This is a genomic window from Paenibacillus sp. ClWae2A, assembly GCF_032452295.1.
Lineage (GTDB): Bacteria > Bacillota > Bacilli > Paenibacillales > Paenibacillaceae > Paenibacillus.
In genome coordinates this window covers 1-57,671 of record NZ_JAULSQ010000007.1, presented here as the reverse complement: position 1 = coordinate 57,671, position 57,671 = coordinate 1, and the positions used below count along the sequence as shown (strand labels likewise).

General features: G+C 48.3%; 54 protein-coding genes, 1 pseudogene and 1 riboswitch (1 of these 56 running past the window's edge). Of the genes and pseudogenes, 32 read left to right on the top strand and 23 right to left on the bottom strand.

Going from position 1 to position 57,671, the window contains the following annotated elements:
- The 9 genes from cbiB to QVE09_RS19970 all read left to right on the top strand — a co-directional run.
- Nucleotides 1-842, top strand: partial view of an adenosylcobinamide-phosphate synthase CbiB gene (cbiB, locus tag QVE09_RS20010; RefSeq protein ID WP_315938388.1) — the 3' portion only. It extends 139 nt beyond the left edge of the window; only the last 842 of its 981 coding nucleotides appear in the window; its start codon lies beyond the left edge, outside the window; its stop codon occupies nucleotides 840-842.
- Nucleotides 833-1,528 carry a histidine phosphatase family protein gene (locus QVE09_RS20005; RefSeq protein WP_315938207.1) on the top strand — a complete coding sequence of 232 codons (696 nt, stop codon included), beginning with the start codon at nucleotides 833-835 and terminating at the stop codon, nucleotides 1,526-1,528. Before cbiB ends, QVE09_RS20005 begins: the two co-directional genes overlap by 10 nt.
- Nucleotides 1,529-1,697: 169 nt before the next feature.
- A riboswitch (cobalamin riboswitch) is annotated at nucleotides 1,698-1,828 on the top strand.
- Between the two features lie 410 nt (nucleotides 1,829-2,238).
- A complete protein-coding gene (locus tag QVE09_RS20000; RefSeq protein WP_315938206.1) occupies nucleotides 2,239-3,231 on the top strand; it encodes an ABC transporter substrate-binding protein in 993 nt (330 codons plus the stop codon).
- Complete coding sequence (locus tag QVE09_RS19995; RefSeq protein WP_074094020.1) at nucleotides 3,228-4,274, top strand: FecCD family ABC transporter permease; 1,047 nt, start codon at nucleotides 3,228-3,230, stop codon at nucleotides 4,272-4,274. The genes QVE09_RS20000 and QVE09_RS19995 overlap by 4 nt, the downstream gene beginning before the upstream one ends.
- On the top strand, nucleotides 4,271-5,083 hold the full coding sequence (locus tag QVE09_RS19990) for an ABC transporter ATP-binding protein (protein WP_315938205.1): 813 nt from the start codon (nucleotides 4,271-4,273) through the stop codon (nucleotides 5,081-5,083). Before QVE09_RS19995 ends, QVE09_RS19990 begins: the two co-directional genes overlap by 4 nt.
- Nucleotides 5,084-5,128: 45 nt before the next feature.
- A complete protein-coding gene (gene cobT / locus QVE09_RS19985; RefSeq protein WP_315938204.1) occupies nucleotides 5,129-6,250 on the top strand; it encodes a nicotinate-nucleotide--dimethylbenzimidazole phosphoribosyltransferase in 1,122 nt (373 codons plus the stop codon).
- Entirely contained in the window at nucleotides 6,247-6,807 is a 561-nt protein-coding gene (gene cobU, locus QVE09_RS19980) for a bifunctional adenosylcobinamide kinase/adenosylcobinamide-phosphate guanylyltransferase (protein WP_211084100.1), read from the top strand. Before cobT ends, cobU begins: the two co-directional genes overlap by 4 nt.
- Nucleotides 6,804-7,694: an adenosylcobinamide-GDP ribazoletransferase gene (cobS, locus tag QVE09_RS19975; RefSeq protein ID WP_315938203.1), complete on the top strand. Its 891-nt coding sequence runs from the start codon at nucleotides 6,804-6,806 to the stop codon at nucleotides 7,692-7,694. Before cobU ends, cobS begins: the two co-directional genes overlap by 4 nt.
- Nucleotides 7,695-7,820: 126 nt before the next feature.
- Entirely contained in the window at nucleotides 7,821-9,365 is a 1,545-nt protein-coding gene (locus QVE09_RS19970) for a cobyric acid synthase (protein ID WP_315938387.1), read from the top strand.
- A gap of 126 nt (nucleotides 9,366-9,491) precedes the next feature.
- Here the strand turns inward: QVE09_RS19970 and QVE09_RS19965 are convergent, their stop codons facing one another.
- The gene (locus tag QVE09_RS19965) at nucleotides 9,492-11,192 is read right to left on the bottom strand and encodes a methyl-accepting chemotaxis protein (RefSeq protein ID WP_315938202.1); all 1,701 of its coding nucleotides are present in this window, start codon (nucleotides 11,190-11,192) and stop codon (nucleotides 9,492-9,494) included.
- A gap of 353 nt (nucleotides 11,193-11,545) precedes the next feature.
- On the opposite strand from QVE09_RS19965, the gene QVE09_RS19960 reads away from it, so the two are divergent.
- From QVE09_RS19960 to QVE09_RS19950, 3 genes are all read left to right on the top strand, one after another.
- On the top strand, nucleotides 11,546-12,943 hold the full coding sequence (locus QVE09_RS19960) for an L-cystine transporter (protein ID WP_315938201.1): 1,398 nt from the start codon (nucleotides 11,546-11,548) through the stop codon (nucleotides 12,941-12,943).
- Nucleotides 12,944-13,319: 376 nt separating this feature from the next.
- A complete protein-coding gene (locus tag QVE09_RS19955) occupies nucleotides 13,320-14,003 on the top strand; it encodes a queuosine precursor transporter (RefSeq protein ID WP_315938200.1) in 684 nt (227 codons plus the stop codon).
- 203 nt (nucleotides 14,004-14,206) lie between these two features.
- Nucleotides 14,207-14,560 (top strand): hypothetical protein, encoded by a 354-nt coding sequence (locus tag QVE09_RS19950; protein WP_315938199.1) that lies wholly within the window; start codon nucleotides 14,207-14,209, stop codon nucleotides 14,558-14,560.
- A gap of 290 nt (nucleotides 14,561-14,850) precedes the next feature.
- Here the strand turns inward: QVE09_RS19950 and QVE09_RS19945 are convergent, their stop codons facing one another.
- A complete protein-coding gene (locus QVE09_RS19945; RefSeq protein WP_315938198.1) occupies nucleotides 14,851-15,939 on the bottom strand; it encodes a M24 family metallopeptidase in 1,089 nt (362 codons plus the stop codon).
- 262 nt (nucleotides 15,940-16,201) lie between these two features.
- On the opposite strand from QVE09_RS19945, the gene QVE09_RS19940 reads away from it, so the two are divergent.
- Nucleotides 16,202-17,413 (top strand): PQQ-dependent sugar dehydrogenase, encoded by a 1,212-nt coding sequence (locus QVE09_RS19940; RefSeq protein WP_315938197.1) that lies wholly within the window; start codon nucleotides 16,202-16,204, stop codon nucleotides 17,411-17,413.
- Nucleotides 17,414-17,937: 524 nt separating this feature from the next.
- On the opposite strand, the gene QVE09_RS19935 is transcribed toward QVE09_RS19940, so the two are convergent.
- Nucleotides 17,938-18,696: an MBL fold metallo-hydrolase gene (locus tag QVE09_RS19935; RefSeq protein WP_315938196.1), complete on the bottom strand. Its 759-nt coding sequence runs from the start codon at nucleotides 18,694-18,696 to the stop codon at nucleotides 17,938-17,940.
- Between the two features lie 29 nt (nucleotides 18,697-18,725).
- Entirely contained in the window at nucleotides 18,726-19,268 is a 543-nt protein-coding gene (locus QVE09_RS19930) for a hypothetical protein (protein WP_315938195.1), read from the bottom strand.
- Nucleotides 19,269-19,372: 104 nt separating this feature from the next.
- On the opposite strand from QVE09_RS19930, the gene QVE09_RS19925 reads away from it, so the two are divergent.
- Nucleotides 19,373-20,236, top strand: a complete 864-nt coding sequence (locus QVE09_RS19925) for an SDR family oxidoreductase (RefSeq protein ID WP_315938194.1) — start codon at nucleotides 19,373-19,375, stop codon at nucleotides 20,234-20,236.
- A gap of 12 nt (nucleotides 20,237-20,248) precedes the next feature.
- On the opposite strand, the gene thrS is transcribed toward QVE09_RS19925, so the two are convergent.
- The 3 genes from thrS to QVE09_RS19910 all read right to left on the bottom strand — a co-directional run bounded on the left by thrS (nucleotide 20,249) and on the right by QVE09_RS19910 (nucleotide 25,240).
- Nucleotides 20,249-22,249 carry a threonine--tRNA ligase gene (gene thrS, locus QVE09_RS19920; protein WP_315938193.1) on the bottom strand — a complete coding sequence of 667 codons (2,001 nt, stop codon included), beginning with the start codon at nucleotides 22,247-22,249 and terminating at the stop codon, nucleotides 20,249-20,251.
- A 472-nt stretch (nucleotides 22,250-22,721) separates the two neighbouring features.
- Nucleotides 22,722-24,482 carry a sensor histidine kinase gene (locus QVE09_RS19915; protein ID WP_315938192.1) on the bottom strand — a complete coding sequence of 587 codons (1,761 nt, stop codon included), beginning with the start codon at nucleotides 24,480-24,482 and terminating at the stop codon, nucleotides 22,722-22,724.
- Nucleotides 24,479-25,240, bottom strand: a complete 762-nt coding sequence (locus QVE09_RS19910) for a response regulator transcription factor (protein WP_315938191.1) — start codon at nucleotides 25,238-25,240, stop codon at nucleotides 24,479-24,481. The genes QVE09_RS19915 and QVE09_RS19910 overlap by 4 nt, the downstream gene beginning before the upstream one ends.
- A 382-nt stretch (nucleotides 25,241-25,622) precedes the next feature.
- Here QVE09_RS19910 and QVE09_RS19905 point away from each other — a divergent pair, with 382 nt between their 5' ends.
- Nucleotides 25,623-26,720: a M23 family metallopeptidase gene (locus QVE09_RS19905; protein ID WP_315938190.1), complete on the top strand. Its 1,098-nt coding sequence runs from the start codon at nucleotides 25,623-25,625 to the stop codon at nucleotides 26,718-26,720.
- Nucleotides 26,721-26,827: 107 nt separating this feature from the next.
- The gene (locus tag QVE09_RS19900; protein ID WP_315938189.1) at nucleotides 26,828-27,331 is read left to right on the top strand and encodes a GNAT family N-acetyltransferase; all 504 of its coding nucleotides are present in this window, start codon (nucleotides 26,828-26,830) and stop codon (nucleotides 27,329-27,331) included.
- A gap of 115 nt (nucleotides 27,332-27,446) precedes the next feature.
- Here QVE09_RS19900 and QVE09_RS19895 read toward each other — a convergent pair whose 3' ends face one another.
- Nucleotides 27,447-27,938: a DinB family protein gene (locus tag QVE09_RS19895; RefSeq protein WP_315938188.1), complete on the bottom strand. Its 492-nt coding sequence runs from the start codon at nucleotides 27,936-27,938 to the stop codon at nucleotides 27,447-27,449.
- Between the two features lie 287 nt (nucleotides 27,939-28,225).
- On the opposite strand from QVE09_RS19895, the gene QVE09_RS19890 reads away from it, so the two are divergent.
- The 10 genes from QVE09_RS19890 to QVE09_RS19845 all read left to right on the top strand — a co-directional run bounded on the left by QVE09_RS19890 (nucleotide 28,226) and on the right by QVE09_RS19845 (nucleotide 38,185).
- On the top strand, nucleotides 28,226-28,645 hold the full coding sequence (locus QVE09_RS19890) for a hypothetical protein (RefSeq protein ID WP_036669157.1): 420 nt from the start codon (nucleotides 28,226-28,228) through the stop codon (nucleotides 28,643-28,645).
- Complete coding sequence (locus QVE09_RS19885) at nucleotides 28,642-29,931, top strand: ammonium transporter (RefSeq protein WP_315938187.1); 1,290 nt, start codon at nucleotides 28,642-28,644, stop codon at nucleotides 29,929-29,931. The genes QVE09_RS19890 and QVE09_RS19885 overlap by 4 nt, the downstream gene beginning before the upstream one ends.
- Before the next feature lie 149 nt (nucleotides 29,932-30,080).
- Nucleotides 30,081-31,022 carry a YwqG family protein gene (locus tag QVE09_RS19880; RefSeq protein ID WP_315938186.1) on the top strand — a complete coding sequence of 314 codons (942 nt, stop codon included), beginning with the start codon at nucleotides 30,081-30,083 and terminating at the stop codon, nucleotides 31,020-31,022.
- A 362-nt stretch (nucleotides 31,023-31,384) separates the two neighbouring features.
- The gene (locus QVE09_RS19875; protein WP_017689934.1) at nucleotides 31,385-31,843 is read left to right on the top strand and encodes a DinB family protein; all 459 of its coding nucleotides are present in this window, start codon (nucleotides 31,385-31,387) and stop codon (nucleotides 31,841-31,843) included.
- Between the two features lie 106 nt (nucleotides 31,844-31,949).
- A complete protein-coding gene (locus QVE09_RS19870) occupies nucleotides 31,950-32,906 on the top strand; it encodes an aminoglycoside phosphotransferase family protein (protein ID WP_315938185.1) in 957 nt (318 codons plus the stop codon).
- Nucleotides 32,903-33,637, top strand: coding sequence for a response regulator transcription factor (locus tag QVE09_RS19865; RefSeq protein WP_315938184.1), 735 nt, complete (start codon nucleotides 32,903-32,905; stop codon nucleotides 33,635-33,637). The genes QVE09_RS19870 and QVE09_RS19865 overlap by 4 nt, the downstream gene beginning before the upstream one ends.
- A gap of 55 nt (nucleotides 33,638-33,692) precedes the next feature.
- Nucleotides 33,693-34,826, top strand: a complete 1,134-nt coding sequence (locus tag QVE09_RS19860; protein ID WP_315938183.1) for a sensor histidine kinase — start codon at nucleotides 33,693-33,695, stop codon at nucleotides 34,824-34,826.
- A 99-nt stretch (nucleotides 34,827-34,925) separates the two neighbouring features.
- Nucleotides 34,926-35,666 carry a hypothetical protein gene (locus QVE09_RS19855; RefSeq protein WP_315938182.1) on the top strand — a complete coding sequence of 247 codons (741 nt, stop codon included), beginning with the start codon at nucleotides 34,926-34,928 and terminating at the stop codon, nucleotides 35,664-35,666.
- A 20-nt stretch (nucleotides 35,667-35,686) separates the two neighbouring features.
- Nucleotides 35,687-37,528: a transglycosylase domain-containing protein gene (locus QVE09_RS19850; protein ID WP_315938181.1), complete on the top strand. Its 1,842-nt coding sequence runs from the start codon at nucleotides 35,687-35,689 to the stop codon at nucleotides 37,526-37,528.
- 111 nt (nucleotides 37,529-37,639) lie between these two features.
- Nucleotides 37,640-38,185 (top strand): DUF2569 domain-containing protein, encoded by a 546-nt coding sequence (locus QVE09_RS19845; RefSeq protein ID WP_315938180.1) that lies wholly within the window; start codon nucleotides 37,640-37,642, stop codon nucleotides 38,183-38,185.
- A 127-nt stretch (nucleotides 38,186-38,312) separates the two neighbouring features.
- On the opposite strand, the gene QVE09_RS19840 is transcribed toward QVE09_RS19845, so the two are convergent.
- From QVE09_RS19840 to QVE09_RS19775, 14 genes and pseudogenes are all read right to left on the bottom strand, one after another.
- Nucleotides 38,313-38,771, bottom strand: coding sequence for a threonine/serine exporter family protein (locus QVE09_RS19840; RefSeq protein WP_315938179.1), 459 nt, complete (start codon nucleotides 38,769-38,771; stop codon nucleotides 38,313-38,315).
- Between the two features lie 18 nt (nucleotides 38,772-38,789).
- A complete protein-coding gene (locus QVE09_RS19835) occupies nucleotides 38,790-39,485 on the bottom strand; it encodes a threonine/serine exporter family protein (protein ID WP_397387074.1) in 696 nt (231 codons plus the stop codon).
- A gap of 301 nt (nucleotides 39,486-39,786) precedes the next feature.
- Complete coding sequence (locus QVE09_RS19830; RefSeq protein ID WP_047842070.1) at nucleotides 39,787-40,092, bottom strand: hypothetical protein; 306 nt, start codon at nucleotides 40,090-40,092, stop codon at nucleotides 39,787-39,789.
- A 65-nt stretch (nucleotides 40,093-40,157) separates the two neighbouring features.
- Entirely contained in the window at nucleotides 40,158-41,201 is a 1,044-nt protein-coding gene (locus QVE09_RS19825) for a S66 family peptidase (RefSeq protein WP_315938177.1), read from the bottom strand.
- 110 nt (nucleotides 41,202-41,311) lie between these two features.
- Complete coding sequence (locus QVE09_RS19820; RefSeq protein WP_315938176.1) at nucleotides 41,312-42,628, bottom strand: DUF4179 domain-containing protein; 1,317 nt, start codon at nucleotides 42,626-42,628, stop codon at nucleotides 41,312-41,314.
- A complete protein-coding gene (locus tag QVE09_RS19815) occupies nucleotides 42,625-43,140 on the bottom strand; it encodes an RNA polymerase sigma factor (protein ID WP_315938175.1) in 516 nt (171 codons plus the stop codon). The genes QVE09_RS19820 and QVE09_RS19815 overlap by 4 nt, the downstream gene beginning before the upstream one ends.
- A gap of 402 nt (nucleotides 43,141-43,542) precedes the next feature.
- Nucleotides 43,543-44,064, bottom strand: a complete 522-nt coding sequence (locus QVE09_RS19810) for an ankyrin repeat domain-containing protein (RefSeq protein WP_315938174.1) — start codon at nucleotides 44,062-44,064, stop codon at nucleotides 43,543-43,545.
- 68 nt (nucleotides 44,065-44,132) lie between these two features.
- Nucleotides 44,133-44,996, bottom strand: coding sequence for a helix-turn-helix transcriptional regulator (locus QVE09_RS19805; RefSeq protein ID WP_315938173.1), 864 nt, complete (start codon nucleotides 44,994-44,996; stop codon nucleotides 44,133-44,135).
- Nucleotides 44,997-45,014: 18 nt separating this feature from the next.
- Complete coding sequence (locus QVE09_RS19800; protein WP_315938386.1) at nucleotides 45,015-45,467, bottom strand: NUDIX domain-containing protein; 453 nt, start codon at nucleotides 45,465-45,467, stop codon at nucleotides 45,015-45,017.
- Between the two features lie 159 nt (nucleotides 45,468-45,626).
- Nucleotides 45,627-46,115: pseudogene (locus tag QVE09_RS19795) on the bottom strand (GNAT family N-acetyltransferase); the annotation flags it as partial.
- A 148-nt stretch (nucleotides 46,116-46,263) separates the two neighbouring features.
- Nucleotides 46,264-46,674, bottom strand: coding sequence for a flagellar basal body rod protein FlgB (gene flgB, locus QVE09_RS19790; RefSeq protein ID WP_315938172.1), 411 nt, complete (start codon nucleotides 46,672-46,674; stop codon nucleotides 46,264-46,266).
- A gap of 184 nt (nucleotides 46,675-46,858) precedes the next feature.
- The gene (speD, locus tag QVE09_RS19785; RefSeq protein ID WP_315938171.1) at nucleotides 46,859-47,674 is read right to left on the bottom strand and encodes an adenosylmethionine decarboxylase; all 816 of its coding nucleotides are present in this window, start codon (nucleotides 47,672-47,674) and stop codon (nucleotides 46,859-46,861) included.
- Between the two features lie 157 nt (nucleotides 47,675-47,831).
- Nucleotides 47,832-48,410, bottom strand: a complete 579-nt coding sequence (locus QVE09_RS19780; protein WP_036669296.1) for an SLOG family protein — start codon at nucleotides 48,408-48,410, stop codon at nucleotides 47,832-47,834.
- Nucleotides 48,411-48,469: 59 nt separating this feature from the next.
- The gene (locus tag QVE09_RS19775; RefSeq protein WP_315938170.1) at nucleotides 48,470-49,618 is read right to left on the bottom strand and encodes an RluA family pseudouridine synthase; all 1,149 of its coding nucleotides are present in this window, start codon (nucleotides 49,616-49,618) and stop codon (nucleotides 48,470-48,472) included.
- Between the two features lie 189 nt (nucleotides 49,619-49,807).
- Between QVE09_RS19775 and QVE09_RS19770 the strand changes: the two genes are divergently transcribed.
- Entirely contained in the window at nucleotides 49,808-50,215 is a 408-nt protein-coding gene (locus QVE09_RS19770; protein ID WP_036610660.1) for a hypothetical protein, read from the top strand.
- A 217-nt stretch (nucleotides 50,216-50,432) separates the two neighbouring features.
- Here QVE09_RS19770 and QVE09_RS19765 read toward each other — a convergent pair whose 3' ends face one another.
- Complete coding sequence (locus QVE09_RS19765; protein WP_315938169.1) at nucleotides 50,433-51,143, bottom strand: GT-D fold domain-containing glycosyltransferase; 711 nt, start codon at nucleotides 51,141-51,143, stop codon at nucleotides 50,433-50,435.
- A gap of 311 nt (nucleotides 51,144-51,454) precedes the next feature.
- Here QVE09_RS19765 and QVE09_RS19760 point away from each other — a divergent pair, with 311 nt between their 5' ends.
- The 5 genes from QVE09_RS19760 (at nucleotide 51,455) to QVE09_RS19740 (ending at nucleotide 57,377) form a co-directional block, all read left to right on the top strand.
- Nucleotides 51,455-52,144: a glycosyltransferase gene (locus tag QVE09_RS19760; protein WP_315938168.1), complete on the top strand. Its 690-nt coding sequence runs from the start codon at nucleotides 51,455-51,457 to the stop codon at nucleotides 52,142-52,144.
- A gap of 18 nt (nucleotides 52,145-52,162) precedes the next feature.
- A complete protein-coding gene (locus tag QVE09_RS19755; RefSeq protein WP_315938167.1) occupies nucleotides 52,163-53,152 on the top strand; it encodes an SDR family NAD(P)-dependent oxidoreductase in 990 nt (329 codons plus the stop codon).
- Between the two features lie 75 nt (nucleotides 53,153-53,227).
- A complete protein-coding gene (locus QVE09_RS19750) occupies nucleotides 53,228-54,631 on the top strand; it encodes a nucleotide sugar dehydrogenase (protein ID WP_315938166.1) in 1,404 nt (467 codons plus the stop codon).
- The gene (locus QVE09_RS19745; protein WP_315938165.1) at nucleotides 54,618-55,364 is read left to right on the top strand and encodes a class I SAM-dependent methyltransferase; all 747 of its coding nucleotides are present in this window, start codon (nucleotides 54,618-54,620) and stop codon (nucleotides 55,362-55,364) included. The genes QVE09_RS19750 and QVE09_RS19745 overlap by 14 nt, the downstream gene beginning before the upstream one ends.
- An 882-nt stretch (nucleotides 55,365-56,246) precedes the next feature.
- Nucleotides 56,247-57,377, top strand: a complete 1,131-nt coding sequence (locus tag QVE09_RS19740) for a glycosyltransferase (RefSeq protein WP_315938164.1) — start codon at nucleotides 56,247-56,249, stop codon at nucleotides 57,375-57,377.
- The last annotated feature ends 294 nt before the right edge of the window (nucleotides 57,378-57,671 follow it).

Below are 57,671 nucleotides of genomic sequence, written 5' to 3'. Positions count from 1 at the left end.
CAGATTCGGGTCTGAAGAGAGCAGGGCTGTTGTTCCCGATTGTGATTGCGGGGGGTTCTTTTGCCATCACCTGGGGACTCGTATATGTGCTTTGGTTGATTCATCCTGTCATTGCAGCAGTAGCTGAAGTGGTGCTCATTGCAACGACCATTGCTTCAAAAGGGCTAAAGGATGCAGGCATGGAAGTGTATCGTCATCTGAAGCAGCAGGATTGGCCGGCGGCCAGACGTTCACTGGGCATGATTGTTGGACGTGATACGGCGCATCTGGATGAACCCGAGGTTGTGCGGGGAACGGTAGAGACGGTTGCCGAAAATATCGTGGATGCCATTGTATCGCCGTTATTCTATGCGCTCATTGGAGGCGCTCCGCTTGCCATGGCTTATCGCGCCATCAACACGTTGGATTCCATGGTCGGATATAAAAATGACAAGTATCTGCATCTTGGTTGGGCCTCAGCCCGTCTGGATGATGTGGCGAACTGGATACCTGCCCGGCTGACCGCGATTCTGTTAATTGTGGGTGCCTGGGTCATGAAGCTGGACGCCAATGGAGCAGCACGCATGGTCGCACGGGATGCAAGATTACATCCAAGTCCGAATAGCGGTTTTCCCGAATCAGCGGTGGCTGGAGCACTGGGCATCCGGCTTGGCGGACATAACGTGTATCACGGCGTTGCTTCATTTCGTGCCTACATGGGCGAGGCCACACGGCCAATGGGAGCCGAGGATATTGTGCAAACGTCACGCCTGATGTTCTGGTCGGCAGGGGCTTTTGTGGTACTATGCGTGTTCATAACGCTGGGTGTGTGGCTGGCAGGAGGGACGCTGTTATGGTCATAAATGCAGGAAATGAAGGAAATGCAGGCAATGAAGTACATACGAATCAGCCTGGGCCGCTGAAACGAAACATTCTGTGGGTCCGTCATGGGACAACGTTGTGGAATGTGGAAAAAAAATATCTGGGGCATACCGACATCGGTCTGCTGCCAAATGCCAAAGAAGAACTGGCTCCGCTTCATGAACAATTGAGCGGTGTTTTGTGGAACGAGGTATATTGCAGTGATCTGCTTCGTTGTCGGCAGACGCTGGAACAGATTCTTCCAGATGCCAGCGGACAGGTGAAGTTCGACTCGCGTCTGCGCGAGAATGATTTTGGACATTGGGAAGGGCTGACGTATGATCAGCTCAAGGATAACCCTGTGTACCGAAACTGGATTGATGCGCCGCAGGAGGTCACTCCGCCCGGGGGGGAATCGTGGCAGGAGTTTACCGGACGGTTGGATTCCTTTCTCCAAGAGATGTTGTTGGAGGGTCGTCTTTCAATGTACGTTGATGAGGGGCAAGTGCCAACCATAGTTGTGGTTACGCATGGTGGTGTCATCCGGTATGCCTTGTCCCGTCTGATTGCCGGGCTTGGGTTCTGGGATACTCATGTCGTACCGGGACAGGCGATTCAGGTTCAGCTTGAACAACAGGGGAATCAATGGTTTGGCAGCAGAGTGACTTTTCCACCGATCGGGTTGTAAGGATGTACAATATACCCTATAATCACAACAGAAGTGTGACTTCAGCATGGATACAGGTACGCTTCAGGTTGTGAAGCCTGAACGAGTATGCAGCATGCAGAAATTACACGGCAATGGTTTACCATATCAGCGACCAAGGGTCCCGCGTGTGAAGGCTGTCTTTTCATGGCAAATTTAGTACGAGTCATGAAACACACATGGGTGAAATGGGGAAGCCGGTGCAAATCCGGCACGGTCCCGCCACTGTAAAACAGGATGATTCCTGTAAGTCAGGTTACCTGCCCTGGACGTACAAACCGGTGTTCCTTCGAGGAAAGGACAGCGTTTCGGGCTATTCTATGCGCATGGACAACCCTTGGTTGAACATGTACAGATCGCCATATGCGAGACGTCATCCCTGATCCTTGTCCAAGGATTGGGGATTTTTTATTGTTCATGTAAGATGAACGAGACCAATTTTACACGAGGTCACTACGATTGCAGTACCATCTTCCGATCGCTGTTATCCCCAGATTTTTTGATGCCCTTTTTTGAAAGGGAAAATCCGGTGATAAAGGCGAACACTTCGTTTCTTCAGATCGGTTCTGCACTCTCCGTTAACGTGTAAATGTTGCAGTTCAAACCTTGTACAGGAACACCAAGGCATGGGCAGTAAGAGTTCGAGCACGATGCAAGAAAATAGTACAGATAGAGAAGGGGAGAATAACAGAATGAATTTCAAGAATTGGAAAAGCGTAGCGTCCCTGCTAAGTGCAGCGGCACTTGCACTGGCTTTGGCCGGATGTGGCAATGCAACAACGAACGAGGGCACTTCACAGCAACCGGCACAGGAGCAGTCCCAAGGCCAGGTGCAGACGGACCTCAAAACACAATATCCACTGACAGTTACGGATGCAACGGGTGAATCATTCACCTTTGAAAAGGCACCTGCCAAAATCGTATCCGTGTCTCCGGCTGAGACAGAATCCCTGTTTGCCCTTGGATTGGACGATCAGATCGTTGGTGTATCCGACTATGACGATTATCCGGAAGCAGCAACAACCAAAGCTAAAATGGGCGGTATCACCAAGCCCAATGAAGAGTCCATCATTGCCGCTGAAGCCGATATTGTATTCACAGGTATCTCCATGAGCGAAGATGCAGTGAAGAAACTGCGCGAACTGGGTATTACCATTTTCAAAACGGACCCTAAATCCATCGACGATGTGATGAATAATATCGAAACCTTCGGTAAAATCACCGATCATCAAGAAAAAGCACAAGAAATCATCACTCAGATGAAACAGGACGTGACGGATGTAACCGAAGCGGTGAAGGCAGTTAAACCGGAAGAGAAGAAAAAAGTATACGTTGAATTCTCCCCAGGTTGGTCGGTAGGTAAAGGTGAGTTCATGGACGAACTGATCACCGTAGCCGGAGGAACCAATATTGCTTCGGACAAAGAAGGCTGGTACCAGATCAATGAAGAAAATGTGATCGCCTCCAACCCGGATGTGATTTTGTATGCTAATGATGTAATTGATGAGAATTCCAAAACACTGGATCAGATCATCAAGGCTCGTAGCGGCTGGGATCAAATTACGGCTGTAAAAAATGACGCGGTTATTGGCCTGGATGCCAACCTGCTGAGCCGTCCGGGTCCACGGGTAACTCAAGGGTTGAAAGAAGTAGCCAAAGCGATCTACCCTGACTTGTTCCAATGAGTAAAAAGCTGATCCTGTTCGGAACGACGGGCATGGTGCTACTAGTGCTCACCGTGCTCATCTGCACGGGCATTGGTTCAGTAGCGTTGCCGATCCGGGATATTGCAGGTATCCTGATTCACAAAATTCCCTGGGTGGGCGACTGGATTACACCGGATTGGAATAAGGCAGCAGAACAGATTATCTGGAAAGTCAGATTCCCACGTGTACTGCTTGCTGTGCTCGTGGGCGCATCGTTGGCGATTGCCGGTGCGGGATTTCAGGGGGTTCTTCGGAACCCGCTGGCAGACCCGTTCACCTTGGGCGTATCATCCGGTGCGTCAGTGGGGGCTGCTTTCCTGATTTTCTTCGGATTGCAGTATGCACTGATCGGGATCTGGACGTTGCCACTGGTGGCGTTTTTGACGGGTGTAATCACATTATGGTTTGTTATGGCACTGGCTCGTGAAGGGCGTAAAATACCAACACACAGCCTCATTCTGGCTGGTGTGGTCATGCAAAGTTTCCTGGGCGCAGTGGTTTCCTTCCTGTCGACCATGTCGAAACAGACGATTAATGAAATTATATACTGGACGATGGGAAGTCTGGCATTACGCGGGTGGTCGTATACGGCCATCCTTTTCCCGTATTTTCTGTTAGGGCTGGTCTTTCTCTGGAGCCGCGCACGCTCGTTGAATGTGCTTGCGCTGGGAGAACGTCAAGCGGCACATATCGGGATCGGAGTGGACAGGCTTAAGCTGTCCGTGCTGGCAGTTGGCACACTGCTGACCGCAGGGGCTGTCTCGGTATCGGGTGTCATCGGATTCGTTGGATTGGTGATCCCGCATATGTTGCGGCTGCTGGTGGGGCCGGATTACCGACTGCTGGTACCTTTGTCTGCCATTGGTGGAGCAATCTTCATGGTGTGGGCCGATACCATCGCAAGGTCGTTGCTGGCGCCAACTGAAATTCCGCTCGGTGTTGTCACCGCCTTTGTTGGTGCGCCGTTCTTTGCTTACCTGCTGCACCGAAACAAAAAGTTGCAGAAGGGGATGATGCCATGAATTCCAGTACCAGTTCCAACTCGACTTCACTTATCTCCATTAAGGGAGCAGGGAAGTTATATGGCAATCATCAGGCACTGCGCAATGTAGACTGGCATGTTGGCGAAGGTGACTGGTGGGGAGTTGTTGGACCAAACGGCAGCGGCAAGTCCACCCTGATCCAGCTTATTGCCGGAACGGAACAGTTAAGCGAAGGTCAGATCCGTATTGATGGTCGAGATATCGGCTCTTATAGCCGTAAGGAACTGTCGCGCATGATCGCTGTATTGCAGCAGGACGGCTTGCCAGCCATCTCCTATCCTGTGCGAGACGTGGTGGAGATGGGGCGATATCCATACCAGAACTGGTTGGGACGGGAAGTGGGCGATGGGGCACTTGTAGTGGACAGGGTGCTCGAAGACCTGGGATTGACAGAGCTGGCGGACAGACCGCTGGATGCACTCAGCGGCGGGCAACGGCAACGGGTCGCACTAGCCAAAGTTATGGCTCAGGAGCCGCGGTTGTTGTTGCTGGACGAGCCAACCACGTTTCTGGATATTAAATATCAATTGCAATTCATGGAATTGTTATCGGCATGGCGACAGAGAAATAACATTACGATTGTGGCTGTGTTGCATGATTTGAATCTGGCCGCGTTATTTTGCGATCACATTCTGGCGCTGCGTGAGGGCATGGCGGTTGGAAAGGGCACGCCTCATACGTTGATCAACGATGAGAATATCCAGGATATATTTCGCGTCAAACCCGCGATTGTCTCTCATCCCGACCATGCCATACCTCAACTGTTGCTGCGGCGGGACATCGATTAAATGAAGCGGGGCAACCCATATTTTGATGAAGGAAGTGCTGGTTGTATGAATAATGAACAGGTGTTGGAGCAATTAACGAAAAAGATTACTGCTCCTGACCAGGAAGTGGCGGCAGAAACCTCTACGTACGTGGATTCGTTGACGAAGCCGCCGGGGAGTCTGGGCAAATTGGAAGACCTGGTGATCCGCCTGGCAGGCATGACGGGCAGTGCACGTCCGCGTTTTGATCACAGGGCGGTCATTGTCATGGCCGCAGATCACGGCGTAGTGGAAGAAGGCATCAGTGCTTTTCCTGCTGAAGTGACCCCGCAGATGGTCCTGAATTTCCTCGCTGGAGGCGCTGCGGTGAATGTACTTGCCCGTCACGCCGGAGCTGATGTGATCTGTGTGGATATCGGGGTGAATGCCGATCTTGAACATCCGGACCTGCTTTCCCGTAAAATTCGCAAAGGTACGGCCAACATGGCCCGAGGTGCAGCGATGACCCGGGATGAGGCAGTTCGGGCTATCCTTGCTGGAGCCGAAGTTGTATCGGCAGAGGTGGCGAAGGGAACACAGCTGTTTGTCACCGGGGAGATGGGAATTGGCAACACCACCGCAAGTGCTGCGGTGATGAGCGCGTTAACCGGAGTTGCACCAGCTGCCGCCGTGGGGCGAGGAACCGGCATTGATGATGCAGGCTTGCAGCGCAAGGCTGCTGTAGTCAGCCGGGCGCTTAGCGTAAACGCACCGAACCCGGAAGATGCATTGGATGTTCTGTGCAAGGTGGGGGGGCTGGAGATTGCCGGACTCACGGGGGTTATCCTCGCAGCTGCTGCTCATCGTTGCCCGGTCGTTGTAGACGGGTTCATCTCTACCGCGGCAGCGCTGGTTGCGAGACAACTTGCACCTCTGAGCACAGCCTATATGATCGCTTCTCATACGTCACACGAAAATGGACATGGAGCACTGCTGCGTGAACTGGACCTGAAATCGATGCTGGATCTGGACATGCGTCTGGGTGAAGGCACAGGCGGCGTGCTTAGTCTTCATCTGATTGACGCAGCATGTCTCATTCTGAACGAGATGGCGACCTTTGCAAGCGCGGGTGTCTCGGACGGGACAAGCCCTGCTTTGGACTCTGCTCCGTCGGGTGATTCATCCGGGCAAAGAGAGGGTTCCCGATGAGCGTACTTGTGACGGGCGGGGCACGTAGTGGCAAAAGCTCCTTTGCTGAGCGTCTATGCATGCAGCGTTCCTCGGAGGCTTGGTATGTGGCGACAGCTCAGGCGTACGATGATGAAATGCGTGAGCGTATCACCATGCATCAGCATCAGCGCGAGGCATCAGGGTATCTGTGGCACACGATGGAAGAGCCGATACATCTGCCTGCTTTGATAAGCCGCATGGGTGAAGGACATACAGGGACTTCTGCACCCACCATTCTGGTGGATTGCCTGACACTGTGGCTGACGAATGTTTTGTTAGCGCATGAGCATGACGAGAAGCAGGTGTTACAGGGACATTTGGACGCGTTGGTTGAAGCGATTCGAACCTATCCCGGTTTGCTAGTTCTGGTTACGAATGAAGTGGGGGACGGGATCGTACCGGAATATGCCCTTGGCAGGAAATATCGGGACTTGGCTGGTGTACTGAATCAGCGCATTGCGGCGATATGCGGTGAAGTGTTTCTGGTGACCGTAGGCATTGCGATTGAACTAAAAAGCAAGGAGTACCGCTTATGAAGGATGGCACGCCTGCTCCTCAGCGTAAACATGCTGCGGCAGCCGCTTTTCAATTTTTGTCCCGTTTCCCTGTCAAAATGCAAATCGATTTTGTCCCGCGGCTGCTGCGGGAAAGTGTAGTCTTTTATCCGCTGGTCGGTGCAGCGATTGGTCTGTGTGTCTGGCTCGCGGGAGCCTTAAGCGGTGCAGTGCTTCCCGCCTTTCCGGCTGCCGTCATGACCTTGACGTTATGGGTATGGCTCACCGGAGGGCTTCATCTTGACGGATGGATGGATACGGCGGATGGCTTGCTCAGTTATCGTACCCGTGAACGGATGCTGGAGATTATGAAGGACAGCCGTGTAGGAGCCATGGGAGTGATCGCTTGCGTTTTGCTTCTGATGATGAAGGCTGCGCTGATCGCCGATTTTATTGCCGGGGGCCACTGGGTGTACGGTGCGCTGCTGATCCTGCCCATGATCTGGAGCCGTTGGTTCATGGTGTATGCAATGTCGGCCTGGCCGAATGCGCGCGGAGATGATGGACTTGCCGTATTGTTCAAAGGTCTAGGTGAGCGGAGGGAGGTCCAGCGTGCACGCAGCTCAGCCGTGGGCCTGACCTTGGTCGCAGGGGCAGTTACGTTTGCCGCGGTGTGGCTTTTCAAGCCGGATATGGGGATTGCAGATGCGATGGTGAGTGGTCTGGGAACACTGCCATGGTGGCTATACCCGGTGACGGCGGTTATTGTACTGCCTGTGGCGTGTTATTATATCGGCCGATTCGTGGCTGCCCGGATCAGTGAACGGCTCGGTGGTTTAACCGGGGATACGTATGGTGCCATGAATGAGCTGCTGGAGGCGGCTTTGTTGACCGTGCTGAGCGTGCTTCAAGGACTGTTCTGGCTTTAACTTTTGAAGTATGAAGCAGTATGGAAAGTGTTACGCATGAGGTTGGGAGCATGGGGATCTGGATATAACACGGAGACAGGGGGAAAGAGCGTGGAAGATAGACCATCACAACCAGCGGCGGTACTGATGCTGCAAGGAACGGCTTCCGATGTAGGCAAAAGTGTCATCACAACGGCATTGTGCCGGATTTTTAAGCAGGATGGCTTCAAGCCAGCCCCGTTTAAATCACAGAACATGGCACTGAATTCCTATGTGACGGAAGATGGCAAGGAGATTGGTCGGGCTCAGGGGGCACAAGCTGAAGCCTGCGGTATTGAGGCGACAACCGACATGAACCCGATCCTGATCAAACCGGTGCGGGACATGCATTCGCAGATCGTGGTTCACGGTGTACCTTTTGCCCAGATGAGTGCATCAGACTACCGTCAGCATTTCCTGCCTGAAGCAAAGCAGACGGTTATGGATGCGTTGAACCGGCTACGGGATACCTATGATATTGTGCTGATGGAAGGAGCGGGCAGTCCGGCCGAGATCAATCTGAAGGATCGGGATATCGTCAACATGAATCTGGCAGGCTGGGCCGATGCACCGGTGATTCTGATCTCCGATATTGATCGGGGCGGGGTGTTTGCTTCCATTGTAGGTACGCTGGAGTTGCTTGAACCCCATGAGGCGTCGCGTGTCAAAGGGTTCATTATCAACAAGTTCCGCGGTGATCTGTCCCTGTTGCAACCGGGACTCGACTGGCTCGAAGAACGGACAGGCATTCCAGTATTAGGTGTATTGCCTTACATAAGAGATATTCAGATTGAAGCAGAGGATTCAGTGGTGCTGGACTCCATGCGTCATGGGAAAACCGGCAAAACCGAGCTGGATCTGGTGGTGATTCGATATCCGCGAATTTCCAACTTTACAGACTTTGATGCACTTTCCCGTGAACCGGATGTGAATGTGCGTTACGTGACCTCGCCAGAGGAATTGGGCAGTCCGGATGCCATTCTTCTACCGGGTACGAAGGACACCATAGGTGATCTGGCATTTCTGCGTGAGTCTGGGCTGGAGCAGGCGATTGCGAGCCAGACTGAGCGTGATCATGTTCAGCTCGTAGGGATATGTGGCGGATACCAGATGCTGGGACGTCATCTGAAGGACCCGTTTGCTGTGGAGGCGAATCAGATTCAGGAAGCGAAAGGGCTTGGCTGGCTCCCGCTATCGACAACGTTTCTTCAGGAAAAGCAGACCGTCAGAGCTTCCGGACGGGTGCAGCCTAATCACCCGATTCGTCTGTATGGTGGGCAAGATGTAACAGATGCTTCATTACCTGTTAATGGATATGAGATTCATATGGGCGTTACGGAGTGTCACGAGCCTGAATGTGTAACCGCGTTGTTTGAAATCTCACATCCAGGTGGTCAACCTTTCCAAGAAGGCTGGGGCTCAGTAGATGGCAGTGTGTGGGGAACTTACCTGCATGGTTTGTTTGAAAGTGATCAATTCCGACGTTCGTGGCTGAATGCCTTGCGTGCAGGAAAGGGACTGGCTCCACTTCAGGAGACATATAGTGTACATGAACGTAAGGAAATGGAGTTCGATCGGGTAGCGGAATCATTGCGTTCGGCATTGGATATGAAGCGTGTGTACGAGATTATGGGTGTTCAGGCACCCGAGTGAAACAACAATACCCCCATGTCCGACAAACCGTTCTATAGAAACGGAATGTTAGCGACATGGGGGTATTGTATATCCTATGATTAAATGAGGTTTAAAACAGGTGATGATAGGTTAATGGTTAACCTGTTAGTTTATTTTGAAATTTTTCATGGCGGATTGTAGCTCTACAGCTTGTTCATGCAGGTGACGAACTGTATTCGAATGTGAATCCATCTCGCTAAGCTGAAGATCTGCTGTTGAAGCAATCTGTAGCATACTTTCACGGGATTTGGTCGTAATCTGTGCTGTTTCTTCAACGGATGCACTCACTTCTTCAGCACCAGCAGATACTTGTTGTGTAGACGCAGAGACAGTCTGAATGGTCAGATTCACGTTTTGGATCAATTCATTCAGCTGCTGGAAGGCTGAGCCTGCTTGTTGAACAACAGTTGTACCTGAACCAATCTCCTGGGTTACACGGTTCATGGCGTCAACCGAGCGTTCAGCGTCTTCACGAATGGTACCCAGATAATCCGAAATTTCTTCGGTGGCTGTCTTGGATTGCTCGGCAAGTTTGCGAACTTCTCCAGCAACAACAGCGAATCCGCGGCCATGTTCTCCGGCACGTGCTGCTTCAATGGAGGCGTTGAGTGACAGCATGTTAATCTGTTTGGTGATTTCAAAAATGGAAGCAACAATGGTGCCGATGGCTACCGAACGTTCATTCATAGTTTCGACATAACGCAACGATTCGCTTGCTGTCTGGCCTACACGCTCCATCTGTTCAATGGCATTCTGAGCCAGTCGGTTACCGTTAACTGCCTCGTTGGCTGCTTCACCAATCTGATCAGACACTTCAGCGGAAGAAGAAGCAATATGCATGATACCTTGCGTAATTTCTTCCATAGCTCTGGCGTTCTCGGATGCGCTTGACGCAATGCTGATGCTGCCTTTTTCTGCATCCTCTGCGGAGCGGCTGGAGTTTCGAACCATACCAGACATCGATTCAACCCGCTGAAGCAGGTCATTGGAGCCTGACACAACTTCATTGGATGTAGACAAGGCACGGCTAATCATTTCTTTCAGATTATGCGTCATCGTCTGGAAGCTTGCGGCAAGCTGGGCAATTTCATCTTTGCCTTTGATCTGGAGTTCAGCAGTCAGATCACCTTGGGATATTTGTTTACTATGTTGGACGAGCTTGATGATCGGTTTGGTCACTCTTTTGATCATACTAGTGGAGATAAGCCACCCGAGCACAAACACTAATGCTGTAATCCCAAGACATAACCAGAAAATCTGGGTAATCTTGTCTTGAATGAACTGGGCATCCATGCTCACAGCCATAATCATGTTACTTCCTGCAATGGGGATAAAGGCTGCTTTATGTACACCAAAGGAATCGGAGTAGACCTCACTGATTACCATTTCTTTGTTCTCAATAGCTGCATTCATTGCGGGTTCAACACTAATCTCATCCTGGGCTTTCATGTTTGAAGAAGGGTTGGCCACAACGACTTTGGCTGAGCCATCTTGAATAGCAACAACGTAAGCCGCATCCAAATTATGTTCTTTTGCTTTATCTGCCAGATACGATTCCACGGTCATGGCAGCACCTTCAGAACCGGCTCCGCCACTCTGTACCTGCAGGATTTTGGATGCTGAAGTATTTTTGTATATATCCTGAATGGACGTGTTTAGGACTTTGTCAAACTGCGGCAGCACGTAGCTTTGAATAATATTCATCGATACGGCATAAAAACTAATACTAAACAACAGGGAAGCAACCAGCAGAACGAGGAACAAGGTGCCTCTGATTTTACCGGCGACGGTGCGATTACGAAACATATGATCATCCTTTCACGTCAAGTTCATTAACATTGTCGCTTTTCCGTAATCCTAAGACCTATCTACCAATGAAGAAAGACCTAAATTGAACATTGAGAAAACTTGGGAATAAGCGGATATACCTATATTACAAAATTAACCGGAGGTTGAATAGAACAATTTTCAGGATTTGGTGTATTTTTTTCAGAAATAGATGAATCTGTTACATGCATATTACATAATATCAATTAATACCTACCGGAATAGTTTGTTATATGGTATATTGAAAAATGTCTTTGTCGGCAGTACAAAAGATAATAGAGAAAATCGGATATGTTCCGGTTACACACATACCTGAGGAGGATTTAAAAGAAATGGATACTTTTCTAGTCATATTGAATGTAGTGGTTATGCTTGCCTTACTTGGCATCCTCTACTGGATGCAGAAAAAGCATATCTCCTTTACGAAACGCGTATTTGCGGGTCTGGGACTGGGGGTTGTGTACGGGGTTATTCTTCAATTGGTGTACACATCAGGTTCTGATGTAGTTACGAAATCAGTCGATTGGTTCAATCTGGTCGGTTCAGGATATGTTCGTTTGTTGCAAATGGTCGTGATCCCATTGATCATGGTGTCCATCGTCTCGGCCATTATGAATCTGAAGGGCAAACAAAATCTCGGCAAGATGAGTGTTTCCATTATTGCCATTCTGTTGATCACCACAGCGATTGCCGCAGGGGTCAGCATTGTGACCAGTCTGGGCTTCAACCTGACTTCCATTGAGATTCAAGGAGGAGACCGGGAGAATGCGCAGATTCAGAAGGTGGAGGAACGGCTTGTTGATGTGAAGGATCAGACCATCCCGCAGCAAGTGCTGGAATTCATTCCTTCGAATCCATTTGCAGATATGACAGGAGAACGTCGTACATCCACACTGGCGGTGGTTATCTTCTCCGCGTTTATCGGTGTAGCTGTACTGGGACTGGATCGCAAAAAACCACAGCAGGCGGAGACGTTCCGCGGTATGGTTAATGCGGTATATGCGGTGGTTATGCGAATTGTTACACTGGTGCTGAGGCTTACGCCTTACGGGATTTTAGCACTGATTACAAAGGTAACGGCGACAACCAATGCGGAAGAGATATTAAAGCTTATCAAATTCGTGATTGCGTCTTATATCGCGCTGGCGATCATGTTTATTATTCATCTGATCATTATCTCTCTGTCCGGCTTCAACCCGGTTACGTATTTGAAGAAGGTGTTGCCAACACTGGTATTTGCCTTTACGTCCCGTTCAAGTGCAGCGGCGATCCCGCTGAATGTGGAGACACAGACGAAGAAACTGGGCGTATCGGACGGCATTGCGAACCTGTCTGCAAGCTTTGGGGCTACAATTGGGCAAAACGGCTGCGCCGGGATCTATCCGGCCATGCTGGCGGTTATGATTGCTCCGACGGTCGGCATCGACCCGCTGAGCTGGGACTTCATTGTGACTTTGATCCTCGTAGTCATGATCAGTTCGTTTGGTGTGGCTGGCGTTGGCGGAGGGGCAACCTTCGCTTCCCTGATCGTATTGTCCACCATGAATCTGCCTGTGGCTCTGGTTGGACTGCTCATTTCCGTGGAGCCGCTGATCGACATGGGGCGTACAGCGCTTAACGTGAACGGGTCGATGACATCAGGACTCGTGACGAGCAGAATTTTGAAGGAAAACGATCGGGACACGTTTAACGATCAGAGCCGTGAGTTGGATTCTGCGGCTCAGGCTTAATACAGAATGAATTAGATAGAAGCTCACATTAAGATAGCTAGAGCCGTCTACAAATCAAGTGAGAAAAGCCGTCCTTCGGAGGAATCCGGAGGGCGGTCTTTTTTTGCGGAAATCAAACTATACTGTGCACGGTGGTGAAGCAGTCTTCTTTTTCGATACACGGGGCAAGGGGAATCGGGGTAGGAAAAACTAGTATGGTCGAGAGAGACAGAGGAGGAATATAGAAGGGATCGTAGTCACTCTGGCAGACTTGGAGTTATTTAGTTATGTTCATGGGACGAGAAATGTGATAGAGTATTCATGTTTTGGCCCTGAGCCAAACCGCGGTTCGTAACCATCCCGCGTAATCAAAACTAGGAAGGCAGTGTATGTATTTATGTTTAACTTAGGGTGGGGAGCAGTTTTTGTTCTCGTAACTTATGGATTTTTCTTGCTGTGTTACCGCTTGTTCGGTAAAAAAGGTCTCTATGCCTGGATTGGTGTGGCTACGGTTATAGCCAACATTCAGGTGACCAAAACGATAGATATCATGGGAATCGTGCTGACGCTTGGTAACACGATGTATGTCAGCATGTACCTGACCAGTGACCTTCTTAATGAGAAGTATGGACCAGGTGAGGCACGCAAAGCCGTATGGTTCGGATTCTTCACGCTCATTATGACGACGGTTCTGATGCAGATGGTGTTGTTCTTTGACCCGGCGCCGACGGACTTTGCACAGGATTCGATGAAAACATTGTTTGGTCTGCTGCCACGTCTGGCCCTCGGAAGTCTGACTGCGTACTTCATCAGTCAGTTCCTGGATGTACGATTATACTCCTGGCTGCACAAGGTGGCCCCAGGGCGCAATCAGTTGTGGATTCGCACCAACGGTAGTTCGATCATCAGTTCATTCGTGGATACACTGGTGTTCTGCACGATCGCGTTTGCGTTCATCTACCCTTGGGATGTTTGGCTGGAAATCTTCCTGACGACGTATATTATCAAATTTGTATTAACTGCGGTCGGAACACCGTTTCTGTATGCGGCACGCAGCTTTAAGTTTAAGGATGAGGCTTAGACAATATTCAAAGAGTATCACTTAAAATCACCCTCTGCACAGTCGATTGTAATTCGGACTATGCAAAGGTTTTTTTCATAGAAAAGACCCGAAACAAGAAAAATCCTTTTTACATTTTTATGAAAAAGTTATAATATAAACGACCTGTCGTTATAAGCGTGTATCATTAGGAAAGATGATTTTCATACAAAGGGGAATCGCACATGTACTCTACACTGCGTTATACACTGGAAAGCAATGGCACAACCTACGAGAATGATAGCATTAATGCCTCGTTATTGGTGGAGTTGATCTCCAATCTGGAATTGCAGGAATTCGTAGTACTTGTACCTTCCGAGCTGGTGGAGGGAAGTATGTATATGCAGGCTGCTGCGCTTGAGGAACCAGGGCAAATGGTGGCAGAGATTCGTTTGCAGGAAGGCGAGGACGGTTTCCGGCATTACAGCTGCAGCACAACAGATACGACTGGGATTATTCAATGGTTTCTGGATTACTGGGGGAAGCAACAGCTGCCACAGCTGGAGTCTTGGCAGGATATCACGAATGAGTTTGACTGATGGTAAATGAGGGAGAAGGAATAAGATTACGTAGAATGCAGACGGAGTAATCTAGGATATGCTTCGTATAATTACAATCCCGCAACCCATGATATTCATGGATTTGCGGGATTTTTGCGTTCGCGTGTGTACTTGCTACTTTTTCTGTATACAGGCCTAAGGCGTACGCGAAAAGAGTATATTATTTTGAAGATACAGTTCAGCACAGTTTCGTGCAGTTTAGTTCATGATGCATAATATCGGCTGAGCATGGATGTATATGGGCTGTCTTTGACATAGATCCAATTGGTTTAGTCGCTAAGAATTTGCAGTTCTTTTGGATATGTTGTCAGAACTTCCACACCCGCCTCGGTCACAATTACATCATCTTCGATACGGACGCCGCCTGCTGCGGTATAGATGCCTGGTTCAATCGTGAATACGGTACCTTCATTCAGGATGTCCATATTCTCTCCATGGAGAGAAGGATACTCATGTACGTCGATACCGAGTCCATGGCCTACTCTATGCATAAAGCGCTCTCCGTATCCCGCTTCTTCCGTGACCTGGCGTGCTGCACGATCTACTTCGGCGCAGGTGATGCCTGGTTTCACGATTTGGATAGCAGCTTCGTTCGCTGCGAGCACAGTGTTATAGATGGTTTTGAGTTCAGGTGAGATATCACCAAAAGCGAATGTACGCGTGATATCCGAGGCATACCCTCCAGCATACACACCCATGTCAAACATCAACAGGTCACCATGTTGCAGTTTCCGTTCACCCGGTGTACCGTGTGGCAGACCTGTTTTGGGTCCCGTGAGCACCATGGTATCAAAGGAAGGGCCATCAGCACCCAGCTTTTTCATCTGATACTCCATCTCGGCGACAAGTTCAATCTCGGTTACGCCTGTGCGAACATGAGAGAGGCCTTGACGCAATGTTTCTTCAATCAGATGAATAGCGTGGCGAATGCGGGCTACCTCATCCGGTGTTTTTTTCACACGTAATGTGCGAAGCAGGGGGCCGACATCTTCAAAGCTGGCAGCACCGAGAGCGGCGGTCAGTTGCTCATAACGTGAGACGGTCACATATTCTTTTTCGAGACCAACCCGGCCCAAGCGCCCCTGATAACGATCAAACAAAGCGTATGGATTATCCGTATCCGTGTGCGTGGCAATGTTGGATACCGAGGAAGCGGCTGCGGCAGCTTCAGCGTCCAGGGCGGGTACAATCAATAATGGTTCTTCGCCACGTGCGAGTATCAGACCAAGGAAGCGTTCATGCGGATTGCTTGCAAATCCAGTTAAGTAGTAGATATGTTTCGGATCTGTGATCAGCATGGCGTCCAATCCTTGCACGGACAGATCGGCTTCAAGACGAGATAAAGGGTTTTGATTCATAAGTGTAGTTGTCCACCTTTCCATTCATACTATCCTTCTATTATAAAAGATTATGATGGAATTCCAAACCGCAGTGATTTCATGTCCTCGGAATCCCTTGAATTCTTGGTTTAAGCGGCTGGTATGAAGGGTAATACAGGGCGAAACCGCTTTACACATGAATAATAACACCTCAACTATAGAGAACAATACATTAACAATACGTTGAAGCTTGGCTTATTTATTTTATACAAAAGAACGATATGCGAAGGGAGATGTAATCATGAATAATCGAGTAACCGTTCCGCTGTATGCTTCATTATTAAGTGTGGCATTGTTAACCGCGTCATGTTCTTCAGTCGAACCTTCTACGGGAGGAACAGAGCAGTCGTCTCAGGGACAGGGAACCGGTCAGGGAGAGACAGCCAACGGAGGCAATACCAGTGCAAGTGGAAATGACAGTGAAGCGCAGGGAGAGGCGGTTATTCCGTATCAGGCTTCCGTTCTGGTTGAAGGATTGAATGCACCATGGGAGATTGTAAGCGTGCCTGATGGTCGGATGTTTGTAACGGAGCGCCCTGGTGCAATTCGGGTCATTGAGGATGGAAAACTGGCCCCTGAACCACTGATTGAATTCTCAGCCCCGTTTAATGAAGAAGGCGAAGGAGGTCTGTTGGGTCTTGCAACTGATCCGGACTTCGAGGAGAACGGTTACTTGTATGCATACCACTCCTATCTCGAAGGTGACAACATTGCCAATCGGGTGTTACGCCTCAAGGTGAATGATGGCAAAGCCGTCATAGATCAAGAGTTGCTTGGTAACATTCCAGGCGGAACAAATCATAACGGTGGGCGGATCAAAATTGGCCCGGACAAGTTGCTCTATATCACGACAGGTGAGCGCTATGAACCGGAATTGTCACAGAACAAAGATAGCCTTGGAGGTAAAATATTGCGGATTGGTCTCGACGGATCGATCCCAGCAGACAACCCATGGCCGAATTCACCTGTATACAGTATGGGACATCGCAACGCACAGGGACTGGCCTGGAACCCGGATAATGGCTATCTCTATGCCACTGAGCATGGTCAGCGGAATCATGATGAGATTAACCGGATTGTAGCTGGTGAGAATTATGGCTGGCCAGAGGTAGAAGGAGATGACGATGACAATGGCGCATATCAGGCTCCGCTTGCACATAGTGGGAACGATACATGGGCGCCGTCTGGTGTAGCTTTTGTTGAAGAAGGACCTTGGGCTGGATCACTGATTGCTGCGAATCTGCGTGGAGAGCAGTTGCTGAAGGTCACTCTTTCGGAAGATGGTACCCAGGTCGAGCAGGTGGAACCGATCTTCGAAGATGAATGGGGTCGAATTCGCAATGTGAGTGCTGGCGAGGACGGCAATTTGTACGTGCTTACGAATAATCGGGATGGACGAGGATCGCCACGAGATGGAGATGACAAGCTGATAGTGCTTACTCCGGAGAGTTGAGTCGGGGTCAGGGGAGAGAAAATCAGTGTTACAGGACAGAGTCGCACCAAATTGGTCTCGCCGTAAGGTTGCGAATGGAGTAAGTTTAAAACGAACGGTTACCGCTCAACTTGAGCCAAAGCCCTGAAGTGCCCTGAATCTGAAGCGCTCTAAATAAAATTTTTCTAAAGAACCTGACGCACCTTAAATAGAGGTTTGGTGAAGATCGTAGAATTTAACGAACCTCAGCCACGCTATAATGCCAAAATTCACTCGAAACCTGCGGAAAAACCAATGAAATGAGTAACTAAGGTGTCTGGGATTCGTTACAAAACAACTCCAGTGCAGTAGTAGAAGTGCGTGGTTAATTAATTAAAGGAGCTGTCCCTGTCAAGCTCATGACATTGGGACAGCTCCTTGATTGTAATAATGTATGTGTCATCCTAATCTTGAATGAGCTACAACGCACAATGCCGCACGAAGAGAAACAGCGTTAATAGGATGATTGTGTAATTCAAAAGCACTCACATGTCCGCGTTCTTTACTTACTCTGCGCTCTCTGCAAGTGTGGCAATACGCTGAGCCGGATCATTCATGTACTCTCCACCGTGATAACAGAGAACCTTATTGAGCTTAAGCTCGGTCAGTTTCTTCAGGCTTCGCAGCGCTTCAGGCATGTCCGGTGTCGCTTGTGGTGCAGGGCCAACCAGTTCATCATCGACCACACGAAGTTCATCGGCAGCGAGCAGGAACTGTTGCTCCCCGAAATACAGGCAGATATGACCTGGCGTATGTCCCGGTGTATGAATGACCTGTGTGCCGCCTTGAAGGGGTAATAAGTCTCCGTCCGCCAGTGTTCTGCTGATGTTCACTTCAGGCAGCTGCAACAGCAGTTGGTCTGCCAGTGCCAATACGGGCGCAGGCAGCAGCGCACGACGTTCAGGCGTGAACTTGATCAAAGGTTTCTCACCTGTTAGATATGGAATCTCGTCGGCATGTGCCCAGATTTCCAGATCGGGAATAGCATCCAGAAGAGCGCCCAGATTACCGATATGATCGATGTCCTGATGGGTAATAATCACACGTTTGACGTCCGAGAGCTGTACGTCTTCTTGTTCCAATGCGGATTGAAGTTCGGCAAATTGTCCAATCATGCCCGTATCCACCAGGGTTACCCCATCTTCGTCACGAAGCATGACGGGGAATATGGGACTGTTCCCAGAAGGTGTGGGAATCTGAAGATTTAGCACAGTAATCGAAGTTGTTGGATGGCTCATGGTGATCCGGACCGTAGTCCGGTACACCTCCTTTTCTTTTTTAGCGATGATTGTTGTTATTCAGGGCGATTGTATTTTAAGTGTTTTCTATATTTTTTAAATGTATGGAGTAGTGCTTCGAACGTTTCTTCTTCATTACTGCCGTCTTTAACGATGGAGACAAACGAGAAGTTATCATGAACAAGTTTGTTCCTCGTCTGAAACACCAGACTAAGGGCTTCAGCGAAATGTTCCTTTTCGGATTCCAGGGCAATGAATTCTTTACTGAGTTCGGCCTGAATAATCTCCATGTTGGAGCGTGCACGGTAGGCAGGAGTTTTCATCAGCTGAGTCGAATTAAACTTTTTCTGATATACGTCTCTGTACAGTTGATGTAACATTTGTTCAGTAATGGCGCATAGTTCGATGACCAGTGAAGCATATCTTCGGTTTTTGCGTTTTCGGGTGAGCTCACGTGTTTCTTCTTTGTCCATAATACCGTATTTTTCATACAGCGTAGAATCAACGTTCTGCAAGATTTCCTGATATTCCTGTTCGAGTAGTGCGATTTCAAGTTTGGCTTGTCGTTTAACTTTTTTAAAATCTTCTTTGGTCAGCATACTTGTCCTCCCATGGAAACCGAGATGTGATCCTATCATTATCTCATATTGTCCGTCGTTGCGCCTCTAATTTCGGAACCTCAGGTTCAGAAGGGAAGTACCTCATGTCCAATCAGACAGCAATTGTAACAGGAGCTAACTCAGGTATGGGGTTGGCAACCACCATTGAACTTGCAAGACAAGGATATCGGGTAATCATGGCATGCCGCAGTGAGAAGCGCGGACAGGATGCTCTTCAGGAAGCTGTGCGTCAGTCCGGCTCTTCTGCGATTGAATTGATGTTGTGTGACCTGGGTTCACTCGAAAGTATACGCCAGTTTGCCCGCACATTCCGCGAGCGTCATGATCGCCTTGACGTTCTGGTTAATAATGCGGGGGTAGTGATGGTCAAGCGGAAGGAAACCTCAGATGGGTTCGAACAGAGTATCGGCATTAACCATCTGGGGCATTTCCTGCTGACCTTACTTTTGATAGAACCTCTGAAAGCCGCGAAGCAGGGACGGATTGTGAACGTGTCGTCAGGTGCATACAAGGCCGGCAAAATCCACTTCGAAGATCCACATTTGCACAAAGGTTATAATCCGATCAAAAGTTATGCCCAATCCAAACTGGCGAACGTGCTGTTCACTCGTGCACTGGCCCGCAAACTGTCAGGTACGTCTGTCACAGTGAACTGTCTACACCCTGGTGCGGTGGGAACGAGTATTGGCGTAGATCGCAATACCGGATTTGGCACACGTATTATGGCTTTTGCAGGCAAGCTTCCATTCTTTCTGTCGCCTGAAGAAGGTGCGCGAACCGCTGTTTATCTGGCCACAAGCCCTGAAGTTGTCGGCATCACCGGGCGTTACTTCTATCAACAGAAAGAGCAGCAGCTGAAGGCGCATGCCGTTGATGATGCTTCAGCTGAGCGTTTCTGGACCTGGAGCGAAGAACAGGTGGGTCTAAAGCCTGACGAGAAGTTGTGATGCGGATGTGGATCAGACTTTTGCCTTCACAGCTTGTTGGATCATTTCAATAACAGCTTCAATACGTTGGATGCCTTGATCTCCCTGACCGTATGCACGGACAGAGGCGGATGAGGCATTTTTCTCATTCTCCCCAAGTACGAGCGAATAAGGCACTTTTTCCATCTGGGCTTCACGGATCTTGTACCCGAGCTTCTCACTGCGCAGATCTGTTTCTACCCGAATACCCGCAGCGCGGAGCTGACTCTGTACTTGGAGTGCATAATCTGCGTAATGATCCGATACAGGCAGCAGCTTCACTTGCACAGGTGCGAGCCAGAGTGGGAACGCTCCTGCATAGTGTTCAGTCAGGATGCCGATGAAACGATCGATTGAACCATAGATGGCACGGTGGATCACGACCGGACGGTGTTTCAGGCTATCCTCGCCAATGTAAGTGAGGTCGAACTTCTCCGGCATTTGAAAATCAAGCTGGATTGTTCCGCACTGCCAGCTACGCTTCAGCGCATCGAGGATATGAAAGTCAATTTTCGGTCCATAAAAGGCACCGTCTCCTTCGTTAATGCGATATTCCACGCCTCGACGATCCAGTACATTTTGCAATGCGCGTTCCGCCTGATCCCACAGCTCTTCTGATCCCATGGAATCTTCCGGACGAGTGGACAACTCAATCTTATATTCGAATCCAAAGATATCGTACATGCGTCCGATCAGTGAGATCGCCTGATTAATCTCGTCCTCGATCTGCTCTGGCATGACGTAGAGATGGGCATCATCCTGACAGAATGTCCGCACACGCATCATGCCGTTCAGGGCACCTGAGAATTCATGACGGTGAACCTGACCAAATTCCATCATGCGAATCGGTAATTCGCGGTAGGAATGGAGTGTATTTTTGAAGATCAGCATATGCCCGGGACAGTTCATAGGTTTCAGTGCAAAAGTGGCATCGTCCACTTCCGAGAAATACATGTTGTCCTTGTAATGCTCCCAGTGACCGGATTGCTCCCACAGCCGATTGTTCATCATGAGAGGAGTCCGAACTTCCTGATATCCTTCTTGCAATTGCAACTCACGGGAGAACTGCTCGAGTTCAGTGCGAACAGTCATGCCTTTGGGTAGATAAAAGGGCATGCCGGGCGCTTCTTCGGAGAACATGAACAGTTCAAGCTCTTTGCCGAGTTTACGATGATCCCGTTTCTTCGCTTCTTCGAGCATGTGCAGATGTTCATCCAGCTGGACCTTGTTCGGGAAAGCAGTGCCGTAGATGCGTTGCAGCATCTTATTATCCGAGTTGCCGCGCCAGTACGCACCAGCCACATTCAGCAGCTTGTACGCTTTGATTCGACCAGTGGATGGAAGATGTGGACCGCGACAAAGATCAAAGAACTCTCCTTGATCATAGATCGAAAGCTCGGCGTCCTCTGGCAAATCCTGAATGAGTTCAAGTTTGTAGGGGTCCTGGATTTCTCCGAAGATACGGAGGGCTTCTTCCCGGCTAACGACCCGCCGACTGATCTTTTCATTTTCCTGAATGATCTTGTTCATTTCCCGCTCAATGGCAGCCAGATCACTGATGGACAAGGCATGCTCCAGATCAACATCGTAATAGAACCCATCTTCAATGACTGGGCCGATACCCAGTTTCACTTGTTCTGCACCGTAGATGCGTTTGAGTGCCTGTGCGAGCACATGTGCTGCGCTGTGACGATAACGATATAGACCTTCCGCACTGTCCAAAGTAACGATAACAAGTTCGCAATCTTGCTTGAGCACCCAATCGAGATCGACATTTTGACCATCTACAATACCGCCAATGGCCTGTTTTCCCAGGCTTGTGCTGATAGATGAGGCAACCGCATCTACAGTGATGCCTGCTTCGTAAGAACGTACCGCGCCACCTTGCAGACGGACCTCAATGGAATGACTGGATGGTTGCAGATCATTTGCTTGGCTGTTTATTTCGTTACCTGATTTGTTGCTTGCTGAGTTACTGTTTTCTTGTTTGCTCATGTGAACCACTCTCCATTTCTTAAAATGAAAGCGCAAAAAACACCCGTCCCGGAAAAGGGACGAGTGCGCTTGGCTCGTGGTTCCACCCTAATTTTGGTTATGGTGCACCCTGCTCTCGACCAGCCGCCGTGAACAGGAACATCATAACCCTCATTGGAATCCGTTATCGGGGATCAGGCGGTGAACTCTACTGGCAGCATGCCAAACATCCGAGGGAAGTTCGAAATGCAGAGGTTCGAGGTCACGGCTGCAGAGGGGTAACTCCGGTCCGTTCGCTGAAGAAGGTTTCACCAATCCCCTCTCTCTCTGGGCAGCACGCAAACGAAATCTTGTCTCTGGTCATCGCCAAATATGTTAGATCAACTCATTAAAGTTATCCTGAAATGTGTTGCATTCAATATCAATATATTGGAACAGGTGTTATTGAGTGTCGATTATATAGACTGAAAATGGAAAGGTCAAGCGGAACATTTTAATTCGTTTCGGACGACCCATCCCATATTAAGCGAATGATCGTTCCTTCACCAGGGGTGGATTGTACCTCGATATGCCCTTTCATCGCTTCAATCAAACCTTTGGTTACCGCCATTCCCAGCCCTGATCCAACGTCCGATGTTCCTGTATCTGTACCGCGATAGTATCGTTCAAATAACTTCCATACCGTCTCGGAGTCCATGCCTCTTCCATTATCGGCAAACTGAATGCTGAATGCATCTGCCTGCTTACCAGGATGCACACTGACAACCAGGATGGACTCGGGCGGATTATGAAGAAGGGCATTGGCGGTCAGATTATCCACAATTCGTTCAAACGACGGAATATGGACAAGGCCATACACGGGCACTTCGGAAGGTTGGAACAAGATGCGACCTTCCCCATATGCCGGGTTCCGTTCAGCGCGCTGGATCAGATCACGAAGTAACGTATTTACGTCAGTCTCTTCCACCACAGGTTGATATCCTCCACTGCGTAATCGATAGGTCATGGCAAGGTCGTTAACAAGCCTGTCCATATACATGGACTTATCGAGCATTATACCTGCGAATTCTCTGACTTCCTCCGTGGTCCAGCTATACTTATCCGCCTCAAGCATATGAGCGTATCCCTGAATGGAGGAGAGGGGTGTCTTCAGATCATGTGTTATGCCAGCAATCCATTCCTCCCGCAGAGACTCGGTCTGTTTCCGAAGTTCTTCATCTTGCTTCAAAGTGTGGGACAGGGCCTGCATGGAGTGAAGCACTTCAGCATATACGTTGTATTTTCGCTTCCATTTTCCGTTACGACGCTGACTGCGAGGGATTCCGAAGGCTCCGGTAGGTTCCTCGTAATGTCCTCGCTCCAGACGTTGTAACCATTGGAGCATATGCAGCATGGGCGAGCCAAATCGGTTGGCATACCAGAAGGCAAGCAAAATGAGCAGCATGATGATAGATACGATCAATACAACCAATGCAGGTTCCAGAATAAAACTGTAGGGGTTTTGATTTCCAGTCGCCAATGGATCACCAGGTATGCTAATCAGCCAGGTGGTTTCATTCTGTTCGTCGTACCACGTTGCAACAGACATACCTGATCGACTCGGATAGCGAATTTGCAGAACCAGTTCCTGAATAGTGTATTCGCTTGGTACGCCCATGGCCGGTTTGTTAAAGGAAGAGAGTTCGCTTCCTGATGCGTCCAATACTTGAAGATAAGCATTGGCGTCACGGAGGGCCTCCTGTTGGTCGGGCTTAAGATCAAGCTTCCCGTTGGTGAAAGCAAGGTCTGAACGAATGTTATTCATTAAGGACTTTGCCGGGTTACTCTCGCCATATAACAAGGTGAAGTCCTTCCCGTTTTTCTCCCGGATCAGCATGACGATCTGATAAGGGAAGGGCTTCTGGCCTTCCCAGTATGCAATCAATTCCCCCGGTTTATAGTGAGTAGGAACATCGGCGGGTGTGTGGTATTCATCAATGACGTAACCTTGTTCATCCAGAACTTGGAGCCAGCCTTGATATTTATCCACTTGCTTCAGCAATTCGGGGTCATATCGGATGGTATCATCCGGCATGATCTCTGCTGTATTAATTAATTGGTCCAGACCGTTGGCAGCAAAATCATCTACCAGATTCACTTCATTTACTTTTTGCACGACCCAGTAAGTCGCTACAGACCCAAGCAGGATGATAAGAACGACTGCACCGGCAAGCATCCCGATAAACCGGGTCATTAACCTGCGACGAATACTCATGGGCGTGACACATGTTCCGGCTGAATGAGTTTGTATCCCAGACCTCGGACGTTAACGAGAAACACCGGATTGGAAGGATCAACTTCAATGCGCTCCCGAATGCGGTGAATATGAACCATCACGGTATTGTCATCACTAATCGCTTCAGAGCCCCAGACCCGCTCATATAGATCTGATTTGGTGAAGATGCGATTGGGATGTTTGCAGAAAAAGAGTAACAGTTGGAACACAAGTGCTGGACAGGATACGGACTCACCTTCAACACGAAGTTCACCAGCCCACTCCAGCACCTGGAACCGTCCAAAGTCGTACACGCCTTCCGATGTGCTGGGAGATGACGTATTTACGTTGGATGGGACTTGATCCGAGATCGTTGCGGTTTTTGAAGGTAAATAACGCTTCAGTAATGATTTAATTCGAGCAACGACTTCCAGCGGATTAAAGGGTTTGGCGACATAATCGTCGCCACCAACGGCGAATCCGGTTAATTTGTCATAATCGGTTGTTTTGGCCGTTAGAAACAGGATGGGCGCATCGGTGACCTGTCGTAGAAAAGGACAGATTTCCAGTCCGCTTTTGCCAGGAAGCATGATGTCGAGCACGATGCAATGATACGTCTTGTTGTTGCATGCCTCAATGGCTGCTTCGCCTGTTGTAACGGTATCAATATCGAGAAACTGCTCTTTGAGCAGAACGGTTTTGAGCATATGCAGAATAGCCTGTTCATCATCCACAAGCAGTAATGAGACGTTATCCATAGTTTAAAAATGACCTCCTGATCCTTCCGTTGTGTTTATTACTAATCATACCATCCAAGAGGGCTGTATAGCTTACAAGCTATCTTAACGGAATCTTAATTATGCAGCCTCAACAGGCGTTGCAAGTTTAACTACATGTAAGATGGGGTTAGACGAAGGATAAGACTCATTCTGTACACTTAACTGGAAAGTATAACGATTAGGGCGTGTCTAAAAACTCCGAAGGAAGCAGATTTTGCCGAATTTTCGTTCCAAGCAAGGAAGTTTTCCGCAGGCGTGCCGGGGCACGTCAAGGGAAAGTGACGCAGCAGGGGGCGAAAAGGTGGTAAAAGATGCACTTCAGCGAGTTTTGAGACACGTCCCAGCAGAAGGGATGTTGAGAATGAACAGAGAAGGTCATCTGAAATCAGAACAAAATACACATTCGAAATTACACAATAAAAGGGGCTGGAAGGTGCTTGCGATTACCCTTGGAGCTTGCGTGATATTGTCTGCTTGCGGCAACGGCAACTCCATTACTTCCGACCAGGCGGAGCAGCAGTCAGCCGAACAGGCGTCCAATAATGAAACGAGCGAGAACTCCAATCAGGAGCAGAACTCAAGTTCAGAGGTGAGCACGATGGTTACACCCGACAATTTCATAGATACGTTGATGAACGGTTCAAAGGATGCAATCTATAATCAGTTCTCTCCGGAATTGAAGGGGACGTTAACGCTTGAGCAGTTCAAAACGACCGCTGATCCTTTTCTGGAGGGTGTTGAATCATGGGAGCAAGTAGTAGACATCGAAATGAATCAATTATCCGAGCTTGCCTGGAAGGACCAGACAGGGACGAAGGGGATTCTAGCCTATTTTTCCGAAGAAAATCAGATTGAAGGTCTGTCGATTCAGCCGCTGGAAGCTCATGACACGGATGCCAAATTCACAAAAACAGAGTTCCAATTCCCGATTAAGGGGGAATGGTTTGTATTCTGGGGAGGCAATGATGTGTTGTCGAACTATCATTATGCGCATGAAACCCAGCGCTACGCTCTGGATATTGTTCGGACCAAAGACCAATCCAGTTATCAAGGTGATGCAAAGGAAAATCAAAACTACTATGCTTTTGGTGAACCACTCTATGCAGCTGCGGATGGAACCGTTGTCGAAATCAAAAACGATATACCGGACAATGTACCGGGTGTCATGAATCCGGAAGAACCTGCCGGTAACTATGTGGTGATCGACCATGGCAACAGTGAATACAGCATCACAGGACACATCAAGGAAGGCAGTGTTTCGGTCAAAAAAGGAGATAAGCTCAAGCAGGGAGACCTTATCGGTGAGCTTGGTAATTCGGGTAACTCCAGTGAAGCTCATCTGCATTTCCAGGTATCGGACGGCCCGGATCTGTTCACATCTCAATCAATTAACATACGTTGGGCAGACCAGAGTCAGCAGTTAACTCGTGGGAACACAATACAGGGACTTCCAGAGTAATAATGGAGTAATTCTCTGTCACAATGTTAGGGATGACGAAGGCTTCTATTTTCCATTATAATATCCTCTATGAGAATAGATCGATCTGAGATGATGGAGGAATAGCGATGAAACTGGAAGATGTGCAGATTGAATATGCGCGCCTGGAGGACTTGCCGAGGATTGTGGAAATTTATAATTCTACCATTGAGAGCCGTATGGCAACAGCGGATTTGGAGCCGGTGACAGTGGAGCAACGTTTGCCTTGGTTCGAGGAACATTCACCCGATTATCGTCCTCTTTGGGTGATGAAGCAGGCAGGACAGGTGGTAGCTTGGGCAAGTCTCAGCTCGTTCTATGGACGCCCTGCATATAACGGAACGGTGGAAGTCAGTGTATACGTGGATCAGCAATGTCGCGGAATTGGGGCTGGTGGACGTTTGCTCGAAACGGTATTTGCGGCGTGTCCTGCACTTGGAATTACGACCATTCTTGGATTCGTCTTCGGGCATAACGAACCGAGTCTGGGGTTGTTACGCAAGCATGGTTTTGAACAGTGGGGATATTATCCCGAAGTGGCCGTGCTGGATGGTGTGAATAGAGATCTGGCGATTTTGGGCAAAAAAATATAAGTGTCGTTCTTATTCGTAACATAAGAACTCTGAAAACCTCCAACCTAAATTAATAGGATTGGAGGTTTTTTGTCGTACAAGTATATTCTTCGCTATGTGAAAGTGCAGGTTGTGCTTACACGCCAAGCTGCTTTTTAATCTCTTGAATCTGTCCCAGATGACGTTCCTCATGATAACTTGCAAAGTCAATCCATTGGGTAAGATCCATCTCACCGAATACGGGATGAGGAAAGGACTTACTGCGCAGCAGGTCAGGATCATGATCCAATGTAAAGTTGTTTAACGCTTGGTGAGATTCGTCCAGATCACTGCGTACGTCTGCGAGTGCTTCAGGTGCTGCTGGAGGCTGAAGATGGGGTGGTGCCTCGACGGAGCGGCTGCGGTCCAACGATAATTCATATGGTTTTTTGTCCACAGACACGGTCTGTTCCTTCTCGAGTGCCAGCCGGGCTTGTTTTCCAATTACATTTTCCATCAGATTCAGATGACGTAGTACTTGCATAATACTCCATTGTTCGGGTGAAGGTTTTCGGTTCAATTGTTCTTCTTCGAGTCCCGAGACGGTTTCCCAGATTTGGTTGCGTATATCGTCATTACGAGTAAACATCGTGTAATCCTCTCCTTATATACGGTTTCTGTGATGCGGGTAGTCTGTGTATGTTCATTACCCAAAATGTGGATGCTTATTCTATAAGCATAAAGAATGGAAAGATTGAATGCGAATCCTAGGCAAGATTAGCCTTGTTAGATGTAATCTGTGCCAAATAAAAAAAGCCGTTCTCTATGAACGGGTTCATTTCAATCCATACCAAGTCCAAAAAAAGATTGACGGGCAGACCCCGGCAAACTATAATCGGTACAAGTAACTTGATATGTAAGGAGTCCTGACATGATATGTTAGTAATCGACGAGGTGTATCACCATACAGCATTGCAAATATCATCGTCCGATTTATTGTACCTTATCGAACGGCTGAAGGTCAAAAAAGAAAATGAGATCGAAACGCTCAAGAAGAAGATTGAACAGTTCGAACAAAAGCGTCGAGCGGAAGAGGTTGCTTATCAATCGTTGTCGCCCGTACGCAAGTGGTTTGCGGGACGTCCCGCATCCCATCATCAGGCGGTGGAATATATGGTTCAGGTAAAGGAACGTTTTCGCAAGATGGAACAGATTCGCAGACGCATACGTGATCTGGACCAGATCGCAGAACGAATTAAGCATCCGGACAGCATTGAGCGGGACGAGATTGAGCTTGCGCCCGATACAATCCGTGAGCTCAGACAGCTTAGTGAAACGGAGGATGTACAAGCATGACTTTGGAGACGTTAAGCACCGGGATCGATACGGTCTGGGTCGTACTGAGTGCAGCGATGATTTTATTGATGGAGGGTGGATTCGCCCTGCTTGAGGCTGGCTTTGTACGTTATAAAAATAGTGTGAACATTATTATGAAGGTTTTTGCTGACATTACAATTGGAACGTTGCTGTTCTATGCTATCGGTTTTGGACTGATGTATGGTTCGGACGTTGGTGGTTTTGCGGGAGTAACGGGATTTTTCCTGAATGGGGATTTGTCTCACCTGGACGTACCAGTATCTCTGGAGACATTCTGGTTGTTCCAGGCTGCCTTTACCATTGCCGTTATTTCCATCGTTTCAGGAGCGGTAGCCGAGCGGATCAACTTCCGTGCTTATCTTCTGTATATCATATTGATGACGGCGATCATCTATCCAATTGGTGGACACTGGGCATGGGGCGGCGGCTGGCTTAGTAAGCTGGGGATGCAGGACTTTGCCGGTTCGGCTGTCATCCATGCACTCGGCGGATTCTCGGCACTGGCTGCTGCGATTATCATTGGTCCACGTAAAGGGAAGTACACATCACTTGGCGTAAGTGCCATTGCACTCCCGAGCAATCTGCCACTGGCATCTGTAGGTGCATTTCTGTTATGGTTCGGCTGGTTTGGCTTCAATGCGGGTAGTACACTCAGCGCGACGGATGTAAGAATTGGTCACATTGCGATTGTCACGATGTTATCTGCGGCTTCGGGTGGTGCGGTTACGCTGTTGTATACGTTATTCCGTTTCAATCGTTCAGATGCGCCATCGGTCATTAACGGTTCACTTGCGGGATTGGTCGGCATTACGGCAGGCTGTGCATTTGTTGGCGATGTAGCAGCGATATTCATTGGTGCAGTATCCGGTTTATTGATGATGGCTGCAACCAACTGGCTGGACCGTCGGCAGATTGATGATCCAGTTGGTGCTTTCCCGGTGCATGCCGCATCCGGAATGTGGGGCACGATTGCTGTAGGTTTGTTTGCCACGGACGGTGGATTATTCATGGGCGGCGGCTGGAGGTTGCTGGGTGTTCAGGCACTTGGCCTTACAGCGCTGGTCATCTGGGGATTCGCCATGACCTGGATTGGTCTGAAGTTGATTGGCAAAATTGTGCCTGTACGTTCGACAGAAGAAGAGGAAGATCTGGGTCTGGATATTAGCTATCATGGTGTGATGGCAGCCCATCAGGCCCATGAGTTCCTGGACGGTGAGGAGCATATGCGTGCTTACCAGGAAAAGTCTTCTGATCCAAATCGATAAATGGAATATACGATAAAGAAGTAGACTGACAGGGGATGTCAGTCTCTTTTTTTGCTAGAAGCAGGGAAAGACGTCCGGGCAGAAGAATATACAGGTGTGAACCTGAATATGTCTCAGCATAGGTGTATTGTCAAAAGGGGAGGATCTATATGATTAAGCCAGAACAATGTGAACGACTGACCAGAAAAGCCCGTAAAACACTTGAGGAATATGGTTTGGGAGTTGCTGCCGATCTGCTGTTGTCCTCAAGCCGCTGGGGAATTCGCCTCGATGTATCCACACTGGACGAATATCGCAGAACAGGAAACTCACGTGTGGGTGGACATCCGGATTTGCCAAGTCGAATGGAATGGCCCGTAACACAGGAAGGAGTTCCGATGACTTTCCTGGCCCAGTTGAACCTGGTGGATTTGTCGCCGTATACGCCGAATGATGGGCGCGGGACTTTGCCCGAACGCGGAATGTTATACTTTTTCGTTGGCACGGATGAATCTGCTGGTCCCATTGAACATCGTGTGATCTTTGAGCCGAGTTCTCATAACCTGATAAGGCGAGAGCCTGAAGGTGATACTGCGCTGGATGGAGCCCCGTTTGTTGCACATTCGGTGACTGTGCTGCCTAATCTTGAGTTTCCTACATATGCATATATAGACGCGAACGCGCTAAACGAGCTCTCGCCTCCGAGGCTTGAGACGGATGAGGCCGAAGCGGAAGTGAGTCTGTATGACCGATACCTTGAATTCGAGTCGAGCTGGAATCATCCGAGTACACTGAATTGGGGTGGAATGTTTGGGTATCCTGACGGGCAGCATCCGGATGCCGAGCATCGAGCCTTGTTACAGATCGCACTGGGAGAAGAGTACGATTATAATGAGCTGGTATGTGAGAAGAAGCTGACTAAGTATTACGGCGGAGATGAGGATCGGACATGGCAGGAAATATCCGATACGCTGCTGCTGCTGAAGATAGATACACATGATGCTATTGGTTTCCAATGGTGGGATTGCGGGGAACTGCAATTTTTCATTCGCAAGTCTGACTTGGAGGCCGGACGATTCGAACAAACGTATTGTTCGTTATACTCAAGTTGAGCAAAGATTTGAACTCGTATAGGCAACAAAATGTCCTGAATCCCGTCTATAAGAAGGAGGAAGGACTTTTTTGTTCGTAATTTGTTATATAAATTGAACTAAATAATATTTACACTGCACACTCCGATGACAGAACAACCTTCCGATCGCTGTTATCCCCAGATTTTTTTGATTCCTTTTATAAAGGGGAAATCCGGGGATAAAGGCGAACGCTTCGCTTCTTCAGGTCCTTTCTGTCCTCTACGTTTTGTGTAAATGTTTTGTTCAATTTATATAGATTTGGGGTATATATAAGGGAGGGATATCTTGGTTGATAACCGATCATATGTTCTGTATAATGGGATAAAAAGGAAGTGTATGTGTTGATTCAATCTGCGTTCAAACATATTGACGTGGCCGTAACATCGTTGATTGATATATGTGATCAGCTGTCGGAAGAAGATTTGGCTTTGACTCCAATTGAAGGTAAACGGCCTGTTGGAGAATTACTAGCCCATCTGTCTGTGATCTGCCGAGCGGATGTTTATATTTCCGAAGGTGCATCGGAGGAAGAGATGGCTCAATTCTATGCAGAGAATCAGGTGCATTCGCTCCGTGAGATCAAGCAGGCTTTGATTGATAACCAGATGTATCTATACCAACGGTACAGGCAGTTTAACACGGAAGAGTTATTACATGTGACGGATTCTTACTGGGGAGCATCTTATAGTCGGCTGGAGTGGTTACTTGAGATTATGGGGCATGTGTATCATCACAGGGGACAATTGTATACGATGCTGACCCTGACGGGCAAAGAACCCGAATCAGTACTTTTTAAATAGAAACGGATAGAATACATATAAGCATGTTATAGGAAACATCATGGGTTTAAGTGGGAATAGACCGACGATACTACACGTTATACGTGAAATAACGGAGGATTCTGGTATGGAACGACATAATACATGGAATGCATCGATGGACAATACGTTGATTGACAGGTTAAAACAGATTCCTGAACTTGATCAGGCTACACGGATTGAACCCGTTATGAAGGGGTATTCAGCGGATGCTAAATTCAAAATGTTTGTCCCTGGCCAAGGCCATGTGTTGGTGAGGGTATATGATGTTGCTGAGGAATGGATGAAGCAAAGGGAATATCAATGTTTGAAGAGCATGCAACAATTAGGTGTACTGTGTCCAGTAACGTTGGGCACAGGTAGATTGGATGAGAAGATCGGATATATGATTCTTAGCTACATTGAAGGCGAAGATGCTTCCGAGAGACTGCCTCAACTGAATGAACAGCAGCAGTGGGCGGTTGGCTTTGAAGCAGGAGCGCAGCTACAGCTGATTCACCAGTTGCCGATGGAGGAACAGACCGAATCATGGTACATACGCAAGAGCACGAAGCATCAACGTTACGTGGAGCGCTATAAACAGTGCTCGATTGTGATGAAAGAGGATCAGGCCATTCTAACGTTTATTGCAGACCATCTTGGTTGGATGAAAAATCGTCCAGATGGATTTCAACATGATGACTTCCACCCGAGCAATCTTGTCGTTAAGCAGGATAAGCTCGCAGGAGTGATTGATTTTAATCGTTATGATCAAGGGGATCCCATTCATGAATTTTTGAAGCTGGGTTTGTTTGCTTCGGAGATCAGTATTCCATATTCCATAGGTCAGATTCAGGGCTATTTCAATGGCAATGAACCGGATGAGTTATTCTGGAGATTGTATTCACTGTATACGGCTATGGCGCTGGTGTCTTCTGTGGTGTGGATTCAGCAGGTGAAGCCGGAAGAGACACATGAGATGATGACCAAGATCGAGCGTGTCCGTGAAGATCACGATGATTTTCGTAGTTTCATCCCTCGGTGGTATACTTTGAGCAGATCATGAATTATCGAAGGGAAAGGAATAATGCCGTGGCACAGCCAGCAACCATTCTGCTTGTGGATGATGAGCAGGAGATTATTAAACTGATGGAAATCTATTTTGGCAATGAGGGTTATCGGATTCTGACCGCGAATGATGGGCATGAAGCACTGGAACAATTGAAAAAAGAGTCGATTGATCTCATTATTCTGGATGTTATGATGCCAAATATGGACGGAATCGAAGCTTGTATGAAAATTCGGGAAGAGCAGAAAATGCCGATTATTATGCTGTCCGCCAAAAGTATGGATATGGATAAAATCACAGGGTTAAGCATCGGTGCTGATGATTATGTGACCAAGCCGTTTAACCCGCTTGAACTTGTCGCACGGGCGAAATCCCAGCTGCGCAGGTATCATACCTTCAATGAAGGTCGGGAGAACAAAGAGCACGAGTGGGTTATTGATGATCTGGTCATTAATACCGATACACATGAAGTTTGGGTGGATGAGCAGCCGGTTCGTCTGACTCCGCGTGAATTTGCTGTTCTTGAATTACTGGCTCGTCACCAAGGTTCAGTACTCAGTATGGAACAGATCTATCGTCAGGTCTGGAAGGAAGAATTCATGGAGTCGAACAATACCGTCATGGTCCATATTCGCAAGATTCGTGAGAAGATTGAACTCGATAGCAAACATCCCAAGTTCATTCAGACCGTATGGGGTGTGGGTTACAAGATGATCAAACCGCAATAAACATGTACATCCACAGGATGTCATGTGACATGAACACATTCAGGGAGTTCCTACTATGAATTCAAAGTTGATTAATACAGTCCGATGGAAATTTATCTATGCATTTCTGCTGAGCGGCGTATTAACTGCAGTTATTTTGTACGGGGGCAGTCAGGTGGGGCAGACCATCCTGGAAGCTCAGGCGTATCCTGATTATTCCATTCCGGCCCAAGGGATCAGGTGGTTGGTGAATAATATTGGTTCAGTGCCTTTGATGATTGTGGTAGGCGTGCTCAGTTTTGTGCTGTTTTTTTTCCTGTTCTCTCGCAAGGTGGTGCGGGTTCTGGATGAAATAACGGCAGGGATTCAGGAGGTTGCCAAAGGAGAGTTATCCCATCGCATCGAAGTGAAGACCTCGGATGAATTCGGAGTGGTCGCTGCAAGCATTAATCAGATGGCTGAACAATTGCAGTTATCGCTTCAGGAAGAGCGTAGTGCGGTCGCTGCCAAAAATGATCTGATTACGGGGATATCACATGATCTGAGAACACCACTCACTTCTATTCTGGGATTTCTGGAGTACATCGAGAAGGATCGCTACCAGGATGAGATTGAGATGCGCTATTACGTTAGCATTGCCTATGAGAAATCCCTGACTCTTCGTAAGTTAATCGATGACTTATTCGAATATACGCGTGTGAGTGGCGGGAGTCTTCCGTTGTCTTTGCAAGCGTTGAACCTGAATTCGTTTCTGATGCAGCTGGCGGAAGAGTTTGCTCCCATGCTGGAGGATGCTGGCATGACCTACAAGATCATCGGCGGGCAAGATCCACTATGGATACAGGCTGCTCCGGGGGAGCTTGTACGAGCATATGAGAATCTGTTCAGTAATGCCATTCGGTATGGTTCGCAAGGTAAACGAATGGAGATTGGGCTGGCCCTTGAAGGTGAAGAGGCTGTAGTTCGCATCAGTAATTATGGTGAACCGATTCCGGCACAAGATCTGCCACATCTATTTGATCGATTCTATCGTGTGGATAAATCCCGTTCTCGTGAAACGGGAGGTACAGGTCTCGGCCTGGCAATTGCCAAATCGATGATTGAATTACATCGAGGAAGTATTGTTGCCTATAGTGAAAATGGCAGAACGGATTTTGTTACCCGATTCCCTGTAACTGTTGCTCCGCCAAGTAATTACTCAGAGGCGTAATAATTAAGAATTTGGTAAGAAGTTAACTACTTCCTCATTAAGAAATATTCGGTATGCTATCTCTATTACCCTATTGTTGTATAGAGGAGGATATCAAATATGAAGTCTCGATTCAGTACTGTAAGACTAAGATACATATACATTGGAGGAGCAAGCGCGTTACTGAGCGCAGCGCTCCTTTTTGTCGTTTATCACGTGCTGCGATTTGCGCATAACCACGTCCTTCCTGAGACAGCATGGATAACGCGTATGATGAACTGGGGAATCAACCATATCGGAACAAAGCCGTTTTTCATCTTCATTGGTGGAGCCGTATTTGCGATCTTTTTCTGGATTCGATCCCAGAAAATTGCGGAAGATCTCAGTCAACTTGCGCGCGGAACAGCCAAACTTGCATTGGGCCACCATCCTGGAAGAATTGATGTTCTAAGTGGGGGTGAACTAAGACAAATTGCTTCCAATCTGAATGCAATTGCGTTTCTCCTGCATGAGGAAGGGCTGAGCAGATCAGAACCGAAACAGGAGAGAAGAGAGATACAAGGAGCGTCTATTATGCATGAGCAGCCCGGACTTCAGCAACATAATGAAGAAGACAAGGAGAACGCTCAAACTATTTCTGCACAGGTTGACTTACCGATAAAACTTACTCTCTACGGTATTCAATCTTCTCTGGATGAGATCATCCAAGGGCGGTGCCAGGACGAGGTGGAAGTTCAGCATTGGGTCAAGTTGGCGTATGAACAGACATTGCTGCTTCAACATGCTCTGGAGATTACACAACGGAATGGACAGGAACGCGTAGTTTCAATGGAACAGGTACACAAGGAGCCTGAATGTTGAAGCACAGGGGCAAGCGATGGATGTATTACGTATTTGATGGAGCAGTGGTTGTCGTTTTGATCTTGGCCTTTTTCTATCTCTATCTGATTACTTATGGCGAAGGAGTGCTTCGTAATCGTCCAGAGGCCATGCAGGTGGCGTCTTCAACCATTATTACGAATGCAGAGGGGACCGAAATTTCGAGGTTGCATACGCAGACCAAAGGGTATTCTGAATATGCTGACCTGAGCGCCATGCCGGATTTATTGAAGATGGCTTTTTTGGCTACAGAAGATCGACGTTTCTACAATCATGATGGACTGGATTATATCGGTCTCGGCAGGGCCGTTGTTCAAGACATTATACATATGAATCTGAGTCAGGGAGGAAGCTCCATTACGCAGCAACTGGCAAGAAATCTATACTTGAACGGGGATAAAACGTTGAGTCGAAAGGTGAATGAGATATCGATTGCGATGGCCCTGGAGAAGAAGTATAGCAAGGATAAAATTCTGGACATGTATCTGAATCAGATCTACATGGGACGCCAGCAGTATGGTGTAAAAGCGGCAGCCTGGCGGTATTTCGGAATTAAGGATATGCACCAATTGGAACTATGGCAGATTGCTACATTGGCGGGAATGCCCAAAGGTCCATCCCTATACAATCCAGTAGATCATCCTGAACTTTCCAAACAAAGACGTGCCGTTATCCTTGGACTCATGCATGAACAGGGACTAATTACACGAAAGCAGATGCTCCAAGCCCGTGACGTCGATTTCACGCCGCCTGAAACCGTATTGAATGCAACAACTTCACCGGGCTTGAGCAAGCCCGCATATGTGTCTGCCGTGGATGCTGTGATTCAGGAGGCTTCTCGGCTCACGGGTAAAAGTGAAGCAGAGATTCAATCGGCAGGTTGGGTTATTCAAACTGGGCTAGACGAACAGGCACAACTGGCGATGGAAGAAACATTTGCAGACGCTACCCAATTCCCTGATGATCGCCAAGACGAGCAGGTCCAGGCAAGTATGGTTATTATTGACCAGCATAACGGTGAAGTGAAAGCAATGATGGGTGGACGTAATCCTTTAAAAGGGGGCATTAACCGGGCGATTATGGATGCAAGGCAGCCAGGTTCTTCTTTTAAACCAATTATTGCATATGGCCCTGCGTTGGAGTCGGGGAAGTTCAAGCCAGAGAGCATACTACCGGATAAACGCATGCAATATGGCAACTATCAACCTTCCAATCTCGGTGGGCGTTACAGTGGTTCAATTGCCATGTCCCAAGCCCTTCAAAAGTCCATCAATGCCCCAGCTGTATGGCTGCTTCATGAGACAGGACTGAACTATGCACATCAATTTGCGGCACGACTCGGTATTGAACTGGGGAAAGAGGATAGGAATCTCTCGATTGCTCTGGGCGGTGTGCATCAGGGGGTGTCGCCAATGAAGATGGCGCAGGCCTATACGGTGTTTGCGAATCATGGCAAGTTGAATACAGCCCATCTGATACGCGAGATTACAGATTCCCGTGGACGGACAATATTTGCTCATAAGTCGGAAAATAAGCAGGTAATCTCCTCCAGTACGGCGAATGCCATGACCAGAATGCTGCAAAATGTAGTCAGTCAGGGAACAGGAAGCCGTGCACAATTAGGTCAGCACAAGGTAGCAGGGAAAACGGGAACAACACAGGCTGCATTACCTGGTGTGGGAAGAGAGGCCAATCGGGATCTATGGTTTGTGGGCTATATGAGAAGCTGGACTGCGGCGGTCTGGATGGGATTTGATCATACGGATGAAAAACATTATATGAGGTCAGGAAGTGGTGTTGCAGCGGATTTGTTCGCAACAGTGATGAGACGTGCTACCCAATAGAATGCAAGAGAGGAGACCATAGTCCAGATGGTTCTTTCCTTCTCTTGGATAACACAGAGTATAGCTTCTAATGTATAATATGTGTCTTATTTATCGTAAACGGAGGCTGAAATGAACTATAAATATAGGAACTCGGAACTGGATACAAGCTCGCTGCAGCCTAAAAGTGGTATCAGACCGGAACGGCCTGGCATCTCCGGATTAGGCGGATGGCTTATTTTAATTCAGATTGGCCTGTGGGTCTCACTAGTGCTTCTCATCGCGGATATGTCGCAGGTAAATGTCATTATGGATCCGGTAAGATGGGAGGGTGTCCGTGGTGTCGACTCGGAACTTTACACTGAGGGAATACGCCCGCTCCTTTGGTTCGGGGTCATAAGCAGCGTCATGTTACTATTGATTGTTATCGTGAATCTCTTACTGCTGTATAAGAAAAAAAGGCAATTTCCACGCATGATGATTGTGCTGTGCATTGTGAATGTACTCATTGGAATCATGACATGGATCATGATCGCACGAATTGAGATTCCGAGGGAGCAGCATGTGCTCGATCCAACATCAGCATTTAATTTAACAATCCGATCGCTTCTGACATGTTGTATCTTTATCCCGTATTTCCTAAAGTCGGTCCGTGTGAAGAATACGTTCGTGAAGTAAACAGAATATTGATTGCACTGCTGCTCTATAATGTTCTATAAAAAGCGATAAGGAAGGCCCGTAGGTATACAAGATTTTATCCTGTATGCTAACGGGCCTTACGTGCGTTGAATATATGAAAAGAATATCATTTCGATGATGATTTTGTCCGCAGTGAGGCGGGAATTCGGCGTATCATCTGGTTTAATACCTCAGAGAGCACAAGGCCTACAGCAATAGCGCCGGATAACATGAGTGCCTTGGCGGCCATCTCCATAGCGGCACTGTAGTCATTTTGCACAAAACTTCGCATCGCATTATACGCCAGTCCACCAGGAACCAGAGGAATGATGCCTGCGACGCTGAAGATGATGACAGGTGCGCGAAACATGCGAGAGAATAGCTGACTGATGACACCTACGGCTATGGTCGCTGCAAGTGTAGCAGGCACCGCATCCGCTGCATATTCAAGCACGATATAGATAATCCAGCCGATCATGCCGACAAATCCACCGTGGAGCAGCATGCGCCGTGGTGCGTTGAAGATGATCCCAAACGCGGCTGAAGCGACAAAACTGGTTAAGGCTTGTTCAATAAAATGGAGCATATCCTGCATTCCTCCGTCTTACATAAAAAGTGAAAATACAACTGCAATGCCGGTACCTATGGCAAAGGCAGTCAGAAATGCCTCGGCTCCCTTGGATAATCCGGATACGAGATGTCCGGCCATCAGGTCGCGTACAGCATTGGTAATCAACAGCCCCGGAACCAGCGGCATAACCGAACCAATGATGATTTTGTCCCGTTCATGACCCACTCCCATATAGATCAGGAGAAAAGCGAGTAAGCCAATAACAAAGGATGCCGTAAGCTCGGCAAAAAATTTGACCCGTACCAACCGGTGAAAGGCAATAACGGCTGCATAACCTATGCCCCCGCAGATCAGCGCCGGAAGAAAGTCGCTCCAGCCCCCGCCAAACATAATGGTAAAACAACCACTGGATAACGCTGCGGCCGTAAGCTGCACAGCCGTTGAATAGGAGGAGGGCTTGCCTTCGATCTGTACCAACAGATCATGGGCTTCCTGAGCGGATAGCTCACCTTGTCCGATGCGACGGGAGACCGCATTCACCTCGGATACTTTGTCCAGATCCGTCGTACGTTCGGAGATGCGAATCAGCTTGGCGGGTTCGGTCGCATCAACAGAGAAGAAGATACCTGTCGGAACAACGTAACTGTGCGAATGGGGTAACCCAAGCGCAGCCGCCATACGTTTCATCGTATCTTCGACACGGTAGGTTTCACCACCGCTTTGTAGCATGATTTTGCCTGCGAGCAGACAGATTGCAATCACGTGGGATTGTTCAGTAGAGTTGCTGCCAATGATACCCTTATCCGCTTGTGATACGGGTGATGAATCATGACGTATGTATTCCAACCGGATCAAGCTCCGTTTCATGTGAGATATGGGGTGGTGCGACACCATTGTATCATATTTCACACGCTCGCAAGGAATCATACCGCACCATCGCCGAGACGATAAAAAAGCTTCGTTCCCAAGACTTGAAGATCTCAGGAGCGAAGCTTCTTGGAACAGGTTCGAATATAGAAGTACAATGCCACTACATCAACAGTGTGATAACCAACAATTCATACAGCACAAGCGGCAAAATCGTTGGTCCAAACAAGGCGCGCGGTTCAGGATATCCATGCATCGGGGTAACCTGGAGATACAAAATTCCCCGGTCTGCACTGATGATGACACCTTCCCACACTTGCCCATCGATATTCTGGACTTGTACCTTCTTGCCTACATGCTGCCGAGCTGTATGATGAAGCATATTCCGCACACTTTGCACGGATTGAAGCATCGGTTGATTGGCTTGATACACGACACGCGTGGATGGCGTGGATGTGGATTCAGACATGATGCACAACCCTTCCCTCAAAATAAGTTCTTACTTCAAGGTATGCATCTGCCTATAAAAGGTGATTACACAAACGCCATCTCAAGGCTCCCGCGTCCATTTTCATAAGCGACTTTGCCTAATGCTCCATTCACAAAGGTGAGCTGAGGCGGAACATGGCCGAGATCCACATCGTACAGTACAGGGACATCCAGATCCCCAAGTGCAGAGGATAGGGCATCGGTAAAATTGAAATCGGCTGTATCGGAATAACCCGCAGGTCGGCCGAACATGAAACCTTTCACACCTGCAAACCAGCCAGCCTGTCTCATCTGCCACAGATGACGGTAGATATCCCCCGCGTTCATCTCACAGCTTTCCAGATACCAGATCGTTCCTTCATCTGCACAGTACTGATCCAAATACGATTGGACGGGTGCATACGGCGTGCCAATCAGACTGGAGATCGTATCCATGCATCCGCCGATCAGCCGACCGGAGAACGCCACAGCGGTATCTGCATCTTCCGAGTGGCCGAGCTGTTTCCAGCGCGAAGATGTATCCAGGTTAAATCCAGGCAATTCCGGTTTCCATGCCGATTGATAATGTGTAGAAGACGATTGTGTGATCTGTCCGCCGTATTTGGTCTGTAACACATCAATCCAGCGCGCAGTCACGGGATCGAGGGCGTTTGATCTTAGATCAACATAGTTGGTGCCATGTGCTGATGCTGTTCCGGTGATCAGGGTATAGGCGAACAGGAACGTACTGATATCCGAGTATCCCATGACCCATTTGGGCGGTAATGTTTTCAAAGCTTCCCAATCCAGCAGGGGCAGGATATCCATAAGGAACTCTCCACCCCATGGAGGGATAATGGCTTGAATATTTGGATTGCGGAAAAATTCATTCATCTCTTCGGCGCGTTCCTCTTTGGAGGCACTCACACATTTGGTGTTGTTGCGGAGCGATGGGCTTTCCAGCACGCCAAAACCAAGGCGCTCCATATTGCGTTTACTCTCCTCAAGATAATGGTATAGGGATTCGCCTACACCGCTGGAGGGAGCTGCCACACCGATAGTATTTCCCGGAGCGAGTGGCTGCGGATAACGAATGGAACGTTGATTCATTGTGGAAACACCCTTTCTTGTGAATATATCAATTTAATGTTGATGTTTAATATTATCATTATAGTGGATGGGTACTCATGTGGCTTGCGATTATGGCTGTTACATTATATTTAGGGAGTCACAGGAATTTCAATAGAGAACGGTGCACGAATTTGATCAGGATAAGAGAATATTTCCATTGTCAGATTTCCTTTGGCTGCGGCTCCATTTTTAATGACAACTCTTGCTTCAAAGACAGAAGGGCTCCAGCCTACTTCATTAATGTCGAAAGGGTTTCCTTTACTATCCTCGATATTGGTAAATGATAGCCCGGAAGTAGCATTTTGAGCGTCTGCAATTGTAAACTCGAGGATCAGATTTTTGCCCTGGACTGAGCTTTTAAGCAATTTCAAACTCGATGGGCCGCCTTGTACTTCACCTGAAGATGGATCGATGCTGATAACCAGTTCATCCTTATCCACTACTGAAAGGCCAGATCCTTGCAAAGTCAGTTTTTTCGGAGTGGAGAAGTACATGCTTTCGAAAAAGACAGAACTTCCAGATCCTCCGATGGAAGATGAATCCGTTCTCCATGCTCGGCCTTGCTCATCTACCAACTGCAGATCACGAATGCCGAAGATTTTTTTTGTGTTGTTCCGATCATATTCGATATCAAGTACAAGGCGAGTGGGATACAGAACGGCCTGTTTTACATGAATACGCTGCCCGTCCACAGTCATAGTTTGGTTTACGGGAATGGTATTTTTCATGTCTTTTGTTAAGCTGTGATCCACGGGGAAGGTAACCTTCCACTTATTATTCGGTTCCTTACCTCTTTTCTTAAATACAAGGGTCAGTTCTTGTGGCGGTAAAGATTCTGTGAATGAGATATCGATTTTATCCTCGTAAACACCACTTTCTGAAGCCGGTTTAGGTGAAGCGTAACTAAATGCAACAGGAAGATTTTTTCCGTTCTCATCCAGCAAATCAATGTCATAATTGTATTTCTCGGAATTTATCATGCCTTTCATCGTGTAAAAAATAACCATGCGTGACTCGTCCGTGATAATGCCTTCAACGGTCACGGAAGCCCCATCATGCTCGTCGGTTACCCCGACCTTCTGTAAAAGGGACTGATCAATCGCCATCATTAATCCTTTGTCTTGGCGAATCATGCTCACAATGCCTTCCATTCCCGGCAATTGTTCCACCAAGGACGCAAAGGCGGGAGAGACACGGATACATCCGGTAAACAGCAGGAGGAAGGCCGCTACCGAGATGGAACTCATATACCAGCGCAGCCTAGACTTGCGTTTGCGTGCCGCCTGGCGAATTCCGGACTGAACAGCCTGATAGGCAGTATCCGGTACAGGCATGGTTTCGTATTCCGTCTTGCGAGCATTCAGCCGTTCTTCCAATGTGTCAAATGATTTTTGTTCATCCGTCATGAGGATGCATCTCCTTTCGTTTCAAGTTGATCCCGGAGCTGTCCGAGTGCCCGATGTAACCGGGATTTTACAGTTCCGGTCGGGATTTCGAGAATATCGGCAACTTCAGTTAAGGAGAAACCTTCGAAATAACTCAGAATAATAATCTGTTTGCAATCCCGGTCAAGAGTGGATACGGCCGCAGCAAGATCGGGGTCCGCAGGACGATCCCAACTGCTGGATTCATGGATCTCGGTGACGGGACTGAACCGACTTTTGCGTTTGCGTTCGTCCGCACAGTAGTTGAGCAGAATGCGGATGAGCCAAGTACCAAAGTAGGAGGGCTCTTTTAATTTTTTGAGTTTATGGAATGCCCTGAAGGTTGATTCCTGAATCGCTTCGAGCGCATCATCTTCGTCATGCAGGTAGGCATAGGCGATACGGTACAGTTGGCTCTGATGTAATTCCATTAAGGCTGCAAAAGCCTTGGCATCCCCTTTTTGTGCGGCGATGGTGATCTGAGTAGGGGTCACATGGCTCCTCCTTTCATGGATATGTTGAGTATTAGACCGTGTAAGGCGACAAACGGTTCTTGCTTTCTAAAAAAATATAATGTATCGGGATTTCTATAGAAGTTGAACGAAGTATTTACATGAGAACGTAGAGGACAGAAATAACGTGAAGAAGCGGAGCGTTCGCCTTTATCGCCAGATTTTCACCTTTGTAAAAGTGAATTAAAAAATCTGGGGATAACAGCGATCGGAAGGTTGTTCTGTCATCGGAGTGGCAAGTGTAAATATTCTTAGCTCAACTTATATAGCCTCTCACCGATAGAAGCATGTAATCGGACAACAAATAACCGTCAGGACTCTTTTACTCCAAAAAGAGTCCTGACGGTTATTCGCGGTATTACTCACGTTATCTAATCATTATTGCTACTGTGCTGCCACGGCTGCTCGCAGACATGAAGCTGTAGACGTGTTGCCACGTTCAAGTGAAATATCCAGTGCGGTCTGGCCCGCTGAGTTCAGCGCGTTTGGATCAGCTCCATGCTGAAGTAACATCTCGATAAGTTCGATCTGATCCGTATGAAATGCTGCCGAGTGCAATGCATATTGTCCATCGCTGTCTAGAATACTCGTGGATGCTCCATGTTCGAGTAAAAGGCGAATAACTTCTGGTGAACGTTCTCCCGCAAGCGCGGCATGCAGTGCAGTATTGGACGGAATAAAAGAAACCTTGGAATGAGAAAGGGCGTTAACATCTGCTCCATGCTCCAGAAGAAGACGAACTACTCCTGCTTGTCCATAATGAGAGGCATATCCCAGCGGAGTTAACCCGTCCTGATTTTCAGTATTGGTGAGTTCCGGGTGAGAAGCGAGCAATAATTGCAGATTGGCTACATCTCCCGCCTGTGCAGCCTGAAATAGTTGATTCATCTGTTCTGCATGATTCATAAGGAATACCTCCATCTGATGAGATAGTTTAATTATAGATGTTCCTCTTCAGAGGTTCTTCTTCATAATCACCTTTTTGCCCGCAGCTGGGAAGGAGAGCTATGAAAGCGTCTAGTGAATAATGAACTGAACGAACCGAGACTTTCGAAGCCCACATCATAACAGATATTGGTGACAGACCTGTCCGAATCAAGCAAAAGCCGCTTCGCAGCCAATAGTCTGCATTCAGTCAGATAACGATGGGGTGAAGTACCAAACAACTTTTTATAACTGCGTAGAAAATGATTCACGGATAGTTGTGCAGCCGCTGCAGTCTGTTCTAGCGTTAACGGTTGATCATAGTAGGCGGAGATATACTCATGCCCGATATACACTCTTCGATACAACTCTTCTCGGGTTGAACGTCTGATCATATCCAGTTCGTTGATCTCTTGCTGAACGTTACGGTGTAGATCCAGCATGTGAACAGCAAGTTGATGAAACTGCTCCGCTATTGCCCAGGAATCCAGCCTGTCTTGACTGTAGAAATTTCGCAAATGATTCAGGGCTGCGCCAAGCCGATTATCCATCGCGTATGTACGTTCTACCCACTCCATCTTGTTTGAGGATGAATAGCTATACGGCTCATCAAGTAGCCGAAGATCACTGCTAATTATATTCCGGCCGACCTCTTCCACATAACCGTTAGGGAAGAAGATACAGAAGGATTCAACTGGAGTAGATGAATCAATGTGAAGACTATATTCCTGGCCCTCATTCAGAAGCAGATAGTTCTCATTATTGACTGCGAAGTGACCGCGTCCCGCTTCATAGAGTGTTTTTCCGTTACGGAATGTTTTCAGTGATAGCGAGCCGCTGCCTTTCCAATCGAATTGGGAACTCGATTCATGCAGAATGAAGGGTACAGGTTGAGGAAGAGGAATCTCCAACACTTGCAAGCACCTCCAAGCTTAATTCTGGTTATACAGCTTCTTCACAGCTTCCAGCCCAGGCACGGCAAAGCAGGCGAGTGGAGAGGGCAGATCATGGAGCGGAAACCAGCCGATCTCACCGATGGCTCCGCCTTCTTCCAGATTACGAGCATGGCCGCCAATCACCTTGGTGGAATAGAGCACGGATATCCAATGTTCCTTCTGCTCTGGCTGGATCGTCTCCGCCGTACAGAGCAGACTGTCGATGGCGATATCCAGATTCACTTCCTCCTTGATTTCACGGATGACGGCAGTTTCCAATGATTCATAGGGATCGACTTTCCCGCCAGGAATACTCCAGGTGTGCTGTTCGGGCTGACGATTCCGCCAAGCGAGAAGCACTTCGCCCCGTTCATTCAGGATGACCGCACCTACGCCGATGCGAGGTGAAATTTCAGATTCACCTTTTGGAACAGAACTTAATTCCGACATTGACAGCGCAGCTTGTTCGTTCCCATTACGTTGTGAAAAACCACCCGCGTCCATTTCCCCAGATTGAGGAGTGTGAGTAGACTGGAATGACAATGGAAGCCCAGCCTGTGCGGACCATTCTTCAGCAAGGATACTCATTGAGATCAGGTCGTAATGCATGCCATCCCGCAAAACTGCTGAACGCTGGCGACCCTCTTCCCGGAATCCAGCTTTTAGGTACGCACGTCTAGCGGCTTCATTGTATTCGATGACTTCCAGAGCAATCCGGTTCAGGTTCAATTCATGGAAGCCATAGCGAAGAATTAGAGCCAGAGCGTCGCTTCCATAACCTTTACCTCGATCATTTTCTTCGCCGATACCAATGGCCAGACGAGCCGACCGATTGTTCCATTCAATTCGGTAGAGGGCTGTGAATCCAATGAATCGGTTACCCTCCAGTGTACGTAATGCAAATTCAAATCCGTTGTCTCGGCGGACAGAGGAGGATCCTGTCTCATCCGGCGTTAACGGAATAGCGATATCAGTATCCATGTTGCGCAAATATTCATAATCGTCTGTGAAGCGGGAGAGACGCATGCAATCTTCCGGGCATGGGGCCGCTAATCTGACTTTGGATCCTTGAAAACCATTTAAATGACGTGGAGACATGTTGCACCTCTTTTATACGATATGAAATCATTCGTTTCTTCCCATTATACTACGAACAGGAGAGGATACCGAAAAATGGCACCAAACGAGCTACACTCAGGGAAAAACAACAAAAAAAAGCAGCCGTTTCGGGCTGCTTGTACATTCATTATTTCAAGTCATTCAGTAAATTTTTCATTTTTTTGTAGTGTCCACTGACCCGATCAACCATGTAGTTATACATGAGCTGGTTCTCTGAAAGGTCCGCCATTTCCTTGTCAATGTCAACGTTATTGTTGTTATTGTTCATCGTTGTTTCGTTGTTCTCGACAATTCGGTACTGTACGATGGGAGAATTTGGGTCACTGACAGGGAAGTGTTTGTTATGAGTCCGCTTCATGGCGAGCTGATCTGTTTTGCCATTCTCAACGATCCGTCTCAGCTCTTCCTGAAACTCTACCGTTTTCTTTTTGTAGTTGGGCGTGTCTGCATTGGCAATGTTATTGGTAATGGCATTGTGCTGTGCAGTAAGCGCTTGTAACAGTGATTCGTTACGTCTTGTCGTATTCGTTTCGATCACGGGCTCAGTCTCCTTCACTGTAGCTTGATACAGTTACTTCTATAATAAGAAATAAAGTTGCACACTGTCAACGTAACAAAGAAAAAGACAAGCACATGCCGGAGGTCCCCCGAAAAGAAGAACCTTGCCTTCATGAAATCTTGTCTTAGACCTTGCCCTTATGGATCAGCGTTGAACAACCTCTTTAAGAGGGATGATTAATATTTTTGCCGTAATAGATCTCGTCCATCTCCAGCTTCAGCCACTCCGTAATCTCCTGTTGTTCCTTCTTGCTGAGCTTATCTTTGGTGTACCCAAATAGATAATTGTCGAGATCGAATTCCCTCAGTTTACACTTGGTGTGAAAAATATTCTCCTGATAGACGTTCACGTCAATCATGTCAAAGCTGCTCTTGATCTCGTCCGGAATATAATTCTGAATCGAGCCGATCTCATGGTCAATGAACAGCTTGCGCCCACTTGTATCCCGTGTAAAACCACGCACCCGGTAATCCATCGTCATAATGTCCGTATCAAAGGAGTGAATCAGATAATTCAGCGCCTTAAGCGGTGAGATCTCACCGCAGGTGGAGACATCAATGTCCGCACGAAAGGTACTGATACCTTCACTAGGATGAAATTCAGGGTAGGTGTGCACAGTGATATGGCTTTTATCCAGCTGCATAACGACGTTATCCGGCAGAGGGCCGGGAGATTCATCAAGTGATTCTTCGGGGATCTCCACAATCGGACCTTCCGAGACAAGCATCGTCACACTCGCACCTTGAGGCACGTAATCCTGCTGGGCAACATTAAGAACGTGGGCTCCGATGATATCGGAGACGTTGTTCAGAATTTTACTCAACCGGGCGGCGTTATACTGTTCATCAATATATTCAATGTAAGCTTCGCGTTCGTCTTTGGTTTTGGTATAACAGATATCGTACATATTAAAGCTGAGCGACTTGGTCAGGTTGTTAAATCCATGCAGTTGAATGCGCTGCTCTGGCGTAATTGTCATGGTTGCAGTTCCCCTTATCCCATACGACATATCATCGCAGTTATAATACTACTTATACCCAACCTGCCTCGAAAAAAAACATATGTACGTCATTCGAAATACGATTCCCCTCTGATGAAAGATATGCATGAATGGACTTCAGATGATCTACATTTTTTCAGAATGAAGAATCGTCAAAGTCTATTACATCGTTCATGCGCTCATCCTCAGCTACAGATTGAATATCCTCTGAAGTGACACTGATGATTGTATAGTCCTCGTTCTGCTGTTTCTTCACGGCTTTTTCCTTCACAAAACGGGGACTGCCTTCCCCGGCATCTTCGTCATAGACGAGCAGAAGACCGTCGCTTTTACGCAGCAACAGGTCATCCCGTGCAGTGAACTGCCACGGCCCGATATAAGGTTGATTGCTAATCGCACCGTAATAGTCCACACCCGAGAGGATGGAACGGTAATATTCCTGCTTGTCTTCTTTCCATTGCTCTTCCGGGTTTTGAAAGGCAGTAATGATCGACAACTTCAGATGTGGATACGTCTTCTTCAGATCAATTACCACTTCGCAGGCCCACAGGTCCACACCGTATTGTCCCGGCGTCAGCACCCATTCCAGACCATCCTCGACAAGGGGAGTGAGACGGGAGGAGATGGCTTTTTTGATAAAAGGAATACCTTCATGCTTCTGTCCAAAAATTTGCAATTCATGTGCCCGGTAACCGGTGATCAACAGGTTTTTCAGTGTCCGTTCCTCCTTTCAGGCATGATCAATCGATCATTCGATTCTATATAACGATGCAGTTATTTCGCCGGTGGAGTTTCTGCACGGAACGGATACAGGAATGGCTTCGGAATATCCGTTTCGAATGACATCAATTCATCCGTTGTGGGATGGATAAACGAGAGTATACGTGCATGAAGTCCGAGACGGCCAAGGTCTCTTGTGCGTGCACCGTATTTTCTGTCACCGGCAATCGGATGTCCGAGATCTTCCATATGCACACGAATCTGATTTTTACGCCCTGTCTCCAGACGCACTTCCAGCAGGGAGAACTCGCGGTTCGACTTCAGACGTTTGTAATGTGTAATGGCGTGTTGTCCATCATTCGGACGAGAGCTGGAATACATTTTCAGCGTTTTGGTTTCCTTCAGCCAGGAAGAGATGGTGCCTTCTTCTTTGGCTACTGAACCTTCAACAAGGGCAACGTAGACGCGGTCCTGCACATTTTCTTTCCAGTTGTTTTGCAGCTTCTGCTGTACCTCTTCACTTTTGGCAAACATCATGACACCTGACGTATCCCGATCCAGACGATGTACAACAAAGATCCGGTTGAGCGGATTCGTGCGGCGTACATGCTCTGTCAGTTGGCGATAAGCCGTCAGGTCATCCGTCTTGTCAGCGGCAATGGACAACAGTCCGGCTTCCTTACGGATCACAATGATATCATCGTCTTCATGCAAAATGTTAATACCCGTCAAGGACGGAGCAGCGACTGCACCTTCTTTTCTAATATATACAATCTGACCTGGCGTCAGCGCTTCATTAAATTTGGTTACGACCTTCTGATCCACGGATACCTGTCCACGACCCAGAATGGACTTCACCGCGTTCCGTCCTGATTTCAGATGCTGCAACAGGAAGTTCAACAGTTCGTCCGGTTCGGTTACTTTGTACTGGCGTGGTGGTTCCTGCTTGCGATAGTAGGAATTGCCTGGTCGTTTGGATGCGCTGGCATTTTTGGGTTTGTTACCTCCAGCTTTCTTGGGTGCACCCGATGATTTCGCGGCTATTGGCTTCTTATTCTCCTCCGTATTGCGTGATGCGGAAACACCTGATGTTTTGGCAGATGAGAAGTTGGACTTGCCGGAACGTGCTGTAGATGAACCTGCGTATGTTTTTCCCTTGGCCGAGGCCGATGTTTTGCCTGTTGGACGTTTGCGTTTATTCATGAATAATAATCTCCTTCTGAACAGCCTGTACCGCTTGTGTGCATACGATCCGTTCATTTCGTTATGCAGTTCAATATACCACTAACAGTCGACAAATAAAAATAGGTTCATGGAATCTGCTATACATCCAATCCGAAGAGTTGTGAGATTCATAGGATATGTTATCCCATAGCATTGGAGGTGTTACTCATGGGCGTGTTTCTCGATATGAGAACTTCGATGAACTCGGCAACCGTAGGACAGCCCGGTTTGTCACTGTCAGAATCCCCGACAGCTTTCGGCACTATTGGTCTACAGACGCAGGGTGTGGTGAATCCCATTATTACGTTGAACGGGACAGTAGGTGTTACGGGAGAACTGGGAGATACCTTTGTTGTGGAGCTTGTGCGGGGTTTTTTATATGATCCTTTCTATATCATCTACCGTGCTGAAGGTACGATTGGACAGAACGGAGGTGCCGAATTTCATTCGTTCACAGCTCAGGATCTGTCTGCACCACCAGCATTGGAAAGTGTGTATACTTCGTTCATCTCGGGGGTGTCCACAGCAGTAAGAACCGGGCCGGAGATGTTATACGGTATTGCAGCCACCGGTTAGTAGTGAAAGGCGAAATATTACAGACAGAGTGCTTCGTCATCACTTCTGTTGACGGCAGAGTTCGCTTCATACCCCAGAGATGCAAGACAATGCAGCGATAGGTTTTGACTAGCGCTCAGCAAGAAACCCCCGGCTCAAGAAGTCGGGGGTTTTTGCCGTACAAGCATCTGCACATTTCAATACAACTCACGAATCTGAAGTTTGGAGCTGTCCAGGATCAGTTGGCACGGCCCTTCAGAATGATGTTGTTGGCTTTGCCAAAGTCGATGGCAACTTTGCCTGCGAGTGCAGCTGTTCGCTCCGCAAGGATAACCGCATTGACGCCACAGGAGAAGAGAGCGACATCGAAGGTATGTTGATTATTCTGAATCCAGTGCAGCGTTTCATCCATTTGATCATAGCTGTCGAAGGGCAGGGCAGCCACAATGTTTAGAATATACGGATCACGTTCGAGCATGACACGCAGTGCCTCAATCTCACGAGTAACGAGTAACACACGTTTGCCTGCAAGCATCTGCCAGAAACGAGGGTTCTGCGCCAGTTCCCGATTGACACAGGCATGACAAGTCATCGGAGGAGAGATGCCAAAGTGTGCAAATACCATATCGGTCAGGGGTCTTTTGAGATAATCGGGAGCATTAATGGTGCTGTCACCACGAGGAAGAATGCCCACAATATCGGCTCGTTGCAAGGAAGCGGCGACTTCATCCCGGAGTTTCGGGTTGGGAAGACGAAGCCCCTTTTGCCCTAAGTTGGCTTTCTTGGCCCAACGCTCCTGAAGGACCTGTTCCGTGGGCCATACGGTTTCTTGAGACATGACGATATTCTCGCCATCACCGACTCTTACAAGAGACAGCGGTCGGTGTTCCAGAAGTGCCGCTTCGAGCTGATCAAGCACACCTTCCATTTCAAGATAGATCGAATTCATTCGATGGGTTGCCTCCTTTGAAAATTGAACTGTTCTATTCTATGTTGCGACTACCGTAACGATATGTATGTTCGACCCAAAGGGCGCCATCTTTGGTTGTATATCAATCTATTTATATGAAATTTAGTACATCTGTCGGTACCGCTTCTATCAACGTTTCATACGTTATAGAGTGCTGGATTCACAAGCGAGATGTGCTTGTAAGCGATCAGATAGATAGAAGATGGTCTTCGTAGGAAGACGGCATCAAAACTATGAAAACAGCCTGTATCCGATAAGCGGAACTTGCAGCGTCCATGAGGAGGAATGTTATGTCCAGGAAAGTTGTGATTGAGATTAACTTTAACAATTACGGGATGGACCCGCAGCGATTAACGCGGGAGTGGTTGGAGCGTCGGATGAGCATCTTCCGCACGTTCACTTTGCATTGCCTGAAGGCACAGACGAATCAGGATTTCCTCACAGTGGTGAAGTTGTCCAAGGAATCCGGGGAATTGATGCAGGAGATTCTGGCGGATCAGGAGCCGCTTCCTTCCAATATTCGTTTTGGAACCAATATCGAGAGTGTGCGTGCCATTTTGGCGTTTGCCAAAGGTACGGAGCAGCTCTATATTGCCCGTCTGGATTCGGATGATCTGTATCATAAAACCTTTGTTCAACAGCTCTACGATATTCAACCACAGCCGCAGACGATGGCACTGATTAACCAGAACGGATATCTGTGGGACAGTGTGAATAACGAGATGGCCCCAGCGTTTCACCGTTCTCCGCAATTCTATGTCTACTTATATCAGACAGCCGAATACGCAGCAGGATACCGGGTCAAGCTTCCGGGCAGAGGTACACATGGTAATGTCATTGAACTGACGCACGAGCTGCTTGCTCCGCGCAATTATGTCAACATCGTGCATTCGAGCAATACTTCAACCAAAAAGGTACCGCCCAAAGACCGGTTAAGCCGGGATGAGATGGCACAGGTACTACGCGAATTCATGATCTGATCAGGGAGGGATTCATCCATGATTCAAGGACAAACGATTCTGATCACCGGAGGAACTGGCTCCTGGGGTCAAAAGCTGACTGAGGTACTGCTGGAGCAGGACCCGGCTGAGATTCGTCTTCTGTCACGTAATGAATACGCCCAGATTGCGATGCAGCGAGAGTTCAACCATGATCCGCGTCTACGATTCATCATTGGGGATATCCGCGATTATCGGGCAGTGGAAGATGCCTGCAAAGGCGTGGATGTGCTCTTCCATTTGGCTGCGCTGAAGCATGTTCCGGTCTGCGAGGACCAGCCGGATGAAGCATTCAAGACCAATGTGATCGGGACGCAGAATATTATTCGGGCTGCGATACGTATGCAAGTTGCCAAAGTCATCGATGTGTCCACCGATAAGGCGGTAGATCCGATTAACGTATACGGCATGACAAAGGCATTAGGTGAAAAAATGATGATCCGTGCCAACTGGCTAAGTGAAGGTACCCGGTTTGTCTGTATCCGTGGGGGCAATGTGCTTGGAACCAGCGGCAGTGTCGTGCCCCTGTTCCGTCGTCAGATCGATGAAGGCAAAAGCCCGACCATTACGGACAAAGGCATGACCCGTTTTTTCCTGACACGTACCGAAGCCATACACTTACTGCTTAAGGCGGCTGAGGCGGCGGTGGGCGGAGAGACTTTTGTGATGAAAATGAAAGCTTGCAAGATGACGGAACTTGCATCCGTCATGTTGGAACAGGCAGGTCGTCCATCCTTCGATTATAGGGTGACGGGCATACGTCCAGGCGAGAAATTACATGAAGTGCTGATCTCGCCCTATGAAGCGCCACGTACGTACCAATACGATGCGCAGTATTATGTGATCCTGCCGGAGCACAAGGACAAGAGCCTGACGGATCAGTACAGCAGTCTGCCTCGTGTGAACTTCTCCGAGTATCGCTCGGACAGTGCCATGATGAATAAACCAGCGATTGCCCGGTTTTTGCGTGCAGGCGGCTATATCGATTAGGGTTTGTCTCAAAACTCGTTCGGAGTTTTCAGACACGCCCACCGAGGGGAGGCGGAGCGTTTGGAGGTGGAAGGAATGGAAGAAAATCATCAGCATGAGCAGCACGAAGGAAATGAAGAGTTACAGCAACGTATCCTAATACAACATATTAATGATCGCTCCCTGAAGGCTGTTGTCATCGGTCTAGGTTATGTGGGTTTACCCATGGCCGTAGAGATGGCACAGGCAGGTTATCAAGTCCACGGGATTGACATCGATATTTCCAAGGTAGCTAAGCTCCGTGCCGGGAATTCGTATGTCATAGGTATAGAAGATGATGTTGTGCAGTCGCTGATGCAGGCTGGGTTATTCACGGCAAGCACCGATTATGCAGCGGTGAGACAGGCGAATGTCATTGTAATCTGTGTGCCCACTCCGCTGACTGCGGAGCATCAACCGGATATCTCGTATATCTCGGCCGCGGTGGATGGCATGACTCCGTATTTGCAGGAAGGCAGCCTTGTTATATTGGAAAGTACGACCTATCCGGGCACAACGGAGGAACGCGTGAAACAACCGATTGAAGCGGCAAACGGCTGGCGAGCTGGAAAACAGTTCTACGTCTGTTATTCTCCAGAGCGGGTAGATCCGGGTAGTGTGCATTATGGTGTGAAAAATACTCCGAAGATTATTGGCGGCTCCACACCTGCCTGTCTGAATTATGGTAAACAGTTCTATGGCTCGTTCCTGAACGAAGTTGTTCCGGTTAGTTCAACAACAGTAGCGGAGACGGCAAAGCTGTTCGAAAATACATTCCGCAGTGTCAATATTGCCCTTGTGAATGAGCTGACTCCGGCCTGTGAGCAGATGGGGGTAAACATCTGGGAAGTACTGAATGCGGCGGCAACCAAGCCATTTGGTTATATGCCATTCTATCCCGGTCCCGGCATCGGCGGGCACTGTATCCCAATCGATCCGATCTATCTGTCCTGGGCTGCAAACCGTCAGGGATCGGAGCTGCAATTCATTCAGCTGGCGGATGCAACCAATCGGCAAATGCCAGAGAGAGTGGCGAAGCGTGCCACGGAGCTGCTGGAGCAGAATGGTGTATCTGTGCGGGGAGCACGTGTTGTACTCGCGGGTATGGCTTATAAAAAAGACATTGACGACTTGCGTGAATCACCAGCGCTGGACGTTTTTCGGCTACTGAGCGCAGCGGGCGCAGATGTGGTTTTCACCGATCCAATGGTGCCTGTTTTCCGCAAGGATGACGGTACGATCCTCCAGTCTCGGCCTGCTGTACCGGAATTGTGGACAGGAGCTGATCTGGTGATCATTACAACGGATCATTCGGGATTTGATTATCAGGAGATGGCGGATCATGCAAAACTGATTTTCGATACACGCAATGCAACGGCTGGATGTTTCGGGGGAAATATTGTGGTGCTGGGTCAGCCGGTTCACCGAGTGAAAACGGGAGAAACCTATGGCGAATCATGATCGAGTGAGTGAACGCTATTATGGCGAGATTAATTCGGAAGATTCTCATGAAGCGACGAGAACGCGTATCCACTGGATGTGCCGTGAGGCGACAGGCAAACGAATTCTGGATGTCGGGTGTAGTCAGGGTATTACGTCCATTTTGCTTGCACGTGAAGGATTTCGTGTAACAGGCATTGATCTGGAGGAAGAGAGTATCCGGTATGCACAAGGCGAGCTTGCCAAAGAATCCAGGCCTGTTCGGAATAATGTAGATTTTAGAATGCTGGATATTACGCAATGGAAAGTAAGGACGGCCTTTGATACTGTGCTGCTTGGAGAAGTGCTGGAGCATTTTGCTCATCCAGAGACGTTGTTGATCCAGATTTATAGGCTGTTGCAAGAAGATGGGACGCTGGTTGTAACCGTGCCCTATGGGTATCACCCGTTCTATGACCACAAGCAGACGTTCTATGCGGGAAGCCTGGCGATGACCCTGATGCCGTATTTTGAAGTCTTGAAACTCGAAGTTCATCATAAATATCTATGTTGCGTGGCCCGCAAACGGCGGAGTACACAACTGCATATATCGCCGACTTTGGATCAACTAATGGAGTGGATGGAGCTGGATCATGTCCATTTTGCCGAGGTGGAACATCAGCACCTCCGTGTAATGAAACAGCGCAAGAAGGCACTGGACAGTGCGGTGGAGCAGGTGAAACGGCTTCGTCGTCAGGAAAGTGGGGAAAGGTAGCAGTGAAGGTAGGGACAGGGACAGCGGCAAGGGCAGGGTTAGAGCCAGAGCCAAGGACACTGCAAGTGTAAGGGCAAACCCAAACCCAAACCCAAACCCAAACCCAAACCCAAAGCTAAGTATAAGGATACTGACGCTGAAACTGTGCTGCAAGTAACTGCAAGGTAAAGGTACTGCGACTGTGTTGCGAGTAACTGTAAAGGCAAAGGTAAACGTAAATGTAAACGTAAATTGTCAGACTAGGTGAAAACAGCCTGCCAGAGTAAATGTGAAGAGGGTGTTTTGGAGCATCATTGAGGTTCTTGTTGTGAAAGAGACTAGGGCGCCCCCGCTTAGAGTAAAGGGATGGTCTCGAAAGTTTCCCCTGCAAGCTTCCCAGAGTATTTATCAGATCACTTATCAGAGCACTTAGCTGTAGCATCTCTATTCCACACTGCTGTTTAGTATGACGACAGAGCTATTCTATGTTCTAACGAAACTCACACGCCTTATTTAGATAATTTTGGAGAGATGAGAAATGTAACGAATCTTAGCGACGCTATTTCATCCGAAAGCTGCGATAAACGACGAATGGATGCCTATAATGCGAGAATAGCGGGTCTCAGATTCGTTACATTTTCCAAGTGGCTGAAATATACCAAATAGCGTCACCTCAGTTCGTTAGCCACAGTGAAAATGATATGTATTTTTACTGAACTTTGAGATTTGTGAGATGAGAGTGTGAAAACAGCCGCTTGTAGCGGTAGAACTGATGATCTGGGGTTACAAGTTAAGCGTGAGTTTGAGGAGGGAATTGGAGCAGCTTAGTACCATTACCTAACCAATGAAAAAAAATCGTTATGACATTTCGTAATACGCGTACGACAGGAAGGGGCTCAAAACGTGATCACCATCAGTCTGTGCATGATTGTGAAGAACGAGGAACGCACGCTGGCGCGCTGTCTGGACTCGGTTGTTGGCATCGCGGACGAGATCGTCATTGTGGATACCGGTTCATCGGATCACACGATGGACATCGCTGCGCAGTATACCAACCAGGTCTACACGTATGAATGGAAGGAAGACTTTGCTGCAGCGCGGAATGAGTCATTCGCGAAGGCTACGCAGGAGTATATCCTGTGGCTGGATGCGGATGATGTGCTGCTGCCCGCGGAACGGGCGAAGCTGGAGGTGTTGAAGCAGCAGCTTCCGTCCGGGGGGAAGACGGAAGCTGTGATCTTGAACTACACGTTGGCCGAGGGGGCGGAGGGCAGTCCGCTTGTGACTGACCGACGCCTTCGCCTGGTCAAGCGGGATGCCGGGTGCCGCTGGCATGGCCGGCTGCACGAACAGCTCAGTTTCCCGCGGGGCGAGGTCATTACGGCAGACATTGCCGTCACGCATCGCCGCGAAGCGGGACATCATTCGGCGCGAAACGTGCGCATTCTGCGCAAATGGATCGCCGAAGAGGGCGTAGCCCAAGGTCGCCTGCTATTTTATTATGCAGGCGAATGTTATGACCGCCAGCGTTATGCGGCGGCGGTACGCGGTTACATGAAGCTGCTGGAGCAGCCAAGCGGTTACCGCGAGGATCGCCTGATTGCCTGCGCGCGGCTGGCGGAATGTTATGAACGACTGGGCGAGCCGGGCCGCAAGCTCGGCGCATTGCTGCAGTCGTTCCAGTATGATCTGCCACATGCCGACTTCTGCTGTGCCATTGCTGCCTGTTTTCATGAGCGGCAGGAACCCGTCTCGGCGATCTACTGGTATATGCAGGCGGTGGACGTGAGCAGCCGCGATCCGGGTCTGCGCCCGGTGCCTACGGCTTGCCGTACATGGCTTCCACATGCCCGTTTATCCCTTTGTTATGCTCATCTGGGTAACTGGGAGCAGGCACTCATGCATAACACCAAAGCCCGTGAGTACTTGCCCAACGATCCCGGATTGCTTGCCAATCGGCAGAAGCTCGAAGTGGTGGTACGCAAAGAGATGAAAGAGCGGGAAGAACGTGGTGAAGTGTCACCGCATAAGTAGGGAGACAGCTGGGTCAGATGAGGATAGAAGAGTTTGAAGCGGGATTAGGAAATAGGGGAAATACATTGAAGTAGAAGTGAAATAACAACAAAAACTAATTCGTTGCTGGTAGGATGCGATAGGGCGGATCAGTGAAAATAAGGGTTGATTGGAAATAGAGTGTAAGGCACAATTGCGAGCAGAAGCAGAAGCAGAAGCAGAAGCAGAAGCAGAAGCAGAAGCAGAAGCAGAAGCAGAAGCAGAAGCAGAAGCAGAAGCAGAAGCAGAAGCAGAAGCAGAAGCAGAAGCAGAAGC

Excerpts from the sequence above, each read along its gene's own strand:
- QVE09_RS20005 (WP_315938207.1), top strand. The coding sequence starts at position 833 with ATGGTCATAAATGCAGGAAATGAAGGAAATGCAGGCAATGAAGTACAT.
- QVE09_RS20000 (WP_315938206.1), top strand. The coding sequence starts at position 2,239 with ATGAATTTCAAGAATTGGAAAAGCGTAGCGTCCCTGCTAAGTGCAGCG.
- QVE09_RS19995 (WP_074094020.1), top strand. The coding sequence starts at position 3,228 with ATGAGTAAAAAGCTGATCCTGTTCGGAACGACGGGCATGGTGCTACTA.
- QVE09_RS19990 (WP_315938205.1), top strand. The coding sequence starts at position 4,271 with ATGAATTCCAGTACCAGTTCCAACTCGACTTCACTTATCTCCATTAAG.
- cobT (WP_315938204.1), top strand. The coding sequence starts at position 5,129 with ATGAATAATGAACAGGTGTTGGAGCAATTAACGAAAAAGATTACTGCT.
- cobU (WP_211084100.1), top strand. The coding sequence starts at position 6,247 with ATGAGCGTACTTGTGACGGGCGGGGCACGTAGTGGCAAAAGCTCCTTT.
- cobS (WP_315938203.1), top strand. The coding sequence starts at position 6,804 with ATGAAGGATGGCACGCCTGCTCCTCAGCGTAAACATGCTGCGGCAGCC.
- QVE09_RS19970 (WP_315938387.1), top strand. The coding sequence starts at position 7,821 with ATGCTGCAAGGAACGGCTTCCGATGTAGGCAAAAGTGTCATCACAACG.
- QVE09_RS19965 (WP_315938202.1), bottom strand. The coding sequence starts at position 11,192 with ATGTTTCGTAATCGCACCGTCGCCGGTAAAATCAGAGGCACCTTGTTC.
- QVE09_RS19960 (WP_315938201.1), top strand. The coding sequence starts at position 11,546 with ATGGATACTTTTCTAGTCATATTGAATGTAGTGGTTATGCTTGCCTTA.
- QVE09_RS19955 (WP_315938200.1), top strand. The coding sequence starts at position 13,320 with ATGTTTAACTTAGGGTGGGGAGCAGTTTTTGTTCTCGTAACTTATGGA.
- QVE09_RS19950 (WP_315938199.1), top strand. The coding sequence starts at position 14,207 with ATGTACTCTACACTGCGTTATACACTGGAAAGCAATGGCACAACCTAC.
- QVE09_RS19945 (WP_315938198.1), bottom strand. The coding sequence starts at position 15,939 with ATGAATCAAAACCCTTTATCTCGTCTTGAAGCCGATCTGTCCGTGCAA.
- QVE09_RS19940 (WP_315938197.1), top strand. The coding sequence starts at position 16,202 with ATGAATAATCGAGTAACCGTTCCGCTGTATGCTTCATTATTAAGTGTG.
- QVE09_RS19930 (WP_315938195.1), bottom strand. The coding sequence starts at position 19,268 with ATGCTGACCAAAGAAGATTTTAAAAAAGTTAAACGACAAGCCAAACTT.
- QVE09_RS19925 (WP_315938194.1), top strand. The coding sequence starts at position 19,373 with ATGTCCAATCAGACAGCAATTGTAACAGGAGCTAACTCAGGTATGGGG.
- thrS (WP_315938193.1), bottom strand. The coding sequence starts at position 22,249 with ATGAGCAAACAAGAAAACAGTAACTCAGCAAGCAACAAATCAGGTAAC.
- QVE09_RS19915 (WP_315938192.1), bottom strand. The coding sequence starts at position 24,482 with ATGAGTATTCGTCGCAGGTTAATGACCCGGTTTATCGGGATGCTTGCC.
- QVE09_RS19910 (WP_315938191.1), bottom strand. The coding sequence starts at position 25,240 with ATGGATAACGTCTCATTACTGCTTGTGGATGATGAACAGGCTATTCTG.
- QVE09_RS19905 (WP_315938190.1), top strand. The coding sequence starts at position 25,623 with ATGAACAGAGAAGGTCATCTGAAATCAGAACAAAATACACATTCGAAA.
- QVE09_RS19900 (WP_315938189.1), top strand. The coding sequence starts at position 26,828 with ATGAAACTGGAAGATGTGCAGATTGAATATGCGCGCCTGGAGGACTTG.
- QVE09_RS19895 (WP_315938188.1), bottom strand. The coding sequence starts at position 27,938 with ATGTTTACTCGTAATGACGATATACGCAACCAAATCTGGGAAACCGTC.
- QVE09_RS19890 (WP_036669157.1), top strand. The coding sequence starts at position 28,226 with ATGTTAGTAATCGACGAGGTGTATCACCATACAGCATTGCAAATATCA.
- QVE09_RS19885 (WP_315938187.1), top strand. The coding sequence starts at position 28,642 with ATGACTTTGGAGACGTTAAGCACCGGGATCGATACGGTCTGGGTCGTA.
- QVE09_RS19880 (WP_315938186.1), top strand. The coding sequence starts at position 30,081 with ATGATTAAGCCAGAACAATGTGAACGACTGACCAGAAAAGCCCGTAAA.
- QVE09_RS19870 (WP_315938185.1), top strand. The coding sequence starts at position 31,950 with ATGGAACGACATAATACATGGAATGCATCGATGGACAATACGTTGATT.
- QVE09_RS19865 (WP_315938184.1), top strand. The coding sequence starts at position 32,903 with ATGAATTATCGAAGGGAAAGGAATAATGCCGTGGCACAGCCAGCAACC.
- QVE09_RS19860 (WP_315938183.1), top strand. The coding sequence starts at position 33,693 with ATGAATTCAAAGTTGATTAATACAGTCCGATGGAAATTTATCTATGCA.
- QVE09_RS19855 (WP_315938182.1), top strand. The coding sequence starts at position 34,926 with ATGAAGTCTCGATTCAGTACTGTAAGACTAAGATACATATACATTGGA.
- QVE09_RS19850 (WP_315938181.1), top strand. The coding sequence starts at position 35,687 with ATGTATTACGTATTTGATGGAGCAGTGGTTGTCGTTTTGATCTTGGCC.
- QVE09_RS19845 (WP_315938180.1), top strand. The coding sequence starts at position 37,640 with ATGAACTATAAATATAGGAACTCGGAACTGGATACAAGCTCGCTGCAG.
- QVE09_RS19840 (WP_315938179.1), bottom strand. The coding sequence starts at position 38,771 with ATGCTCCATTTTATTGAACAAGCCTTAACCAGTTTTGTCGCTTCAGCC.
- QVE09_RS19835 (WP_397387074.1), bottom strand. The coding sequence starts at position 39,485 with ATGCTACAAAGCGGTGGTGAAACCTACCGTGTCGAAGATACGATGAAA.
- QVE09_RS19830 (WP_047842070.1), bottom strand. The coding sequence starts at position 40,092 with ATGTCTGAATCCACATCCACGCCATCCACGCGTGTCGTGTATCAAGCC.
- QVE09_RS19825 (WP_315938177.1), bottom strand. The coding sequence starts at position 41,201 with ATGAATCAACGTTCCATTCGTTATCCGCAGCCACTCGCTCCGGGAAAT.
- QVE09_RS19820 (WP_315938176.1), bottom strand. The coding sequence starts at position 42,628 with ATGACGGATGAACAAAAATCATTTGACACATTGGAAGAACGGCTGAAT.
- QVE09_RS19810 (WP_315938174.1), bottom strand. The coding sequence starts at position 44,064 with ATGAATCATGCAGAACAGATGAATCAACTATTTCAGGCTGCACAGGCG.
- QVE09_RS19800 (WP_315938386.1), bottom strand. The coding sequence starts at position 45,467 with ATGTCGGAATTAAGTTCTGTTCCAAAAGGTGAATCTGAAATTTCACCT.
- speD (WP_315938171.1), bottom strand. The coding sequence starts at position 47,674 with ATGACAATTACGCCAGAGCAGCGCATTCAACTGCATGGATTTAACAAC.
- QVE09_RS19775 (WP_315938170.1), bottom strand. The coding sequence starts at position 49,618 with ATGAATAAACGCAAACGTCCAACAGGCAAAACATCGGCCTCGGCCAAG.
- QVE09_RS19770 (WP_036610660.1), top strand. The coding sequence starts at position 49,808 with ATGGGCGTGTTTCTCGATATGAGAACTTCGATGAACTCGGCAACCGTA.
- QVE09_RS19765 (WP_315938169.1), bottom strand. The coding sequence starts at position 51,143 with ATGAATTCGATCTATCTTGAAATGGAAGGTGTGCTTGATCAGCTCGAA.
- QVE09_RS19760 (WP_315938168.1), top strand. The coding sequence starts at position 51,455 with ATGTCCAGGAAAGTTGTGATTGAGATTAACTTTAACAATTACGGGATG.
- QVE09_RS19755 (WP_315938167.1), top strand. The coding sequence starts at position 52,163 with ATGATTCAAGGACAAACGATTCTGATCACCGGAGGAACTGGCTCCTGG.
- QVE09_RS19750 (WP_315938166.1), top strand. The coding sequence starts at position 53,228 with ATGGAAGAAAATCATCAGCATGAGCAGCACGAAGGAAATGAAGAGTTA.
- QVE09_RS19745 (WP_315938165.1), top strand. The coding sequence starts at position 54,618 with ATGGCGAATCATGATCGAGTGAGTGAACGCTATTATGGCGAGATTAAT.